Annotated in this window: 48 protein-coding genes, 7 pseudogenes and 1 riboswitch (1 of these 56 running past the window's edge); of the genes and pseudogenes, 23 read left to right on the top strand and 32 right to left on the bottom strand. The window is 67.6% G+C overall.

Annotated features, from left to right (window positions below):
- Positions 1–364, top strand: partial view of a replication-associated recombination protein A gene (locus tag ABZS61_RS32215; RefSeq protein ID WP_356429192.1) — the 3' portion only. 950 nt of this gene lie to the left of the window's left edge; only the last 364 of its 1314 coding nucleotides appear in the window; its start codon lies off the left edge, out of view; the stop codon is at positions 362–364.
- A 182-nt stretch (positions 365–546) separates the two neighbouring features.
- Here the strand turns inward: ABZS61_RS32215 and ABZS61_RS32210 are convergent, their stop codons facing one another.
- The 3 genes from ABZS61_RS32210 to ABZS61_RS32200 form a co-directional block, all read right to left on the bottom strand.
- On the bottom strand, positions 547–840 hold the full coding sequence (locus tag ABZS61_RS32210) for an antibiotic biosynthesis monooxygenase (RefSeq protein WP_356429189.1): 294 nt from the start codon (positions 838–840) through the stop codon (positions 547–549).
- Positions 841–872: 32 nt separating this feature from the next.
- Entirely contained in the window at positions 873–3434 is a 2562-nt protein-coding gene (locus tag ABZS61_RS32205; RefSeq protein WP_356429186.1) for a GH32 C-terminal domain-containing protein, read from the bottom strand.
- Between the two features lie 225 nt (positions 3435–3659).
- On the bottom strand, positions 3660–4610 hold the full coding sequence (locus ABZS61_RS32200) for a carbohydrate kinase (RefSeq protein WP_356429183.1): 951 nt from the start codon (positions 4608–4610) through the stop codon (positions 3660–3662).
- A 261-nt stretch (positions 4611–4871) separates the two neighbouring features.
- On the opposite strand from ABZS61_RS32200, the gene ABZS61_RS32195 reads away from it, so the two are divergent.
- The 4 genes from ABZS61_RS32195 (at position 4872) to ABZS61_RS32180 (ending at position 8939) form a co-directional block, all read left to right on the top strand.
- On the top strand, positions 4872–5894 hold the full coding sequence (locus ABZS61_RS32195) for a sugar ABC transporter substrate-binding protein (RefSeq protein ID WP_356429180.1): 1023 nt from the start codon (positions 4872–4874) through the stop codon (positions 5892–5894).
- 128 nt (positions 5895–6022) lie between these two features.
- The gene (locus ABZS61_RS32190; RefSeq protein ID WP_356429178.1) at positions 6023–7018 is read left to right on the top strand and encodes an ABC transporter permease; all 996 of its coding nucleotides are present in this window, start codon (positions 6023–6025) and stop codon (positions 7016–7018) included.
- Positions 7015–7848, top strand: coding sequence for an ATP-binding cassette domain-containing protein (locus ABZS61_RS32185; RefSeq protein WP_356429175.1), 834 nt, complete (start codon positions 7015–7017; stop codon positions 7846–7848). Before ABZS61_RS32190 ends, ABZS61_RS32185 begins: the two co-directional genes overlap by 4 nt.
- Before the next feature lie 74 nt (positions 7849–7922).
- Positions 7923–8939 (top strand): LacI family DNA-binding transcriptional regulator, encoded by a 1017-nt coding sequence (locus tag ABZS61_RS32180; protein WP_356429172.1) that lies wholly within the window; start codon positions 7923–7925, stop codon positions 8937–8939.
- A 152-nt stretch (positions 8940–9091) separates the two neighbouring features.
- Here the strand turns inward: ABZS61_RS32180 and ABZS61_RS32175 are convergent, their stop codons facing one another.
- The 5 genes from ABZS61_RS32175 to ABZS61_RS32155 form a co-directional block, all read right to left on the bottom strand.
- The gene (locus tag ABZS61_RS32175) at positions 9092–10561 is read right to left on the bottom strand and encodes a glycoside hydrolase family 32 protein (RefSeq protein WP_356429170.1); all 1470 of its coding nucleotides are present in this window, start codon (positions 10559–10561) and stop codon (positions 9092–9094) included.
- 85 nt (positions 10562–10646) lie between these two features.
- Positions 10647–11519, bottom strand: a complete 873-nt coding sequence (locus tag ABZS61_RS32170) for a carbohydrate ABC transporter permease (RefSeq protein ID WP_356429167.1) — start codon at positions 11517–11519, stop codon at positions 10647–10649.
- Between the two features lies 1 nt (position 11520).
- Positions 11521–12447: a sugar ABC transporter permease gene (locus ABZS61_RS32165; RefSeq protein WP_356429165.1), complete on the bottom strand. Its 927-nt coding sequence runs from the start codon at positions 12445–12447 to the stop codon at positions 11521–11523.
- A 72-nt stretch (positions 12448–12519) separates the two neighbouring features.
- The gene (locus tag ABZS61_RS32160; RefSeq protein WP_356429162.1) at positions 12520–13821 is read right to left on the bottom strand and encodes a sugar ABC transporter substrate-binding protein; all 1302 of its coding nucleotides are present in this window, start codon (positions 13819–13821) and stop codon (positions 12520–12522) included.
- Between the two features lie 141 nt (positions 13822–13962).
- The gene (locus ABZS61_RS32155; protein ID WP_356429159.1) at positions 13963–14997 is read right to left on the bottom strand and encodes a LacI family DNA-binding transcriptional regulator; all 1035 of its coding nucleotides are present in this window, start codon (positions 14995–14997) and stop codon (positions 13963–13965) included.
- 703 nt (positions 14998–15700) lie between these two features.
- Between ABZS61_RS32155 and ABZS61_RS32150 the strand changes: the two genes are divergently transcribed.
- Both ABZS61_RS32150 and ABZS61_RS32145 read left to right on the top strand, forming a co-directional pair.
- Positions 15701–18490, top strand: a complete 2790-nt coding sequence (locus ABZS61_RS32150) for a GH32 C-terminal domain-containing protein (protein WP_356429156.1) — start codon at positions 15701–15703, stop codon at positions 18488–18490.
- Positions 18491–18871: 381 nt separating this feature from the next.
- Positions 18872–19342 (top strand): annotated as a pseudogene (locus tag ABZS61_RS32145) (IS630 family transposase); the annotation flags it as partial.
- A gap of 216 nt (positions 19343–19558) precedes the next feature.
- On the opposite strand, the gene ABZS61_RS32140 reads toward ABZS61_RS32145, so the two are convergent.
- The gene (locus tag ABZS61_RS32140) at positions 19559–21268 is read right to left on the bottom strand and encodes a RecQ family ATP-dependent DNA helicase (protein ID WP_356429153.1); all 1710 of its coding nucleotides are present in this window, start codon (positions 21266–21268) and stop codon (positions 19559–19561) included.
- 346 nt (positions 21269–21614) lie between these two features.
- Between ABZS61_RS32140 and ABZS61_RS32135 the strand changes: the two genes are divergently transcribed.
- Positions 21615–22544, top strand: a complete 930-nt coding sequence (locus tag ABZS61_RS32135; RefSeq protein ID WP_356429150.1) for a hypothetical protein — start codon at positions 21615–21617, stop codon at positions 22542–22544.
- Here the strand turns inward: ABZS61_RS32135 and ABZS61_RS32130 are convergent.
- Positions 22427–23242: pseudogene (locus tag ABZS61_RS32130) on the bottom strand (DNA helicase); the annotation flags it as partial. The gene ABZS61_RS32135 and the pseudogene ABZS61_RS32130 overlap by 118 nt on opposite strands.
- A gap of 36 nt (positions 23243–23278) precedes the next feature.
- Between ABZS61_RS32130 and ABZS61_RS32125 the strand changes: the two are divergent.
- The 3 genes from ABZS61_RS32125 (at position 23279) to ABZS61_RS32115 (ending at position 26049) form a co-directional block, all read left to right on the top strand.
- On the top strand, positions 23279–23677 hold the full coding sequence (locus tag ABZS61_RS32125) for a hypothetical protein (protein ID WP_356429241.1): 399 nt from the start codon (positions 23279–23281) through the stop codon (positions 23675–23677).
- Between the two features lie 181 nt (positions 23678–23858).
- On the top strand, positions 23859–24410 hold the full coding sequence (locus ABZS61_RS32120; protein WP_356429147.1) for an SUKH-4 family immunity protein: 552 nt from the start codon (positions 23859–23861) through the stop codon (positions 24408–24410).
- Between the two features lie 379 nt (positions 24411–24789).
- Complete coding sequence (locus ABZS61_RS32115) at positions 24790–26049, top strand: serine hydrolase domain-containing protein (RefSeq protein WP_356429144.1); 1260 nt, start codon at positions 24790–24792, stop codon at positions 26047–26049.
- Positions 26050–26613: 564 nt separating this feature from the next.
- On the opposite strand, the pseudogene ABZS61_RS32110 reads toward ABZS61_RS32115, so the two are convergent.
- A pseudogene (locus tag ABZS61_RS32110) lies at positions 26614–26751 on the bottom strand (IS3 family transposase); the annotation flags it as partial.
- 71 nt (positions 26752–26822) lie between these two features.
- On the opposite strand from ABZS61_RS32110, the pseudogene ABZS61_RS32105 reads away from it, so the two are divergent.
- From ABZS61_RS32105 to ABZS61_RS32095, 3 genes and pseudogenes are all read left to right on the top strand, one after another.
- A pseudogene (locus tag ABZS61_RS32105) lies at positions 26823–27583 on the top strand (IS5 family transposase).
- Positions 27584–27733: 150 nt separating this feature from the next.
- Positions 27734–28156, top strand: coding sequence for a hypothetical protein (locus ABZS61_RS32100; RefSeq protein ID WP_356429141.1), 423 nt, complete (start codon positions 27734–27736; stop codon positions 28154–28156).
- A gap of 195 nt (positions 28157–28351) precedes the next feature.
- A pseudogene (locus ABZS61_RS32095) lies at positions 28352–28483 on the top strand (transposase); the annotation flags it as partial.
- Positions 28484–28633: 150 nt separating this feature from the next.
- Here ABZS61_RS32095 and ABZS61_RS32090 read toward each other — a convergent pair.
- The 4 genes and pseudogenes from ABZS61_RS32090 to ABZS61_RS32075 form a co-directional block, all read right to left on the bottom strand.
- Positions 28634–29065 (bottom strand): annotated as a pseudogene (locus ABZS61_RS32090) (hypothetical protein); the annotation flags it as partial.
- A 286-nt stretch (positions 29066–29351) separates the two neighbouring features.
- Complete coding sequence (locus ABZS61_RS32085) at positions 29352–29756, bottom strand: NUDIX hydrolase (protein ID WP_356429138.1); 405 nt, start codon at positions 29754–29756, stop codon at positions 29352–29354.
- A gap of 104 nt (positions 29757–29860) precedes the next feature.
- Positions 29861–30275 (bottom strand): annotated as a pseudogene (locus tag ABZS61_RS32080) (pyridine nucleotide-disulfide oxidoreductase); the annotation flags it as partial.
- 41 nt (positions 30276–30316) lie between these two features.
- Positions 30317–31282, bottom strand: a complete 966-nt coding sequence (locus tag ABZS61_RS32075; RefSeq protein ID WP_356429136.1) for a pirin family protein — start codon at positions 31280–31282, stop codon at positions 30317–30319.
- 123 nt (positions 31283–31405) lie between these two features.
- Between ABZS61_RS32075 and ABZS61_RS32070 the strand changes: the two genes are divergently transcribed.
- Both ABZS61_RS32070 and ABZS61_RS32065 read left to right on the top strand, forming a co-directional pair.
- Positions 31406–31762, top strand: a complete 357-nt coding sequence (locus ABZS61_RS32070; RefSeq protein ID WP_356429133.1) for a tetratricopeptide repeat protein — start codon at positions 31406–31408, stop codon at positions 31760–31762.
- Between the two features lie 218 nt (positions 31763–31980).
- Positions 31981–32886, top strand: coding sequence for a DUF2199 domain-containing protein (locus ABZS61_RS32065; protein ID WP_356429131.1), 906 nt, complete (start codon positions 31981–31983; stop codon positions 32884–32886).
- 65 nt (positions 32887–32951) lie between these two features.
- Here ABZS61_RS32065 and ABZS61_RS32060 read toward each other — a convergent pair whose 3' ends face one another.
- The gene (locus ABZS61_RS32060) at positions 32952–33662 is read right to left on the bottom strand and encodes a TetR/AcrR family transcriptional regulator (RefSeq protein WP_356429128.1); all 711 of its coding nucleotides are present in this window, start codon (positions 33660–33662) and stop codon (positions 32952–32954) included.
- Positions 33663–33771: 109 nt separating this feature from the next.
- Entirely contained in the window at positions 33772–34527 is a 756-nt protein-coding gene (locus ABZS61_RS32055) for an SDR family oxidoreductase (protein WP_356429125.1), read from the bottom strand.
- A gap of 145 nt (positions 34528–34672) precedes the next feature.
- Here ABZS61_RS32055 and ABZS61_RS32050 point away from each other — a divergent pair, with 145 nt between their 5' ends.
- The gene (locus ABZS61_RS32050) at positions 34673–35188 is read left to right on the top strand and encodes a GNAT family N-acetyltransferase (RefSeq protein ID WP_356429122.1); all 516 of its coding nucleotides are present in this window, start codon (positions 34673–34675) and stop codon (positions 35186–35188) included.
- Positions 35189–35309: 121 nt separating this feature from the next.
- On the opposite strand, the gene ABZS61_RS32045 is transcribed toward ABZS61_RS32050, so the two are convergent.
- Together ABZS61_RS32045 and ABZS61_RS32040 are read right to left on the bottom strand one after the other, a co-directional pair.
- Entirely contained in the window at positions 35310–36083 is a 774-nt protein-coding gene (locus tag ABZS61_RS32045) for a CbtA family protein (RefSeq protein WP_356429119.1), read from the bottom strand.
- 27 nt (positions 36084–36110) lie between these two features.
- A complete protein-coding gene (locus ABZS61_RS32040) occupies positions 36111–36326 on the bottom strand; it encodes a CbtB-domain containing protein (protein ID WP_329204930.1) in 216 nt (71 codons plus the stop codon).
- Positions 36327–36370: 44 nt separating this feature from the next.
- A riboswitch (adenosylcobalamin (AdoCbl) riboswitch) is annotated at positions 36371–36468 on the bottom strand.
- 135 nt (positions 36469–36603) lie between these two features.
- Here ABZS61_RS32040 and ABZS61_RS32035 point away from each other — a divergent pair.
- Positions 36604–37197, top strand: coding sequence for a histidine phosphatase family protein (locus ABZS61_RS32035; RefSeq protein WP_356429115.1), 594 nt, complete (start codon positions 36604–36606; stop codon positions 37195–37197).
- On the opposite strand, the gene ABZS61_RS32030 is transcribed toward ABZS61_RS32035, so the two are convergent.
- Positions 37121–37831: a 4'-phosphopantetheinyl transferase superfamily protein gene (locus tag ABZS61_RS32030; RefSeq protein WP_356429112.1), complete on the bottom strand. Its 711-nt coding sequence runs from the start codon at positions 37829–37831 to the stop codon at positions 37121–37123. The two genes, ABZS61_RS32035 and ABZS61_RS32030, sit on opposite strands and share 77 nt — an antisense overlap.
- The gene (locus ABZS61_RS32025; RefSeq protein WP_356429109.1) at positions 37828–38733 is read right to left on the bottom strand and encodes a metallophosphoesterase; all 906 of its coding nucleotides are present in this window, start codon (positions 38731–38733) and stop codon (positions 37828–37830) included. The genes ABZS61_RS32030 and ABZS61_RS32025 overlap by 4 nt, the downstream gene beginning before the upstream one ends.
- Positions 38734–39181: 448 nt before the next feature.
- Here ABZS61_RS32025 and ABZS61_RS32020 point away from each other — a divergent pair, with 448 nt between their 5' ends.
- Positions 39182–39625 carry a subtilase-type protease inhibitor gene (locus ABZS61_RS32020; RefSeq protein WP_356429107.1) on the top strand — a complete coding sequence of 148 codons (444 nt, stop codon included), beginning with the start codon at positions 39182–39184 and terminating at the stop codon, positions 39623–39625.
- Positions 39626–40450: 825 nt separating this feature from the next.
- Here ABZS61_RS32020 and ABZS61_RS32015 read toward each other — a convergent pair.
- Together ABZS61_RS32015 and ABZS61_RS32010 are read right to left on the bottom strand one after the other, a co-directional pair.
- Positions 40451–40831 carry a DUF2185 domain-containing protein gene (locus ABZS61_RS32015; RefSeq protein ID WP_356429104.1) on the bottom strand — a complete coding sequence of 127 codons (381 nt, stop codon included), beginning with the start codon at positions 40829–40831 and terminating at the stop codon, positions 40451–40453.
- Positions 40832–41004: 173 nt separating this feature from the next.
- Entirely contained in the window at positions 41005–41154 is a 150-nt protein-coding gene (locus ABZS61_RS32010) for a hypothetical protein (protein WP_356429230.1), read from the bottom strand.
- Between the two features lie 195 nt (positions 41155–41349).
- On the opposite strand from ABZS61_RS32010, the gene ABZS61_RS32005 reads away from it, so the two are divergent.
- From ABZS61_RS32005 to ABZS61_RS31995, 3 genes are all read left to right on the top strand, one after another.
- Positions 41350–42087, top strand: a complete 738-nt coding sequence (locus ABZS61_RS32005) for a hypothetical protein (protein ID WP_356429101.1) — start codon at positions 41350–41352, stop codon at positions 42085–42087.
- A 763-nt stretch (positions 42088–42850) separates the two neighbouring features.
- Positions 42851–43078, top strand: coding sequence for a DUF5133 domain-containing protein (locus tag ABZS61_RS32000; protein ID WP_356429228.1), 228 nt, complete (start codon positions 42851–42853; stop codon positions 43076–43078).
- Between the two features lie 330 nt (positions 43079–43408).
- Complete coding sequence (locus ABZS61_RS31995) at positions 43409–44506, top strand: glycosyl hydrolase (protein ID WP_356429098.1); 1098 nt, start codon at positions 43409–43411, stop codon at positions 44504–44506.
- A 100-nt stretch (positions 44507–44606) separates the two neighbouring features.
- On the opposite strand, the gene ABZS61_RS31990 is transcribed toward ABZS61_RS31995, so the two are convergent.
- From ABZS61_RS31990 to ABZS61_RS31965, 6 genes are all read right to left on the bottom strand, one after another.
- Positions 44607–45233, bottom strand: coding sequence for an alpha/beta fold hydrolase (locus ABZS61_RS31990; protein WP_356429225.1), 627 nt, complete (start codon positions 45231–45233; stop codon positions 44607–44609).
- A 330-nt stretch (positions 45234–45563) separates the two neighbouring features.
- Positions 45564–46622 carry a LacI family DNA-binding transcriptional regulator gene (locus ABZS61_RS31985; RefSeq protein WP_356429095.1) on the bottom strand — a complete coding sequence of 353 codons (1059 nt, stop codon included), beginning with the start codon at positions 46620–46622 and terminating at the stop codon, positions 45564–45566.
- Positions 46615–49089 carry a glycoside hydrolase family 2 protein gene (locus tag ABZS61_RS31980; protein ID WP_356429092.1) on the bottom strand — a complete coding sequence of 825 codons (2475 nt, stop codon included), beginning with the start codon at positions 49087–49089 and terminating at the stop codon, positions 46615–46617. Before ABZS61_RS31980 ends, ABZS61_RS31985 begins: the two co-directional genes overlap by 8 nt.
- 44 nt (positions 49090–49133) lie before the next feature.
- A complete protein-coding gene (locus tag ABZS61_RS31975; protein ID WP_356429089.1) occupies positions 49134–50012 on the bottom strand; it encodes a carbohydrate ABC transporter permease in 879 nt (292 codons plus the stop codon).
- Positions 50009–50974: a sugar ABC transporter permease gene (locus ABZS61_RS31970; protein ID WP_356429086.1), complete on the bottom strand. Its 966-nt coding sequence runs from the start codon at positions 50972–50974 to the stop codon at positions 50009–50011. Before ABZS61_RS31970 ends, ABZS61_RS31975 begins: the two co-directional genes overlap by 4 nt.
- Before the next feature lie 135 nt (positions 50975–51109).
- Positions 51110–52423 carry an ABC transporter substrate-binding protein gene (locus ABZS61_RS31965; protein ID WP_356429083.1) on the bottom strand — a complete coding sequence of 438 codons (1314 nt, stop codon included), beginning with the start codon at positions 52421–52423 and terminating at the stop codon, positions 51110–51112.
- 316 nt (positions 52424–52739) lie between these two features.
- On the opposite strand from ABZS61_RS31965, the gene ABZS61_RS31960 reads away from it, so the two are divergent.
- Positions 52740–53786, top strand: a complete 1047-nt coding sequence (locus ABZS61_RS31960) for an ROK family protein (RefSeq protein WP_356429080.1) — start codon at positions 52740–52742, stop codon at positions 53784–53786.
- 136 nt (positions 53787–53922) lie between these two features.
- Here the strand turns inward: ABZS61_RS31960 and ABZS61_RS31955 are convergent, their stop codons facing one another.
- From ABZS61_RS31955 to ABZS61_RS31945, 3 genes are all read right to left on the bottom strand, one after another.
- Positions 53923–54234: a hypothetical protein gene (locus ABZS61_RS31955; protein WP_356429077.1), complete on the bottom strand. Its 312-nt coding sequence runs from the start codon at positions 54232–54234 to the stop codon at positions 53923–53925.
- Between the two features lie 289 nt (positions 54235–54523).
- A complete protein-coding gene (locus tag ABZS61_RS31950) occupies positions 54524–54652 on the bottom strand; it encodes an LPFR motif small protein (RefSeq protein WP_356429074.1) in 129 nt (42 codons plus the stop codon).
- Between the two features lie 553 nt (positions 54653–55205).
- Entirely contained in the window at positions 55206–55985 is a 780-nt protein-coding gene (locus ABZS61_RS31945; protein WP_356429072.1) for a hypothetical protein, read from the bottom strand.
- Between the last annotated feature and the right edge of the window lie 621 nt (positions 55986–56606).

The following is a 56606-nucleotide window of genomic DNA, read 5'->3' as shown; positions in this document are numbered from 1 at the left end:
ACTCGGCTCCCCCGAGGGGGAGTTGGCGATTGCCCAGGCCGTTGTGTACCTCGCCACGGCCCCCAAGTCCATCGCCGTCCACCGGGGCTTCGACGCGGCCCGCCGATCTGCCCGCCGCACCGGCTCACTCGTGCCGCCCGCCCACATCCTCAACGCCCCGACCCGGCTGATGAAGGACCTCGGCTACGGCAAGGACTACCAGTACGACCCCGACACCACCGACGGCTTCTCCGGCGCCGACTACTTCCCCGACGGCATGGACCCCGAGACGTACTACCGGCCCACCCACAACGGCTACGAAGCCCAGATCAGCGAACGCCTAGGCCACTGGGCAGCCCTGCGCGCTCTCCGACGCAGCGGCTGACTGGACGGGTGGGCGGCGGACCCCGCGAGGAGACATCCGTAGGTACAGGACTCCGGCCGTCCCGTCGCCCAGGTGGCCCGAGACCTCAGCACCCACAGGCGAGCATTCCCGCGGATCCCGACCTATGGAGGCGTGAGGACCGGGTTCGCGTCGCAGTCCGCGGGACAACATGCCGTATGTCGTCAGGACTCGGCGTAGAGAAAGGTCAGGCGAGAGGCGGCCTCCTCGATCAGCGGGACGAGGGCTGTGTTGAAAGGGTCGGCGTACTGAGTCGTGAGGTGGCTCTGGAAGGCGGCCTCGTCCCGATAGGTCTCGAAGATGAGGTAGGCACGAGGACTTGATGCCTTGGTGTAGACCTCGAAGGACAGGTTGCCGACCTCCTTGCGCACCGTCTGTGCGTACTCCCGCAGGAGGTGTGCAACCTCGTCTTCCGCTCCTTCACAGGCGGTGAACTCGGCGAGCAGGGTCTTCTTCACGTCCGTCCCTTCGCGGTCGGGGATCACTCACGTCACTTCCGAGAGGACTTGAGGTGCCAGACGCGGGCGTGGTCCAGCTTCACCGAGCCGTTCTCGGCGAAGACCTCCACTCCCTGACTGGAGGGATCGGGGAAGATCTGGTCCGTGATCACCGCTTCGCCGCTGCCGCCGAAGACCTCGACGGATGACCAGTCGACGACGATCCGCAGCTTCACCTTGCCGTTCACGGCGTGCAGGGGTGCGCGCTGGACGCCGGAGAAGGTGTCGCTGAAGTCCACGGTGCCGGATCGGGTCCGGTCGACGTACAGCTCCTGCGTCGTGGTGTCGTATCCGATGACGGTCTCCTCTCCGTTGGCGCCGGTGCGCACCTTGATGCCGAACCGTTCGGCGTCCTTGAGGGAGAAGGTCGCCTCGATGTCGAGGGCCTTGCCCCTGGAGGCGCCGTGTCCAAGGGGCCGTGACGCGCTGGTCACGGTGGTGCCGGCCGAGGCCGCCGGGCGGCCCTCGCGCAGGGAGTTCAGGCTCTTCACCGGTTCGCTGGTCAGCTTGATCTCGCCGTCCACGGTACGCAGGGCCATCTGGCGGGGGATGCTCTGCGCGCTGCGCCAGGGGGAGGTCGGGATGGAGCCGCTGTAGTCCCAGTTGTTCATCCAGCCGATCATGTGCCGCTTGTCGCCTGGTGCGTCCTCCCAGGACACGGCCGCGTAGTAGTCCTTGCCGTAGTCGGCCCAGTCGGCACGCTGCAGGGCGGACCTGGCGGGCGCTGCTGCGGCGGTGAACTGGTCGGCCATGACCTGGCCCCAGCCGCCGGTGTTCATGTCGACGATCTGTATCTGCGCCTTCTTGCCTGCGTAGGGGCGCATGTCGATGGAGGCCCAGTCCAGCGTCTCGCTGTTGGAGCCGGTTGCGCTGCCGACGACCTTGCCGTCGACGACCAGGTTGACGGCCGTCTCGCGTGAAATGGGCTGGGCCTGGGTGTCGGAGAGCACGATGTGGTCGACGTTGATGTGGCCCCAGCCGCTGGTGTTCTCGTCGACGATCTTGATCTGCGCCTTCTTGCCGATGAGTTCGCGGACGTCCCATGAATCCCAGTTGAGGGCTTCGCCGTCGTGTCCGGTGGCGCTGCGTACCAGCTTGCCGTCGACGAGGAGTTCAACGGCGGTGGGCTCAGCCTGACTTGCGGGATGGTTGCCGCCGCCGACGAGGAAGTTGACGTAGTTCTTGTCGATGGTGAATTCCGGCGAGGTGAGGCTGCCGGTCGTGGCGTCGCCGTTCAGGAAGGAGTTGGCCAGACCACTGTCGAGAAAGCCCGTGACTTCCTGCTGGCCGGCGTGGCTGCCGGTGGCCGGTGCGGTTCCGAAGGCGTCGCCCGTGGCCGTCCAGTTGCCGTAGGTTCCGCCTTCGAAGTCGGCGAGGGTCGTCCCCTCCGGCACTGGTCCCCGTTCCTGCACGGTTCCCGCCTGGTGGGGGTGTCGTCCGCCGGCGATCTTGAAGTTCAGGTACGGGCTGTCGACTGTGAAGGCCGAGGAGGAAAGGGTTCCGGTGCCCGCGTCACCCGCGTGGAAGCTGTTGGCGAGGCCCTTGCCGTCGAAGCCGCTGACAGGTCCCTGCCCGGTCAGCGCGCCGGCCGTCGGCCCTTGGCCGAATGCGGTGCCGGTAGCCGTCCATGTGCCGAAGTCCGGGTCCTCGAAGTCCTGCATGACGGTGCCGGTGGGCGGAGTGTAGGAGCCGTTGTCGGCGGCGGTGAACTTCGTGCCGTCGAAATCACCGACGAAGTACTGGGCGCCTGAGCCGCCGGCGATACCGCCGGGGTTGATGTTGACGACCAGGACCCACTTGATGTTCTTCTTGTCGCCGTCGACCGCGAGAGGAAACAGGTCGGGGCATTCCCATACGCCGCCTGTCGCTCCGGCCGGTCCGAACTCGCTGAGCAGGTCCCAGTCCTTCAGGTTCTTCGAGGAGTAGAACTGCACCTTGTGCTCGGTGGACAGCGACACCGTCATCAGCCAGCTCTTGGTCGGCGCGTACCACTGGACCTTGGGGTCGCGGAACTCCTTGGAACCGATGTCGATGACCGGGTTGCCGTCGTACTTGGTGAACGTACGTCCGCGGTCGTTGCTGTAGGCGAGCGACTGGGCCTGGGTGCCTGTGCTCTTGTCGTAGCTCGTGTAGATCGCCACCATGGGCGGGTTCTTCTTCGTTCCGAAGCCGGTGGTGTTGTTCCAGTCGATGACCGCGCTGCCGGAGAACACCATCTCCTTGTCGTCGTGGGAAAGGGCGAGCGGCAGTTCCTTCCAGTGCATGAGGTCGGTGCTCACCGCGTGCCCCCAGGACATGTCGCCCCAGGAGTTGCCGTTGGGGTTGTACTGGTAGAAGAGGTGGTACTCGCCCTTGTAGTACACCAGCCCGTTGGGGTCGTTCATCCAGTTCTTCTGTGGCGTGTAGTGGAACTGGGGCCGGTAGGTCTCGGTGTACGGCCGGGTTCCGGAGGCAACGGCCTGCGGTGTCAACAGCGCGGCGGACAGGGCGCATACGGTTGCCGTCGCGGCGATCATCCGCGTGCGGGCGTGCCGGGATACGCGTCGTGAGGTCATGGTGTCTCCTGGGCTGCGGCCGTTTCCGTAGCCGGGTGCTTACGGGCACGCGGACGGAACGAAAAGCGAAAAGGGAGCCCCTGCCGACGCTGGGGGACCGCGTCGACCAGTGTGTCATCGTTGACTTATGTCAGCGATGACATCGGGGTTGGGCCGATGATGAACGCATTCCGGCCGACGCGTCAACGGCTGGGGCACGATTTCCCGGCTCGACCGGACCGCCCGTCATACGGTGAACTGCGGCAGCTGGCTCAGCCAAGGAGGGTTCGGGCCGGCGACCGAGCAGGTCAGGGCCGCGACATGGGCGGCGAACAGACAGGCTTCCGCCACCTCGCCCAGGCGGAGGCCGGCCAGTCGCCCCCCGAGGAGTCCACGCGTACCCAGATGGTGCAGCAGGCCCGCCGTGAAGGAGTCACCGGCCCCGACCGTGTCGACGACCCGCGTCGCCACGGCCGGCACGTGCACCCGCTCGCCGTCCAGCGAAACAAGAGCACCATCGGTGCCACGCGTGACCACGACGAGCCGTGCACCGGCAGCATGCCAGACGTCGCATGCCTGCTCCAGAGGCGTTTCCGGCAGAAGGAAGCTGAGGTCTTCCTCGCTCAGCCGCAGTATGTCCGCGAGGTCGCACCAGTGCCGCAGTTTCGCGCGATAGGTCTCGGGACGCACCAGCAGCGGCCGGACGTTGGGATCGATACTGATGGTGGCCCGGGATGAGGCCGTTGCCAGGAACTCCTCCACCGCCGCCGCCCCGGGCTCCCGGACCAGAGCGAGCGAACCCGTGTGCAGGCAGGCCGTGGCGGTCAGGTCCACACCGGCCAGTTCGGCGCTCGACCACTGCCAGTCGGCCGTTCCCTGCGCATGGAAGCCATACACGGCCTGCCCCTGGGCGTCCAGCTCCGCCACCGCCAGCGTGCTCGGCTCCGACGCCACGACAGCGTGCGACAGGTCCACCCCTGAAGCCTCCAGGTGTGCCCGGAACAGCCGGCCGAACACATCCCCGGACAGCCGCGCGACAAAGCCGGACGGAGTGCCCAGGCGCGCCAGGGCCACGGCCGTGTTCGCCGGCCCACCACCCGGCAGAACATGCAGGTCGAGCTCATGGGGAGCGGTTGCGGGCCGGACGAACGCGTCCGCGACGCATTCGCCCAGGACGGTGATCTGACGTGGACTCATGGGCTGCTCTTCTCTGACGAACGGACGGGCGAACCGAGTACGTCGCGACACGGGCGTGGCGACTGTGGGTGAGCGACGGCCGGGGGGCGTTGCCGATTTGTAACAGCGGCAAGGCATTGACGTACCCGGGAGACGGAGTCCATCATCCTCGGCAAGCAGTGTCAACGATGACATAAGTCAACGATGACACCCCTGAAGTCACCCCTGGGACGGCATGCTTCGATGCCGGCCGAGCCGCACGCGATCCCGCAGGAGCCGTTCATGCCTCGCACCATTCGTCTGACCCCCTCCCTGATCAGAGCCGCCGCGTGCCTGGGTATCGCGACTCTCACCCTGACGGCCTGCGGGTCCGGATCCGGATCGGATTCCGCGGGCGACGGCTCGGGCAGCGTCAAGGTCGGTCTGATCACCAAGACCGACACCAACCCGTTCTTCGTGAAGATGAAGGAGGGTGCGGAGAAGGCCGCCGAGGACAGCGGTGCACAACTCATCACCTCAGCCGGCAAGTTCGACGGGGACAACGCCGGGCAGGTCACCGCGATCGAGAACATGGTCGCCGCAGGTGTGAAGGGAATCCTGATCACCCCCAGCGACTCCAAGGCGATCGTGCCCGCCCTTGAGAAGGCCCGCGCCAAGGGGGTTCTGGTCATCGCCCTGGACTCCCCGACCGACCCCGAGAGCGCGGTCGACGCCCTCTTCGCCACCGACAACCTCCGGGCCGGGGAGATGATCGGCGCCTATGCCAAAGCCTCGATGAAGGGCAGGACGGCCAAGATCGCCACCCTCGACCTGGCGCCGGGCGTCGCCGTCGGGGTCCAGCGGCACAACGGTTTCCTCAAGGGCTTCGGCATCGGCGAGAAGGACCCGGCGATCGTCTGCTCCCAGGACACCGGCGGCGACCAGGCAAAGGGCCAGACCGCCATGGAGAACTGCCTGCAGAAGGCACCCGGCATCAACGTCGTCTACACCATCAACGAGCCGGCCGCGCTCGGCGCGTACACGGCACTGAAGGCCAAGGGCAGGGAGAAGGACGTCCTGATCGTCTCCGTAGACGGCGGCTGCACCGGGACGCAGGCGGTCAAGGACGGCAAGATCGCCGCGACCTCCCAGCAGTACCCGCTGAAGATGGCCGCCGAAGGTGTCGGGGCCGTCGTGAAGTACGCCAAGGACGGCAAGAAGGCGACGGGTTACACCGACACCGGCGTCAGCCTGGTCACCGACAAGGCACAGGCAGGAGTCGCGTCGAAGGACACCGTCTACGGCCTGGACAACTGCTGGGGCTGAGTCGCCATCCGGCCGAGCAGCCGCCGTCCGAAACCCGTTGGCGGGGCGGCCGGCCCTGCCCCGATCGGGGACGGCCGCCCCCATCCGTCCTCCCCCGAGGACCTCTGCTTTTCCGACAAGGACTTCGCATGACAGCCACAACCGCGCCGTACGCCGAGCTCAAAACGCCGACCACGGCCCGCAGACTCCTCACCGCGCCGACCACCGGCCCTCTGGCCGCTCTCCTCCTCGCCTGTCTGTTCTTCTCCCTGTCGACGGACCAGTTCCTCACGGGCGGGAACCTCTCGCTGATCGTGCAGCAGGTCATGGTCGTCGGCACCCTCGCCATCGGCCAGACCCTGATCATCCTCACGGCCGGCATCGACCTGTCGTGCGGTGCCGTGATGGCGTTCGGGAGCATCGTGATCGCCAAGATGGCGGCCGAAGGCACCCTGCCCCCGCTCCTCGCCATCACCATGGGCCTGGTCGTCTGCGGCGGCTTCGGACTTCTCAACGGGCTTCTGGTCCAGAAGATCCCACTGCCGCCGTTCATCGTGACGCTCGGCATGCTCAACGTGGCGTTCGCCCTGACCCACATCTACTCCGAAGAGCAGACCGTCACCAGCCTGCCCGGCCCGCTGACCGCCCTCGGAGAGACCTTCCCGCTCGGCAACACGGACATCACCTACGGCTCGCTGCTCACCATCGCCCTCTTCCTCCTCCTGGCCTACGCGCTCAGCAGCACCGGATGGGGGCGGCACGTCTATGCCCTGGGCAACAGCCAGGAGGCCGCGCGCCTCAACGGCATCCGCACCTCCCGCCTGACCATCGGCATCTACACCGTGGCCGGCGTGCTGTACGGCCTCGCCGCCCTGCTGCTCATCTCCCGCACCGGGGTGGGCGACCCGCAGGCAGGACAGACCGAGAACCTCGACAGCATCACCGCCGTGGTCCTCGGCGGTACCAGCCTCTTCGGTGGACGCGGTTCGGTCCTGGGGACCTTCATCGGTGTCCTCATCGTCGGTGTCTTCCGCAACGGCCTGCAACTGATGGGTGTGGCCTCCATCTACCAGACCCTGATCACCGGGATCCTCGTGATCCTCGCGGTGACCGTCGACCAGATGTCCCGGAGGAAGTCCCGATGACCACCACCACTCCCACCCCTGTTCTCCAGGCCCGCGGTCTGGTCAAGCGCTACGGGCAGGTCACCGCCATCGACGGCGCCGACTTCGACCTGATGCCCGGAGAGGTCCTCGCGGTCATCGGAGACAACGGAGCCGGCAAGACCAGCCTGATCAAGGCCCTCACCGGTGCGGTGGCACCCGACGCGGGCGAAATCCGCCTCAACGGCGAACTCATCCAGTTCACAGGGCCGCAGAGCGCGCGCGCCCACGGCATCGAGACCGTCTACCAGGACCTGGCGGTGGCCGCCTCGATGGACATCGCCTCGAACATGTTCCTGGGACGTGAACTGCGCCGGCCCGGCATCCTCGGCAGAGTTCTCCGCATGCTGGACAAGAAGCGCATGCGCCAAGAGGCCGCCGAGCACATGGCCGACCTCAAGATCGGACTGCGGTCGCTCACCCAGGCGGTCGAGACCCTCTCCGGCGGACAGCGGCAAGCCGTGGCCGTCGCACGTTCCGTAGCCTGGGCGCGCAGCGTCGTCGTCATGGACGAGCCCACCGCCGCCCTCGGCGTCAAGGAGTCGGGGCAGGTACTCGACCTCATCCGCCGTGTCCGCGACAAGGGCATGCCCGTGGTCCTGATCAGCCACAACATGCCACACGTCTTCGAGATCGCCGACCGGATCCATGTCCACCGACTGGGCCGTCGTGCTGCCGTGATCAAGCCCTCCGACCACAGCATGGCGGAAGTCGTCGCCATCATGACCGGCGCGCTGACCCTCGATGAGGCCGGAGGTACTGTCGTAGCGGATTCCGAAGCCGCAAAGGCAGCGGGAGTCCAGGCCACCTGACATCAGAAGAAACACTCACAGGTTCCGGCCGAGGCCGCGGCCGGAACCGACGAGCACAGGGAGACCCCCGCTCCATGGCAGCGAACCGCCGCCCCACCCTGGCCGACGTCGCCCGAGAAGTAGGCGTCAGCGCCAAGACGGTTTCCCGGGTGCTCAACGAGGACGGACCCGCCTCGGCCCGGACTAGGGAACAGGTTCTCGCCGCCGTGGCCAAACTCGGCTTCCAGCCGAACCTCATGGCCCGCAACATCCGTGTCGGAGGACCCGACACGACCATCGGGCTCGTCGTGCCCGACCTCGGGAACCCCTTCTTCGGAGCGGTGGCCGGCGGCATCGAGGACGTCGTGCGGGACCGCGGCCTGACCCTGCTCATGGGGTCCTCCGCGGACGAACCCGCACGCGAACGGGGACTGACCGACAAGTTCCTCGCCCGTCGCATCAGCATCCTGATGGTGATCCCGTCCGTCGGCTCCGACCACTCCCACCTGCGGAGCCATCGGAGCACAGGGCTGCCCGTCGTCTTCGTCGACCGGCCGGGAGCCGGGCTTACCACGGACAGCGTCGTCAGTTCCAACCTCGCGGGGGCACACGAGGGTGTCGCACACCTGATCGCTCACGGTCACCGTCGCATCGGTTTCGTCGGTGACCTGCCCACCAACCTCTACACCCGCCGTGAACGCCTGGCCGGATACCGCTCGGCCCTGGCGGAAGCCGGTCTCCCCCACGACCGCTCCCTGGTCGTCAACGCCCACGACCAGCACGGCGCCTCTGTCTGCACCTCCCGCCTGCTGGAGTTGGCGAGTCCCCCCACCGCTCTGTTCGCCGGCAACAACATCGTCGCGCTGGGAGTGGTCGCGGAACTGGCCCGCACCAAGCGGAAAGACGTCGCCGTGGTCGCCTTCGACGACGTGCCACTCGCCGAATCTCTCGAACCCGCCCTGACCGTCGTGGCCCAGGACCCCGAAGAGATCGGCCGGAAGGCAGCGGAGACCGCCCTGGCACGCCTGGACGGCGACCGTTCCCGCGCCCGCACCACCACCGTCCCCACCCGGCTGATCGTCCGAGGATCGGGAGAACTCACTGCTTCGTAGGCGCAGGAGGACGGAGACGGTGCGGGCCGGCTCACGCATGTCTGCCTGGGCCCCATACCTCGACGATCCTCGTTGTAAGTGGTCGCAGCACTGAGGAACGGCGGATACCGCGGTGGGCAGGTCCGGTCAGGCGTGCCCTGTCAGGCAGGGAATCAGTCGGTCGGCGCCCATCCTCGGCCCGTAAGGGTCGGGACTCTCAGGGCGTCTGCCGGGGCAAGGTCCCAGACTTCGACCGCGAATTCACTGCGCAGGGTGCCCGTCGTTCGGGCTTGGAGCCGCCACGGCCCTTCACCGAGTGGATAGAATCGCAGGGTGAGGACCTGTTCGTCGGCCAGGTAGATCTCGGCTATCGAGCGGTCCACGATCACGCGGAGTTCGACGGGACTGCCGGGGCGCTGCATGGCTGGGAAGGGCAGTGTGTATGAGCCTCCCCGGGCTCGTGGGTCGAGCGACGCGTGACTGCGGTCGACGGTGAGTTGCCCGACCGCGGGATCGAGACGGAGGTCGAGATATTCCGAGCCGTCGCCGGAGGTGATCAGTCGCAGCCCGCTCGTACCTGTGAGGTCGGGAACGAGTGCGGCGGTCAGATCGAAGGTAGGGCTCACCTCACCGAGTTCGGCCGGCTCGGCCTGCGTGACGTGTCCGGTGCGGTGCAGCACACGCGCGCCACGCAGGGCCAGCAGTTCGCGGGCAGGCCGTTGGGCGACCGTGCCGTCGGCCTTCAGGCTCACTTCGCGAGGAAGGGTGAGTACGCCTGCCCAGCCGGCTTCGTGCGCCCAGCCGTCGTCGCGTGCCTCCCAGGCCCAGCCCCACATCAGCCATCGGTCTTCCCCTGGGGCCTTCAGCAGGGCGGGAGCGTAGATGTCGGGGCCGTGGTCCAGCGGCGCGGGGGAAGCAGCCGGTGTGAAGCGGCCGTCCTTCTCGTGGCCGGTGTGGACGGTTGTGTGGCTGGGGCCGTTCTGCGGGGTCCAGTCGCTGACGATCAGGATGCTCCGGTCGCCGAAGGTCGCGTACTGGGGGCACTCCCAGCCGACCGGCTCGGTGCCGGGTGCGGCTTCGCTGGTATGGAAGGGGCCGAGGTACGTCCAGCGTTCCAGGTCGCCGGACTCGTACAGCAGCACCGCAGCGCGGCCGTCGTCGAGGGCTGAGCCGACGAGCATCCGCCAGCGCTCGTCCTGCTGCCAGACGTAGGGGTCCCGGTACATGGTGGTGCCGGCGGGCGGTTCAGGGATCAGCAGTTCCGGACGTTTGGTCCAGGTGGTGCCGTTGTCGGACGACTCCGCGGTGGTGATCGGCTGCCACCAGCGGTCGTTGCGGTGGGCGGAGTAGAAGGCCACCATGCGGTCATCGAGGGAGACGGCGTTGCCCGAGTAGCAGCCGTCGGCGTCGTAACCGCCGGGGGTGGGGGTGAGGGCGACGGGGAGCGGCTCCCAGTTGATCAGGTCGGGGCTGCGGAAGTGGCCCCAGTGCACGTTGGAGTGCTGAGGGCCGTGCGGGTTGTACTGGAAGAACACGTGGTAGTGGCCGTCGTGGAAGACCAGCCCGTTGGGGTCGTTGATCCAGTTGCGGGGCGGCCTCAGATGGAGGGCCGGGAGGTGGGGGTCGACAGGCGACGTGGACACACGGGGCCTTTCTCACGGTGCGCGGAGCACAGGGGCGTCACGAGGGGCGAGGTGCAACGAGCGGTGGTGCTACCGCTGTGCGGGGTCAGCCCTTGACGCCGCTGGAGGCGATGCTGTTGACGAAGGAGCGCTGGAACGACACGAAGAGCGCCAGGATCGGCACGGTGATCATGGAGGAGTACGCCATGATCTGGCCCCATCCGACGTTCAGTTGGAAGAAGTAGGAGATGCCCACCATCACCGGCCGCAGTTCCTCGCTCTGCACGACCATCAGCGGCCAGAGGTAGGAGTTCCAGGCCGGCAGGAAGGTCAGGATCGCGACGGTGGCGACGGCCGGTCCGGACAGCGGCATGACGATGCGGCGGTAGATGGTGAACCAGCCGGCGCCGTCCACGATGGCTGCCTCGTCCAGTTCCTTGGGGATGCTCTGGAAGTACTGGTGGAAGAAGAAGACCGAGAAGGCGTTGGCGACGAACGGCAGGATCTGCACCTGGTAGGTGTCCATCCAGCCGGTGCTCCACTGGAGGTGGAAGCCGTTGACGCTCAGCAGCGGTAGTTGGTTGACCCACCACACCAGCGGCAGGGCGAAGGTCTCGAACGGCACGATGAGGGTGGCGATGACCGCGGTCAGGACGAGTTTGCGGCCGGGCCACCGCATACGGGACAGAGCGAAGGCGGCCATGCTGTTGATCACGATGCCGAGCACCACCGTGCTGGCGGAGATCAGGACGGAGTTCAGCAGGAACCGTGCCGCGGGAACCCGGTCGAAGACGGCCGTGTAGTTGTCCAGCGACAGGGCGCCCACGGGCAGGAAGGCACGCAGGGAATCCAGGTCGCCGAAGATCTGGTCGTCGGGCTTGAACGACGAGACGAGCATGAAGACGAGCGGGAGCGCGAAGACCAGAGCCAGGACGATGCGGCCGGTGTGACCGCCGAGGTGCTTGAGGAAAGCAGTCATGTCAGTCCTTCTCCCGGGTCAGGAAGCGCTGGACGAGGGACACGCTCAGTACGAGCACGAAGAAGATCAGCGAGATGGCTGCCGCGTAGGCGGTCTGCTGCTGGTCGTAGCCGGTGTGCACCGCCTGGTAGACGACGGTGGTGGTGGAGTCGAGAGGGCCGCCCTGCGTCATGACCCTGATCTGGGTGAAGAGGCTGAAGGCCGCGATCGTGATGGTGACGAGCACGAACGTGCGCGTGGCGCGCAGTCCTGGCCAGGTGACGTGGCGGAAGCGGTCCCAGCGGGTCGCTCCGTCTAGATCGGCGGCCTCGTACAGCTCCGCGGGGATGGTCTGCAGGCCGGCCAACCAAATGATCATGTGGAAGCCGACGCCCTGCCACACCGACATCAGGATGATGGCGGGCATCGCGGTGGCCGGGTCCCCCAGCCAGTCCGGTCCATCGACCTGGCCGAGGGTGAGCGTGGAGATGACGTGGTTGACCAGACCGTCCTTCCGGTAGAGGAAGGTCCACAGGAGGGACACGACGACCATCGAGGTGACAACCGGCAGGAAGTACACGGTACGGAAGAAGTTGACGCCCCGTACCTTGGCGTTGACCAGCAGGGCCAGGACCAGGGCGAGCCCGCCCTGGAGCGGGACGACGACGGCGGCGAAGTAGGCCGTGTTGCGCAGGGACCTGTAGAAGGTCGGGTCCTGGAACAGCAGGGTGAAGTTCCTCAGGCCCACGAAGCGGGCCGGGGTGGGCGAGACGAGCCTCGCGTCGGTGAACGCCAGAGCGAAGGCCAGAGCGACCGGTATGACGAGGAAGACGATCAGTAGCGCGACGGCCGGTGTGGCCATGCCGAAGGCGGTGAGGCTTTCACGGCGACGGGCGTTGGTCGTTCGGGTTCGCCGGACCGGACGCAGCCGCTTGCGGGCTGCGGTCATGGTGGGCACGGTATCTCCAGAGGATCGGTCCGGCTCGGACGGCGTGATTGCGCCCGAGCCGGGCCGGGCGGGTCAGTCGGAGTAGTAGTTGTTCGTCTTCAGGTTGCTGTCGATGTCCTTCGCGGCCTGGCCGAGGGCCTGCTGCGGGTCGGCGCCGGCCAGGACGTCCTTGGCCGCCTTCTCGAACTCGGTGGAGATGTAGGGATAGGCCGGTGTGGCGGGGCGCGCCATCGCGTACTTGCGCGCAAACTCGACGAGCACCTCGAACTTGCCGCCCGGCCGGTAATCAGCAATCTGCTGCGCGGCGGCCTCGGTGGCCGGGATGGTACTGGTGGCCTTGGCGTATTCGGCGAAGTACTTCGTCTGGCGGGAGAACTTCAGCCACTCCTGCGCCCCGGCCTTGTTGGAGCAGGTGGAACTCATTGCCCACTGCCAGGAGGCGCCGCCGATCTTCGGCCCGTTCTCGAAGTCCACCGGCGGGATGATTGCCAGGTCGTCGCCGAGCTTCTCGGCGTTCTTGGCCGCGTTCCAGCTGCCGTCCCACTGGATGGCGCTCTTGCCCGCCAGGAAGTCCTTGTTGGGGTCGGCTCCGGACTTCTTCGCCATGTAGTCCTTGGCCACCAGCGACTGGAACCAGGTGGCCCAGTCCACGGCGGCCTTGCTGTCGAGGGTGCCCGAGGCGCTCCTGTAGTCGCTGCGGTCGATCAGGTCCCCGCCGAAGCTCTGTAGCTGCGGCGAGTAGGCGTAGGACCACCACTCGCCGGTGCCGCCGGTGCCCATCTCCAGCGGGTACTCGAACGTGCCGCTCTTCTTCAGCTTGGTGAGTGCCGTGTCGAACTCGTCCTTCGTCCAGGGCTTGTCCATGGTGGCGACACGGATGCCGTGCTCTTCCAGTACCGACTTGCGGGCGAAGAAGGCCAGCGAGACGTCGTAGAAGCCGAACGCGTAGAGCTTGTCGTCGTAGCGTCCGACGGTGCTGGGCAACTGGCTGAGCACGGGCACTTCGCTGCCGGTGACGTCGATCGGGTCCAGGTAGCCGCCCCATGCCCAGTTCGCCACATTGGGGCCGTCGACGTCGAGGAGGCAGGGCAGCTTGCGGGCGGAGGCGGCCGCCACGACCGAGTTGTTGTAGTCGCTCTGCGGGAACGCCTGAAGCTTGACCTTGTACGTGTCCTGGGAGCCGTTGAAATCCTTGATGATCTTCTTGACGACGTCGAGTTCCACCGAGTTGCCGGCGTTGTGCGTCCACAGGGTCAGCGTGTCGCCGCTGGCACCGGACGTGCTCGCGCTCCCGGATGTGCATCCGGCGACCAGCGCGGTCGCCGCCGTGACGGCTACACTCGCAGCAGCGAGGCGTCGTGTTCTGAACAGCATGAGGTTCCTCCATCTCACTGAGACGGGTCTTGCAGGACCCGCCCTGGCGACCGGTTGCGACGGTCGCTGTTCTTGGTGGCCGTCCCGTCACCCGCCCGAAGACCGGTGCGGGTGACGGGACGACTGTCTTGGGGGGCCGTGTCAGCCGCTGGTGGGTTCGGCGAGCGAGGCACGGCTCTGCAGGGGCATCGGCACGCGGTGCACGAGTGCTTCGAGCGGACCCGTCCGGAGGATCAACTCCATGGCGAGGTGTCCGAGCTGGTAGTGCGGCAGCCGTAGCGTGGTGAGCGCCGGACGCAGCACGGAAGCGATGTCCTGATCGTCGAATGAGATGACCGATACGTCACCGGGCACGGAGAGACCTGCCTCGCCCAGGGCCTGGTAGGCGCCGAACGACACCCGATCGGCCAGGCACACCAGGGCGCGGGGCCTGTGTCCCGCCGCCAGCAGGGCAGCCACCTCCCGGTGGCCGTCCACCGTGTCCCAGTCGCACTCGATGACACCGTCCAGGCGTGCGCCGCCTTCCCGGAGGACTTCCTCAAGGCCGCGCATACGCTCGTTGCCGGCGATGATCCCCTCCGGGGTGGCCGGCACGGCCTGATGGCCGCCGATCGCCCAGATGCCGTCGGTGTGACCGGCCGCGAGCAGGGCCCGGGCCGCGTCCCGTCCGGCCTCGAACTCGTCAGGGACCACGGAAGGGGCGTCGAAGCCGGGGGCCAGGCAGTTCAGCAGGACCACCCGGCGTCCGAACAGCTCCTTGGGCGGGGTCACGTACCGAGTGAACATGGATGCGTAGACCACCGCATCGACCTGTCGGTCCAGCAGCGCGTTGACCAGCGAAGACTCCGCGGCGCGGTCGCCACCCGCCTCGGTGATGAACAGCAGGTGATCCCGCGCCCGGGCGGCCTCCATGGCACCACGGATGACGTCACCGGCGAACGGCGTCGTGGTGATCTGGTCCGACACGAACCCGATCGTCTGGGTGGACTTCGTCCGAAGGCTGCGGGCGGTGACGTTCGGACGGTAGCCCAGCTCCCTGGCCGCCTCCAACACACGTGCGCGGGAAGCGTCCGAGATACGCATGTCGGTCCGGCCGGACAGGGCGAACGACGCGGTCGTCGACGAGACGCCCGCCCTGCGGGCCACGTCGGCCATGGTCACGCGACGCTCGGACATCAGAGAACCAACCCCCTGTGGCTAAATCGGATTAGCAAGGTGTGACGAGACTGCGCCTCCCGATATGCACTGTCAACACCTCGGACATCTCACCTACATAACGGTGACCTTATAGGCCCTTTTGTGAGCGATGGGGGGTACGAAAGCAAAATCTGCGTGCGTTAGCTCTTGCTTTAGCGCCAGCCGCGCACGAACCATGCCGACCCATGACCTAAACCGAGTTGGCGCTACGTCAGCTGACGCCCAGGCACACCGAACCCGGTCACGGACGGCATGGAACGGCCTCACTGTCGTCGCCGCCACCTTCACGATCAGCTCACAAGCCCTCTGGTCCCAACAGGGCCCGATCGGCTCCCACCGGCCGGCGCACCGAGCAGTACCCAGCCCCGCCTTCGGTCTCACCGTCCCCATCGGTGACCGGATGTGCAGGAAGACCGCCGACTGGACCACCGGAGGCGACGGCCGCACCGCCGTAGCCGAAACCGGCGCCCCTGTCCCGCCTCAGAGCTGCACGCCCAGTACTCGCTGTTCATGGACCTCGTCGCGTCCACGGACGGCGCCTGCCTACCCCCGCACCTCACCCCACACACCGGAGGTTCGTATGCGAACCCGCTCTCCAGCGAAATCCGCGACATCCAGCAGGAGCGCACTGCTGCGCCTGCTGCTCGCGCTCACGATATGCCTCGGCCTGACATCACCCCTGATGACGCACACCGCCAGCGCAGCCGAAACCACCCTGTCGAATCCTGGCTTCGAGACCGGTGACCTCAAAGGCTGGACGACGACCGGAACCGCCTTCAACGGGGCGGTCACCGACAAACCCGGCTGGGGCTGGGGCTGCTGCTTCAACCAAGCCGGCACCCACCACCTTTGGGGATTCGCGTCCGGCAGTGACACCCCCACCGGAACGGTGACCTCCGAACCCTTCACCCTCACCGGCACCGGGATGGTCAGCGTCCTGGTCTCCGGCGGCCGCAACGACAACGACCTGTACGCAGCCCTCACCACCCTCGACGGCACCGTCCTCCACAAGGCAACCGGAACCGACGACGAGGCCTACCGCCGCGTCACCTGGGACGCACGCGCCCACCTCGGCAAGCAACTGCGCATCACCCTCGTCGACAAAGCCACCGGAGGCTGGGGCCACATCAACCTCGACGACGTCCGCGTCGGCACCGACAAGGCACCCGATCCCACGCAGGAAGGTCTGGCCGCCTACTGGGACTTCGCGGAAGGCAAGGGCACCACGACCACCGAGCAGGTCAGCCAGGCCGCCGACCCCATCAGCTACGTCTTCAACGACGCAGTGGACAAGCCGGACAGCGCCCCCCTCTGGCGCACCAAGCGCGAAGAGGAAGGCGTCCTCTCCGGCGCCCTCCTCTTCGACGGCTACTCCACCTGGGTCACACGCGCCGCGTCCCAGACGCAGATCCCCACCGACGGCATGACCATCGAGGGGTGGGTGGCCCCACGCGCATTCGAATGGGGCGACGAGGGCAAGCCCTCCGCCATCGTCAACCAGCAGGACAAGGGCGCTAAGCGCGGCTTCTCCCTCGGCGTCGGACGGCACGGGGTATGGGAGTTCGGCATCGGCACCGGTGACAGCTGGTACGAGACGAAGGTACCCAAGACAGCGGCCCTGGACGCCGGGAAGTGGGCCCACCTGGCCGCCGTCTTCGCGCCAGGTGACGGCGCCATCAGGCTGTACCTGAACGGCACGCAGGTCGCCCAGACCACCATCCCCACCAGCGCACGCCTGGCCAAGGCCGACGTTCCCCTGATCATCGGGCGCCACAACCAGCCGGCGATCATCAACGGCACCTTCGCCGTCAACATGTTCAATGGTCTGATCGACGAAGTGAAGGTCCACACAGACCCGCTCACCCCCGCAGCCGTCACGGCGAGCCACAGCAAGGACCTGCAGTCGTTCAGTGGCGGAAGCATGCCCCAGGCACGCATGGCCATGGACCGCGCACGCTACGACGGCGACCGCTACCGCCCGGGCTACCACTTCACCGCCCCCAACCACTGGATGAACGAACCCCACGCCCCCATCCAGGTCAACGGCAAGTACCACCTCTTCTACCAGCACAACTCCCACGGCCCCTACTGGCACAACATCGGCTGGGGCCACGCGGTCAGCGAGGACCTGGTCCACTGGAAGGATCTACCCGACGCTCTCGTCCCCACCGCCGACAGCGTGGCACCCGACGGCGTCTGGTCCGGCGATTCGACCCTCGACGCGAACGGCGTGCCCGTCCTGCTGTTCACAGCCGGTAACGACGCCCAGCGCCCCAACCAGGCAACCGGCCTCGCCCGCCCCGTCGACCCCAGCGACCCGGACCTGGTCGAGTGGAAGATGCACCCCACCCTGGTCACCAGCCAGACCGCCGACCTCAACGTCGGCGCCGGACGCAAGGTCCGCTACGGCGACTTCCGCGACCCCTTCGTCTGGAAGGAGGGAGACACCTGGTTCCAGCTGATGGGCTCGGGCGTCCAGAGCACCTCGGGCACCGACGTCGGCGGCACCGCCCTCCTCTACACCTCCAAGAACCTCACCGACTGGACCTACTCAGGCCCTCTGATGGTCGGCGACGTCGCAGCCCACCCCAAGACCGGCCAGGTCTGGGAGCTGCCCACCTTCCTGCCCATCGGCAAGGACGCCCAGGGCCGCCAGCGCCGGGCACTGCTCATCAACCCGGCCTTCCCCGCCGGCCCCGGCGAATACAGCAGCAAGTACGTCTACTACTGGGTCGGCACCTGGGACGCCGGGGCCCGCCGATGGACACCCGACACCACCGAGCCCAAGCTGATGGACTACGGCGACCACTTCACCGGCCCCAGCGGAACCGTCGACGACAAGGGACGCTCCCTCGTCTTCAGCATCGCCCAGGACCGGCGCACCGAACGCGCCCACCATGACGCCGGCTGGGCTCACAACGCGGGCCTGCCCATCGAGCTGAACATGCGGCCGGACGGAGACCTCGGCTTCCGCCCCGTGGAGGAGGTCTCCCGCCTCCACGCCGGCGAACCGCTCCTTGACATCACGGCGCCGACGTCCGTCAACGACGCCAACACGCGCCTGTCAACCGTCAAGGGCAACATGCTCCACATCAAGCTGACCATGGAACGAGGTACCGCCGACACCTTCGGCCTCGACGTACTCCGCAGCCCCGGAGACGAGGAACGCACCCGCCTGTTCTACGACGCCCCCGCGGGACAGCTGGGCGTCGACCGGTCCCGATCCGGGAACAACTCCAGCGCCGAGTCCAACTTCGGCATCCACAAGGGGCCACTCACGCTCTCGGGCGGCAACCTGACCCTCGACGTGTTCCTCGACCGCTCGATGATCGAGGCATACGCAAACTCACACAAGTCCATCACCACCCGCGCATACCCCTTCCGCCAGGACTCCCTCGGCCTGCGACTGTTCGGTGACGGCAGCGTCATCAAGTCCATGACCGTCTGGAAGATGGGCAACATGACCGACTGATCTCGACCGCACGCACTGAGGGCATGGCTGCAGTGAGCAGCCATGCCCTCAACCACTTCGACTCACGGCCCACCCCGCCTGGGGGCGGTATACGGGCGTCCGCCTACCGCCACCGATTGACGGCCCCCAGGAAAGGCAAAACTCCATGACCGTACCCACCCCCACGCGCGTGCGTACCTCGCACCGAGGGGCCGTGGGAGCAACCACCACGTGTTCCACCGGGAACCCGCCAAAACCCCAGGTCACAGCATTCTGGTGACTAACGCGGCGCCAGAACGCCACACAACCGCCACACCGAATCGACGTGCGCGAGCCCGCGGAAACAGCGCCGCAGGGCAGAACGTTTCCGCAGGGTGTGAAACTGGTGGGGCGGGTGGGACCTACATCCGCGCCGGCACCACCACCTTGTTCGCGGCTCTGGAAGTGGCAACAGGCAGAGTGATCGGCTCACTGCACCGGCGCCATCCGGCAGCTGAGTTCAAGAAGTTCCTGGCAAAGGTCGACAAGGAAGTGCCGGCCGGTCTCGAGGTGCACCTGATCCTCGACAACTACGCGACGCACAAGACACCGGCGGTCAAGAAGTGGTTGCTGGCACACCCTCGATTCCACCTGCACTTCACACCCACCAGCTCGTCCTGGCTGAACCTGGTGGAGCGATGGTTCGCCGAGCTCACGCAGAAGAAGCTCAAGCGTGGCGTCCACCGTTCCGTCCAAGCACTCGAACGCGACATCCGGGCCTGGGTTGCGGACTGGAACGACCACCCACGGCCCTTCATTTGGACCAAGACCGCCGACGAGATCCTCGACAAGGTCGCCAGCTACTGCCAGCGAATCTCTGACTCAGGTCACTAGGGTCTCTTGTTCGGATCAGGCCGGGTCAGGGAGCGGGGTCTGGTGCTGTGCCTCGCAAGGCGGAGGAGGGAGGCGACGCGGAGCGTGGGCGACTGACGACAACGCCGCGAGCCCGGCATGACCCGAACGAGAGGCCCAGCCGGAGCGGGCCCGCGATCCCGGGCTGCGGGGCGAGTGCCCGCGGCCCGGCCCGTGGTCCGCGCCGGCCGCGGGCCTTCAGCGCAACGTCAGCAAGCCGTTCTGTTCGACCACGTCCAGGGAGAGCGTGCGGTAGCCGGCCTTCTCGAACAGCACGGTCAGCCGACGGCCGTCCTGGCTCATCACCGAACCGTCCCCCCACTGACCGTGCCGGACCCGGGCGCCGAGCCGGAAGGGGTGCGGGGTGTCGTCGGCGCGGCTCACCTCCTGCGGGGCCACCGGTCCGCCGGTGCCGGCCAGCACCCCCGCAGCCGCCTTCGGGCCGTCCGGGGAGAGTGCTGCGGCCTCGCAGCGGTCGCAGGAGCCGCAGGACCCCCCGGCTTCCGGTTCCTGCCCGAAGTAGCCGAGCAGGAACCGCCGCCGGCAGCCCGTGTTCTCCGCGTAGCCTCGCATCATGTCGACCCGCGATTGCTCCAGCTGCTGGTGTGCGTCACCGAGTTCGACGGCCTTGCGGGCGGCCTCCGCCGGATCGGCGGCGCCGGTGGTCTCCAGGTCTCCCGATTCGGTGGTGCGTACCGCTTCGACCTGTTCCAGTAGATTGACGACGGCCGTCAGCCGGCTGGCCGTCAGGCCCGTCTCGCTGCGCAGATCGCTCGGCCGGACCGGGCCAGCATGTTCCTCGAGTGTGCCGGCTACCTGGGAGACGGTGTCCGGGTCGGGGCGTCCGGCGGCGAAGAACCGCTGCATGCCGAGGTCCTGCGACCGGTAGGCGAGGATCGCTCGGGCCGGCTTCCCGTCCCGTCCGGCGCGGCCTATCTCCTGGTAGTAGGCGTCCAGGGAGCCGGGCACCGAGGCGTGCAGCACGAACCGGACGTCCGGCTTGTCGATGCCCATCCCGAAGGCGGAGGTGGCCACCACCACGTCCAGCTCCCCCGCGAGAAAACGGTCGTGCACCGCGCCGCGTTCCTTGGCGGGCAGGCCGGCGTGGTACGCCGCCACGCCCAGCCCCAGGTCGCCCAGCTCGCGGGCGTACTCCTCGGACTCCTTGCGGGTCGCCGCGTAGACCAGCCCGGGCTTGGGTTCGGCGGCGGCGCGTTCGACCACCGCCCGGCGCTTGTCTGCGGCGCTCCGGAAGGGGATGACCTCCAGGTGGATGTTGGGCCGGTCGAAGCCGGTGACCACCTCCCGCACGTCGCGCATGCCGAGCCGCTGGACGATGTCCGCCCGCACCGGGGCGGCGGCGCTCGCCGTGAGGGCGAGCACCGGCGGGCGGCCGATCCGGTCGATCACCTGGCCCAGCCGCAGGTACTCGGGCCGGAAGTCGTGCCCCCAGGTCGACACGCACTGTGCCTCGTCCACGACGAACAGCGCGGGCCGTGCCGCCGCGAGCTGCTCGACGACCTCGTCCTTGGCCAGCTGCTCCGGGGCGAGGAAGACGAAGTCGACGTCTCCTTCGCTGATCCGGTCCCACACCGCGTCGTTCTCGCCGCGGCTCTGGGTGGAGTTCACGGCCGCGGCGTCCGCACCGGCCCGTCTCAACAGGCCGCTCACCTGGTCCCGTTGCAGGGCGATCAGAGGGGAGACGACGACGGTGGGGCCGGACAGAAGTACCCCGGGCAACTGGTAGACGGCGGACTTCCCTGCGCCGGTCGGCATCACCACGAGAGTGTCGCGCTGTTCCATGACCGACTTCATCGCCCGCAACTGCTCCGGGCGCAGCCGCTCCCATCCGAACACCTTGCGCGCACTGCGCTGCAGTCGCCGGGACAACGCGCTGAAGGTGAACATGGTGCTCCTCGAGGGCTGTGGGATCGGCCCGGGCGGCAAAAGCGCCGTCCGGGTGACCTCCGACTACCCCGCGTCCGCCACCTCACGGCACCGAATGCGGCCGATCCCGTCGGCCGCCCGCGCGACAGCTCGCCCGCCCCGGACTGTGCGCGCGAGCGGCACGCCGCACCGCCGAACCACTTCCCGACGCTGGGCGTGCTGCCATTGTTGGCGTAGTCGGGTGTCGGGGGCTGCGCGAACCGGGTGCCGGGTCCCCATTCTGGCCTGGTCCTCCGTGTGGGTCCTCTACCTCGCTGTGACGATGAGCGCAGGGGGCTCCGGTTGGACGACGAGGCGCGGCACACCGATGGACACCGGCGACGACGTAGAGGCAAATCCCTCAGAGTCCGGGCGGCACGGACGGAAGTGGAAGACGGTTGAGCGGTTGCTGGGGGCGCCGGCAGCACTGATCGCCGTGATCGGTGGCGCACTGTTGGTGTTCCAACGGGCGACCGAGGACTCACCTGTGGAGAAGGAAGAGAATCTGGTCGAGCAGCTGATGCCAGGGCTGACCTTGGACCGTGCGACCGAGATCATGGACGACAAGCCGCACTACACGCAACGGCTGGCATCCGGCAACAGGGTCTATCAGTACAACCGGAAATGGGAGCGCATCCAGCTCTTGGTGGACCCGCATAACATCAGCGTGCTGTCTGTGGGGATCTTTGCGGACAGCACAGACTTCCACCCCTCGTTCCCGCTCGGACAGAAGGAACAGCTGACGCTCAACCGCACGCTGTACGACGAGATCGGCGAGCCTTTCGTCCTTTTCGGCGACTGCAGGGCACACTCCGGCAGCTACTTTGAGGCTCACTCGCTCCTGCAGACAGGCCCTGCAGCCATCGTCGCCGCCGGCATCCATCAGTCCTTCAGGGGTGACAGTGACACGAACCCCGCGTGCGGATTCCAGAATGTCCCGGACGACTGTGTCCCTCACGACTTCAAACAAGCCGAAGCCTCGACCGGCGACCACACCACGTGTCTGACATCCGCTCCCGAAGGCGCCTTCCGCGGAAGTACTTCCATCGCCGCGTTCGTTGCCACGAAGCAGGTCGAACTGTCGGACGACATCACGACGGATGGCCTTGGGGTCGACGTCGTGCTCCCGGGCGAGGGCCTTCACCGCGGCGCCGTCGTTCTCGTAGGCGGCGACGATGGCGGCAGCCTGTTCGGAGTCGAGGCGGGCTGGTCTCCCCAGCACCTTGCCTGCGCGGGTGCTCGGGTGACTGCGACGTAGGCGAGTCGGGCTTCGGCCTTGTCGATGAGGCCGGGGATGGGCCGGCCGTTGTCGTCCTTCGCGTTGCTGTCGCGGGGTGGGGTGAAGTCGTCTGCGATCCTGACGCTCCCCCATTGGCGGCCTTTGGCTTTGTGGGCGGTCGAGATGGTGACGTCAGCGGCTTCCTCGCTGTCGAGGCGGTGTACGGCGTTCAGGATGGCGTCGGTGCCGTGGGTGTCGACCAGGTCGACGAGCGGCTGGAGGCCTCCTCCGGCGGGGTCGTTTCCTGCGTAGTCCTGTAGGTCGCCCCATGGGGGGAAGAGGAGGAGCTCGGGGTGGGAGGTGCGTCGGCCCGCTCTGAGGTCGTCGGCCGCGCGAGCGAGTGCTCGCAGCGATTCCCCTCCCCCGGTCAGAGCTACCCGGAGCTCTGCTTCGAGCAGTTGCATGACTTCGTGCCCGGCGCCGACGTTGATGCGGCACAGGATGGCATCGGGTTGTTCGGTCGGCCCGAGGGTGGTGGGGATGGTTTCGGTGCCCGCCAGACGCAGGGGTGCGTCGGCGATGGCGAGCCAGCGGTTGGCCTCGGTGGCGAGTCTGGGGCCGAAGCGGAACGACTTGGACAGGGTGAGAGCCGTGCCACGGAAGGTGGTCATGATGTCGCGGGCGCCGCGCCATTGGTAGATGGCTTGGGCTGAGTCTCCGACCATGACGACCTGGGCATCGCCGCGGGCACCGCCACCGCCGACGTGGTTGGCATGATCTTCACCTTTGGTACGAGCGCCATTGTGAGTGCTGTTGCGCTCGCCGCCTGCCGCATCGCGTTGCACGAAGCCATCGACTACGGCGTGACGAAGAACAACTTCGACGAGAAGAAGTCGCTGCACAAGGCCGGCGGCCCCAAGCGGCGCGGTTCGGTCCGCAAGGACAGCCGCAGCTGGCCCGGTACGCCCGCAACGACTACGAGGGGAACAATTACGCGGCTGGCCGCTATATCGACCTCGACGGCCGCGGTGAAAGCATCCTCGTTGGATACAGCAAGAACAGCATGCACTCGGAAGTCCATCGGGTATCCCCTCCTGCACAACGAGAAACAGGCAGGTCTCAGGAGGTCTTCACAGAACGGGAACCCTGCCAGAAGCGTCCCAGATTCGTGAAGCCTGGCTGGACAATTGCTTCAAGAAGACCAAGACCGTTCACCACGCGAACGATTACGACCAGTCCGCGCCGCGGCACAAACGCGACGTCGAGCACCAGAAGTACATGAATGAGCTCAGGACCCATCATGGCCGCTAGCATTGATCACCGGTTGCCCTCCCGGAACGCAAAGGTCTCAGCATGAACTTCGCCGTCACCGCGGACGAGGTACGCGCCGCATTCGGACTGACGGGCGTCGTCCACTTACCCCGCTACGACACCCCGCACAACCGCGTCGACGCCCGCACCGCACTCCTGCTGAGCACGGTCGGCCTCCCCGACGCCGAGTGGTTCATGTCGAAGGCGAGTCTCCGCACAGACGACTCCATCGACCTCGCCGAGTGGTACGGCAGCCGGGGAACCGTACCCAAGGAGTGTCATGACTGGCTCGTACTCGGCCTCTTCGCCGAAACCACGCTCGCGCTCGCCCCGGACACTGGAACCGTCTATGCCCTCGGCGACGGCGAGGCCGAGCTGTCCTACAACCCGATCCACCGCGATGTGGAATCCCTCGTGTACGCGCTGACCAAGTTCGAGGCTCTGCGCCAAGAACTCGAGGAAGACGACGAGGACACCGAAGGCCGCGTAGATGCCTTGCACGCTGAGATCACCGAGTTCGACCCGCTCCCGTTCGCGGACGAAGACTCACAGTGGAACCTCGCCTTCGAAGAGGTCATCGACGGTACCTGGTAGGCCCGGTTCCCTTCGGAAACCCGGTCAGGCCAGGGCGCGCCCTAGCCTAGGTCTGTGCTGAGCCGAACAGCCCACTCAGTCCGCCTCGCGTGCCGGGGCAGGCCCGCCTCGCCACTCGCCACCGCGCGCTCCGCCCGGTGAAGAACGGCTTGCGGCTCCAACCGGCTGCTAGCCCATCCGAGCCGCGGTTGCCTGCCGACGAGTACACCGCTTTGAGCGCCACCCGAGCCATAGAGAGCCGCCGGGCGGAACCGGACTGTCCGGGTGCTGTACCCCTTGTGTTTGGAACCGTTACGGCTGTCCGGGACTCCCTTTCCATGGTGCCCATGGTCGATCACTGTCGTGGTGCCGTACCGATCCAGCCGAGGAAGAACCGAGGATGACTGTGCCCCTGTTGTCACACCGACGTCTGACCGTGAGTACCGCTTTGATCGCCGCTCTCGCCGGTGGTCTCGCTCCCGCCACCAGCGCGTCCGCAGCCCCGGCCGCCACCCAAGCCCAGGCGCCCGCGCCCGATATGGTCGGCGTCGTCGCCGCACTTGAGTCCGCGATGGCCAACGGGGCGCCGGGCGCGATGGCCCGCTACTCCGGCCCGGACGGGGTCAAGGCAAGGGCTGTCGGAGTCCGTGACCGGGAGTCCGGCGCGGCTATGGACACTAAGGCGCGGTTCCGGGTCGGCAGTGTCAGCAAGACGTTCTCCGGCGTCGTGCTGCTCCAGCTGGTGGAAGAGGGACGACTGAAGCTGGACGCGCCCGTCAACACCTATCTCGAAGGGCTGCTGCCCGACGACCGGATCACGGTCCGTCATCTCCTCACCCATCGCAGCGGCTTGGCCGACTACACCAACGCCATGTTCAACCAGACCGTGCCGGGCTTCGAGGCCGTACGAAACCGGGTGTTCAGCTACCAGGAGCTGGTCGACCTCTCACTCGCCGAACCCCGGACCACCGAGCCCGGCGCCGCGTACAAGTACTCGAACGCCAACTTCGTCGTCGTCGGCATGCTCATCGAGAAGCTGACCGGGCGCCCGGTGGCCGACGCCTACCAGCGACGCATCATCAAGCCACTGGGGCTGCGCAAGACCGCGTACGTCCACCCCGACACGCGCATCAAGGGCACCCACGTGCGCGGCTACCTGCACCCCGACGAGGCTGGTGCGCCCCTCGTCGACTCCACCGAGCAGACCGTTTCCTGGGCACAGTCCGCCGGCGCCGTCATCTCCAGCCCCGCCGACCTCAACACCTTCACCAGCGCCCTGATGCGCGGCCGGCTGCTGTCCCCAGCGACGCTGGAGGCGATGACCACGGTGACGCCGACGGACGCCACCAACACCCGGTTCTACGGCCTCGGTCTGCGCCGCTACGACCTGACGTGCGGCACCCAGGTGTACGGCCACACCGGCACCGTCCAAGGCTTTTACACCTACGCCTTCTCCACCCGCGACGGCCGCCGAAGCCTTTCGGCGGTGGCCAACACCTCCAACCACGGCGCCGCGAACACCGCGCTGGGCGGAACACTGGAAGCCGCCTTCTGCGGCAAGCAGCCGACACCCGCCTCGACCGCCCGCTCCACGGCACCCTCCGCCTCCCCTGACCAAGCACCGCAGCCCGCTGAGCGTGACCTGCCCGAGCGCTACTGAGGTCTGGCACGACCGGCCGACCCACCCCGCGGGTCGGCCGGTCCAGTAGGGCTCCACTGACAGGGAACAGACCACACGACCGGCGTGGCACTTTTGAGCCACAAGGCTCTGATCCCTGATCTGCCAAAAGGAGAACACTGGCGGATGACAGCAGCCTTGTGGTGCGGATTTGCGCTCATAGAAGCCTCAGCCCGATGGCTAGATCGAGAGTGGTACTCCTCTGTCGATCCCGGCCATGCTGAGCGCGCAATTCTTCCAAGATCGACAGGCTTGCGAAGAAGATCGAGAACGAGGTACCGGAGGAGCTGTGGGACCGGGCATGGCGTCTGGTTCCGGACGCGCTGTACTGGGTTCCCCTGAAGATCGACCAGTTAGTGGAGGGACACCCGACGCCCGATGACGAGGAGACCGAGGGCCCGCGAGCCATGCACTGATGCCGGGAACCGAAGGCCTGAAGTGTTGGCGTGCCGATGCGCTGCGGATGCTGGGGTGCGTGTGGATAGCCACCGTGCGGCAGTTGTTCGTGGGGCGGGATGGCTCCGATCGCGGTGTGGAGACGCTGGTTACGGTGCAGCGGGCCACCGGTATGCCTTCGCGGTGCAGCTGTCTCCAAACCTTCCGCGCCCCGTAGACGCTGACATTATGGGCGTGGACGCGGCTGATCTGCGTCTTCAGCTCCGTGTCCCGCACCGACCGTGCACTGGGCGCGCCCGCTTCCTGGCGGCGTAGTGAGACCATGTCCTACATGGTGAGGCTGGGTAGCCCTCCTCAACATGGGTCAGAGGACGTGGAGTTGGATTGTTCCGGACGGGCTGTGGGAGATCGCCAGGCCGTTGATTCCGGCGGATCGGGTGCGGCCGCAGGGTGGCGGAAAGCAGAACACGCCTGATGAGACGCTGTTTGCCGCGATCATCTACGTCGACGGTGCACCGGCACGGTTCATGATCTGGTCGAGAGCCGGTACGTGGGGTCGGCTGCGCGAGGCGGTTGTGCACCGGCTGGACGAAGCCGGCCTCGTCGATGTCTCCCGTGTCGTGCTGGACTCCGCGCACGTCCGGGCAAAAAATGGGGCCAACACACAGGTCTGAGCCCCGTGGACGGAGGCAAGCCGGGTTCCAAGATGCACGACCTGTCGGCCGCGAACGGACTGCCCCTCATTGTCGGTCTCTCCGCCGCCAACGTCCACGACAGCCTCGCGCTGAAACCCATGGTCGAGGGTCACCAAACGAGACATGACCCCTACCGCGGACGCCACTTCAAGCCACAACGCCTTCACGCCGACAAGGCCTACGATATCCCTCGCCTGCGGCGATGACTCTGGGGCAAGCACATCGGGGTCCGCATCGCCCGCAAGGGTGTCGAGTCCAGCGAACGATTAGGGCGCCGCAGGTGGGTGATCGAGCGGACGATGTCGTGGCTGACGGGCTACCGCAGCAGCCCCCGTTACGAGCGCCAACCCGCCAACTACCTGGCCTTTCTCGGCCTCGCCGCAGCCCTCTGCTGCTACAAACGGCTCATCAAACTCACCATGTAGGACGGTCTTAACCGCCGTACCGCCGTACCGCCGTCCGAAGCCGTAGACCGTTAACAAGTGATCAAAGTCACACAAATGTTCGGATCTAGTTAACGACGATCGGTTTCTGCCAAGCTGCGGATCGTCCCACCCATCCACGGGAGGTTCCACTTGAAGAAGAAGATTGCCGTTGCAATAGCCGCCACCGCACTTACCTTGTTTGCGAATGCTTCCCCCGCCAGCGCAGACGTCGTAAGAAACGAGGGGTTTGTCGCGATTCGCACTTCGGCGGGTTACGAACTCTGTGTTGGCGTGATGGAAGGTCGGGATCCGTTCGACTCAAACTCCGACCAAAAGGCACGCTTTAAAGCTTACGCTGGCACCGGCTGTCAGGGATGGCTGGAGCGAAAGCGCTACAACGCTGACGGTAGCGTCCAGTACAACTGGACAAAGGTTTCTGACTACTACTGGTTCTCCGACGGTCAGGCATGGAAAGAAACCGGCTTTCACTGGAACGGCACCAATGCAGGTTCTCGTGTCTGCGTCCTCGACACCTCTGTCGGCAAGAAGGAATGTTCAACTGGCGTCTGGTAACGACGCCCTAGCCTGAGGGCAGGAGGGCTCTTCCCTTACGGGAGGAGCCCGTCCCTTTTGGAAGCGGCCATCGGTCTGGCCCTCGCCGGCCGGGCCGGTGCCCGGCTGGCACGGGTCTTTGGCGCGTCCGTCAGCCGCAGCACGATCTTGCGTCTGCTCGACACGTTGCCCGACCCGGACGCGCCGGCCCCGCGGGTGGTCGGTGTCGATGAATACGCGACGCGCAAAGGGCAGGTCTACGGCACGGTGCTGGTCGACTGCGAGACCCGTCGGCCGGTGGACCTGTTGCCTGACCGGGAGGCGTCCAGCCTGGCCGAGTGGCTGGCGAAGCGGCCAGGGATCGAGGTGGTCTGTCGGGACCGAGATCCGTTCTTCGCGGAAGGCGCCACAGCCGGGGCCGTTCGCGTCTGTGCGAACGACGTAGCCGCCCAGCCCTCCCTTGGCGTTCTTCGCCCAGCTGTCGGTGCGGGGGCTCTTGCGGGTGAGGCGTCGGGTCATCATGGTGATGGGTGCCCAGTTCAGGTGGGCTTCGGAGTGCTGCGGGAGACGTTCGTAGTCGCGAGCGTTGCGGCGGGCGTCCATGAGCCGGTCGCGGACCAGGTGCTCGAACTCGCGACGGTGGTCCATCAACCACGACATGCAGAACAGCCCCTGGTTGATGACGCCTGCATTCGTGCCCCTCTTGTACTCGACGATGACCGGCGACCCATTCTCGTCCAGGCCCAACGAGTCGATTCTGCCCCCGTGGATGGGTCCGGTGCTGTACTCGCTCGCCAGGAAGCGGACGCCCAGCAACGTCTCCATATGCGCCTCGACGAGGCCCCGCACGTCCGCCTCGACCTCAGCAAGACGCGGCGCGACCTCGGTCACGCCGCTATGCGTCGTGTGGAACAGCTTCAGCCCCGACACCTTCCCCTCCTCGGCTCGGAGATCCTCAACGCCGAGCAGGTGCAGGATTGTTTCCTCGAGAGCCTTCGAAGCCGTGAGACCGACGTACGGCGTGACCAGGAACCGCCTGCCTCCCCCGGCAACCGGGACCCGCGATTCCCCTATACGTCCCCCACTGAAACGACGCGAGGAACCTGCACTTCCGCAGGTCAGAAACCACGTCTCAGTGGATAGAGCAGGCGCCTTCTTAAGCCCCATCTACTGTCAGCTGTCGCTACTGTGTGCCGCACATGGGGTGGTGGCCTGCTCATCGTTGGAGCGCCGTATCCAGATGCTGCTGGACCGGTCCGAAGAGGCCGTACGGTACGTACTGCGGAATCTCGTCGTGCCTCACCCATGCAAGTTCGGCCAGTTCTTCGATGCTCCCGACAAACGCCTCGCCGCCCATGGGCCGGCACGCGATGTAGTGGACCTCCCGGCCCGTCATGGGGTGAATCCGCTGCCCCAGCGCACTGATCGGCACCACCAAGAGCCCGGTCTCCTCCCGGGTCTCCCGTACTGCGGCTTCTCCGGCAGTCTCGTCGGGCTCGATCTTCCCTGCTGGGAACTGCCATGAAAGGGCTCCTTCCGCGATGCGGCGCCGTACGAGCAGGACGTGCCGGTCCTGGACGACGATGGCGGCTGCGACTGCCCTCTGGGCATCAATCGGCACCGTAATTTCCTTCCGGTCCAAAACGCCATCGGCACCACATCGCGGTGCTGAGTCGAGCCCGGTTCCGGCGTTCGGCTCAGTGTCGGACTGTTCTGACGGGTGTCTCAGTTCGTGATGGGGAGGTCTCGCGCCGCGTAGTAGGCGTGCAGCGCGGCCTCGCTACCGGAGCCCCAGGCCGTCATGATCCGCTGGAAGCGTGCGGAGCGCAGGTCTCCGGCCACGATGACACGGGAATGCTGTTCGGCCGGTGGGCAGCAGCCGTCGGCGCCTCGGACGAGGTCGCCAGGTGGGGCAGCGGGCGCGTTCCCGATGCTGAGGTGGGCGGTATCTGCGGTGACCGTGTGCCGTGCGCCGTCCTGACTCACCGCGTCCGCGGTTACCGCGCCCCCTTCGGAGGGGGGCCAGAGTCAGGTGCTCGACGGGCAGGAACCTGATGCGGGGGTCGTTTCGGATCTCCTCGATCTTGTACGCGTCGGCCTCCGGGTAAGCCACCAGCGGGCGGGTGTCGGTGGTTGGGTGCCGCGACCGGGGCGCGCCCATCCCGGCTATATCAGTGCAGCTCAGCGCACTCTTCCCCGCGGTTTCAGCGCCACAGGCGGCAGTTCAGGAGCGGGGAGTCGGCCTCCGTCGTAACCATGCACTTCCCCGAACCGCGCACCGGCCGCCCAGTCCGCCCGCGCCCGGGCGATTTCCTCGTGGGTGCGCCCGATGAAGTTCCACCACATGACGATCTCCTCCTCGAAAGGCTCACCGCCGAGGAGCATGAGCCCGGCGTCGGAGACCGCACGCAGAGGCAGTTCGGTACGGCCGCAACCGAGATAGAGCATCGAGCCGGGCAGTACCGGGACGCCGTCGACCTCGGCCTCGCCGGACATGGACAGCACCGCATACTCGAAGTCGGGATCGAGCGGCAGGCGTGCCTCGGCACCGCCCGTCAGGGCCAGGTCCGCACCCACGATCGGTGTGTACGTCGTGCCGGGCGACGTGGCGCCGTCGAGTTCGCCGAGGATGACGGTCGCCGTGAGCCCCGGCGCGGTGACCGCGGGGAGGTCGGCGTGGTGCTGGAAGTGCGGTTCGGCGTTCCTGTGGGCGTCGGGCAGGGCCACCCACAACTGGGCTCCGTGCAGAAGCCTGGCATGTGGTTTCGGGCTCTCCTCGGAGTGGCTGATCGCCCGCCCCGAGGTCATCAGGCCCAGCTCGCGAGGGCGTACCGTCCGGAGGCTGCCCAGGCTGTCGCGGTGCAGTACTTCGCCGTCGTGCAGCCAGCTGACCGTCTGCAGGCCCATGTGGGGGTGCGGCGGTACCTGCATCCCGGGCTTGTCGGCGATGTCGTCGGGGCCGTAGTGGTCCACGAAGGCCCAGGCGCCGACCATGCGGCGGCCCAGGTTGGGCAGGAGCCGGCGGACCTCGGTGGACTCGCCGAGCTGAACGTGCCGCGGCGTGAGGAGTTCACGCACCGGCTCGGCGACGACGAAGCCCCGTCCTCCGCAGACGGAGAGTGCGGCCTGGCGATCGAGATTGCTCATGGCGCTCAACCTATTCCCGTGCGGACGCGGAGTGCCGGTCCCCACGCCGAAAATTTAGTGGAATATTAAACTACACCCTTGTGTTGACGCGTCCGCAGGACCCGATTCGCTCCAGGAGGAGAAGTGAACGACACCTACTACGAGTTCGGCACCGCAGCCGACCGCTGGGACCGTGCCCAGATGTTCTTCGATGCGAAGGAGTACCTGACGGCGGCGCGGATCCTCGACGGGCTGGTGGACGAGGCGCCGGAGCTGATCGCACCGCGGCTGCTGCTGGCGCGCGCCTACTACCACTCGGCGCGGCTCGCGAAGGCCGAGACAGAGCTGCTCACCGTCCTGGAACGCGACCCGGTCGAGGAGTACGCGCGGCTCATGCTCGGTCGGACACTGGAGCGTCAGGGTCGGTCCTCGGAAGCGGCCACGCATCTGAGGATGGCCGCGGCGCTGGCCGGGGACTTCCAGCAAAGGGATGTCCTCTAGTCCCTGATGGATCAGCGCGCGGCTGTCGATGCGCACAGAGCAAGGCTGAGGGACGCCCGCACACTGAATGTGTGCGGGCGTTTCCGATAACACGGCGAAGCGCCGTAGCTGTCGTCGTGTGTCCACCGCCAAGGATTGCGGGACAGACCTTGCCAGGGCAGGGTTTAAGGACAGACCCTGGACTTCGGGGCGGTGTGGGCGTTCCCTAGCATGGCGCTGTGACCAGCCATCTTGCCTCCTGTTCCTGCTGCGGCGACTCCCTGACGGACGAGCGGCGCATCGACGTCGGATTCAACCTGCCCGACGCCGCCCTCACTGCACCCGAAGGGGCCAGGCACCAGCTCGGCCCCTCGGCGCTGCTCCGGGTGGACGGCGTCGGCTCCTTCATCCGCTGCCTGCTGCCCGTCCGGCTGACACACGAGACCGAACTGGTCCTGGGCGTATGGCTGGAGGTCGACGAGGCCACGCTCCGGGAGGCGGACGAGCGTTGGGAGGACCGCAGTTACTCGGACCTCGCCTTCAGGGGGCTGCTCTCCAACAAGATCCGCCCCTGGGGCGACGATCTGCTGGGCGCCCCGTTCACCGCCCGGGTCGCCGACCCCGAGGAGCTTCCCCACCTCGTCGCCGGCCACCACCCGGCGGCCACCCGCGTCCTGGAGGACGTCTGGGACAGGGACCACGTGCTCAGCCGCTTCCCGCACCAGCTCCCCGTGGACGTCCGCACCGGTTTCGGCGACCGCTGGTCCGTCGTCCGCACCGCAGGCCTGACCGCCCGGGTCGTCGACGGAGCGGACCAGTTCGCCGGTCCTGACCGCAGCGCCGCCGTGACGGCGTTCACGGACGACGTCCCGGGACGTTCTCCCGAGGACTTCCTCTCCGTGCTGCTCGACGGCGCCCCTGACAAGCTTCCCGCACAGCGGCTCACCGAGCCTCTGCCCGGAGGACTCCGCCACGCCTTCTGGCTGACCCCGGACGACCACGGCCGGGAGCGGCACGAGTTCTACGGCTTCACGGTTCCGGCCGTCGGCGCCGCCGCCGGGCTGTTCTGCACCCATGCGGATTCCGCCGACCTCGCCTGGGCCCAGCAGGTCTGGCGCTCCCTCTCACGGTCAGATCATTCTTGATCCGACGACGTGTTGTACCTCCGGTGGGCATCGATGGTACGGATCGGGAGGCGGAGACCGGCCTGTCAGCCCTTCCCGTCCTTCTGCACCGCATTCGACACCCGGTCCAGCCATTCGTTCATCAGGACCGATTCCGCAGTGCTGAGGCCGGACCCCTTCGACCGATTCAGCAGAGCCCTCAACCGGACTGCGGTTGAAGGGACTTCGGCTTCCAGCGGTTCGGCGGCGCACGCTTCCGGGGTGAAGACGGCGGCGTGCACAGCATCGCGTACGCGCGTCCGCACGCTGTCGTCCGAGAAGGTCGCGGGGCGGGACACCAGCATGAGGGCGACACCTGTATTGGCCGACATGATCATCTGGGCCGCCAGTTCAGGGGTGACGCGCAACTTCCCCTGTTCCGCAGCCCGCTCGAGGTCGCGAGTCAGGATCCGGTGGGACTCGAACGCCGCGGCGGGCGGTGTGCGCATCGCCGGGGAGTTCATCAGCCGGTACAGGTTCGGGTTTCGCAGGGCGAACTCGATGTGGCTGTCCCAGCCGTTGCGGAGGTCCTCGACCGGGTCCGTGGAATCGCCGCGTTCCCGCTTCGTGGCGAGGTACGCGTCAAAGCCGTGGTCAACCACCGCCGACAGCAGCCCTTCCTTGTCCCCGAAGTGCCGGTAGAGAGCCGGTGCGCCGACCTTGGCCGCCTCACACACGGCCCGGGTGGAGATGTCCCCGTCCGGCGACGCCGCGACGAGCTCGGCGGCCACTTCGAGGATGCGCGCTCGGGTACTCACGGCACGGACGCTATCAAGCGGTGTACGGCGCGGGTCCGGCGCCCGCGCGGGAAACGGTGCCCCGTCGGAGCATGTCCGGGCGGGGCGCGGAAGAAGGCCGCACGAGGTGTCACACGATCCCCCCGTTGGCGCGCAGCACCTGGCCGTTGACCCAGCGGGCGGGGCCGGCGAGGAACGAGACGACCTCCGCGATGTCCTGCGGCGTGCCCAGCCGTTCGAGCGGCGGCTGGGCCGCCATCCTTGCGATGGTTTCCTCGTCCTTGCCGTCCAGGAACAGCGCGGTGGCGGTCGGGCCGGGGGCCACCGCGTTGACCGTGATGTCCCGGCCGCGCAGTTCGCGGGCGAGGATCAGCGTCATGGCCTCCACCGCCCCCTTGGTGGCCGCGTAGGCGCTGTATCCCGGGAGGGCGAGCGACAGCACCGAACTGGAGAAGTTGATGATCGCCCCGCCGTCGCGGAGACGGCGCGCCGCCTGCTGATCGACGACGAACGTGCCGCGGATGTTGGTGCGGTGCATCCGGTCCAGGGCGTCCAGGTCGGTATCGACCAGTGGTGCGAGCGTCATGATGCCCGCGGCATGGACGACCACGTCGATCCCCCCGAAGGCCGCCTCCGCCGCGTCGAAGAGGGCGGCCACGGCAGTCTCGTCCGCGACGTCCGCCTGAAACGCGAATCCTTCGCCACCGGCGGAGACGACAGCCTCGACTGCCGCCTCGGCCTCGGTCTTGTTGCCCGCGTAGTTGACGACGACGGCGAACCCGTCGGCCGCGAGCCGCTCGACGCTCTCACGGCCGATACCTCGTGAGCCCCCGGTGACCAGAGCGACCCTGCGCACCGCGGTGGTGCGCTGCTGTTGCTCACTCATGACCTGCTCCGTCCGTAGAGGGGCCCCGGCCGTCTCCGCGGCCCGATGACAGCAAAGCTAACATTGTTACCGTAGCGACGCTACCGAGGTCGGGTGCCGAAATTCGGGTGCGACGTCCCCTGCCGAGGTGATACTCCGGGCTGTCATGGACAACCTCATGACGACACGCCTGCTTCTGCACCCGCTGAACGCGGCCGAAGCCGCATCGGTGGAGGCGGGTGAACCGCCGGCAGGCACCTTCTGGGCACCGGGATACCCCGGGGACGGCGACCGCGGGGTCGCCCGCCGTTTCCTGGAGACCTGCGCGAACGCCGGCAGCCCTCAGCCGTTCGGCGCCTACGAGATCCGGCGCCGTGCGGACGGGCACGTGATAGGCGGTGTGGGCTTCCACGGAAAGCCGGATTCCGACGGCCGGGTGACGATCGGCTACGGCTTGATCCCCTCGGTACGCGGCCTGGGGTACGCCTCCGAAGCGCTACGGGCCCTTCTTGCCTTCGCACGTTCCCAGGGGGTCGCCTCCGTGAAGGGCGATGCCGATCTCGACAACACCCGATCGCACCACGTCATGGCAGCGGCCGGGATGCGGCTGGTCGGCGTCGACGACCGGCTCAAACACTTCCGTATCGACTGGACACGAACCGGCCGGACGCCCGACGCCTGACGTCGTACACCTGACGCTGACGCCTGGACTCCGAGCTCGCCGGTCCCGGGCCCGCACATGACGGAACCCGCCGGGAATTCCCGGCGGGTTCACTTGTCGGAAGCCCCTGCGGGCTCGAGGGTCAGCTCACGGCATCGGCCGGGCGAGGTGCCGTACGGCCTCCCGCCGACGAGGTACCGGCGGCCGGTACGAGAAGCCGCTCGGTCAGGTAGCCGAAGACGAGACCGAAGGCGGTCCAGAGCGTCGCCTGGACGGCGAGCGTGGACAGCCGGAACTCCCACAGCAGGCTGGCCGGGAAGTCCGTGCCGACCTCGTTGAACGAGGGCAGGAAGGCGTAGGCGAGTCCGATCAGCAGGACATAGCCGGCGCCTGCGGCGGTCGTCGCGTTCCAGTTGCCCAGCCGGGGTGCGAGACGTTTGCCGAGGATCACGGCGGCAACGGCCAGCAGCACGCTGAGAGCGACCATCAGGAAGAACATGCCGGTGCGCTGTCCGATGGTGTCGGGGTTGCCGACAGCCGGCGGGTTCGCCGGGTACTTCAGGAACGGCACGACGTACACCGTCAGCAAGGCGGCACCCGCGACAAGTGCGGCCGTGGCCCTGGGGCCGAAGCTGCCGATGCGGCCCCAGGCGTAGCAGAAGACGAGTGCGGCGATGCCGCCGATGGCCACGCCGAATACGAGGACACCGGTGGCGAGCCCGCCGGTGGCCTGCATCGTGCGGCTGACGAGTTCCTCGCCGCCGCCGTGGTCGTGGGTGTGTGACTCTTCCAGCGCGATGGCGGCGTCCACGCGGGACTCACCGAGGAAGTAGGCCACGGCGAGAGCGAGCGCGCCGGCCACGAGGCCGGCCAGCATGCCGCGGACGAGCAGAGCTCTGACCGATACGGAGTTCATGGAACGTTCCCCTGATTCCCGGAGTTATCAGTGGCAGGGGAATCCGAGGAGGTGGCGTCCGTCGTGGACCCACTCGTGCACGGACTCGCCCGAGAAGACCGCGGTGGCGCCCTGCTCGGCGCCGACGAAGTACAGCAGGACGAGCATCAGGATCCCGAAGAAGACAGCCCAGGGGGCAATGGCCTTCAGCGAGATGGGGGTGATCGCGGGTGCGATCGCAGCTGGGGCAGCAGAATGTGCCATGGCAGAACCTCCTGTGGGAACACGCGTCCCTGTCGTGGTGCCTGAGACGAAGGTGCCGGGTCTGACTTTCCCGCAGAACGAGCGGGTACACAGTGGCGCGACCGTGCCGGATTCTCACCGGACTTCCGTTCACACCTCGTCTTGGTTGCCGCGACCATACCGCCTGTTGCTCGGGCGCCGCCACGGTGCAACCGTCCCGGTCACGGCCCGCGGCGCGGGCCGTGTTCCCATGGGGCGCCTACGCATCGGGCAGTTGTTCAAGAAGTGGAGGCCGAGCATGACGGTACGGGTGATGTTGATCTCACCAGCCATGAATGCCGCGTCTAGAGAGGCGCGCTTCGAGGGTGACGCGCCGTTGGACGAGGCGGGTCTGCGCAGAGCCGGGGACGCCGCCGGTGACGTACCGGGAGCCGACCGGTACGTGCGCGGTCCTTCGGAGCGCTGCCGGCAGACCGCTCAGGCGCTCGGGCTCGCCGCCCGTACCGAACCCGCCCTCCACGACTGGCGCATGGGGCGCTGGAGCGGCCAACGGCTGTCGGACGTGAGCACGGCGGAACCTGACGCCGTGTCCGCCTGGCTGACCGACCCCTCGGCCGCCCAGCACGGAGGGGAGTCACTCCTGGACCTGGCCGCCCGGGTGGGCAGTTGGCTGGAGACCCTGGCCGGGGACCGCGACGTGCGGGTCATGGCCGTGGTCGAACCCGCGGTCGTCCGCGCGGCGGTGGTGCAGGCGCTGGCTCTGCCGGTCCAGGCCTTCTGGCGGCTGGACGTGCCCCCGCTCGCGCTCACCGAACTCAGCGGACGGTCGGGGCGGTGGAACCTGCGGTGCGGTCGCCCTCCGGAGGAGCGTGGGGCAGGGCGATCGCGGTGACCGCGAACCCGTCCTGGAGCCGCCACCTTCCCTCGAACGACCCCGGTATCCCGGGCGCCGTGCGGAACAGCTGCGCCGTGAAGGTGCCCCGGTTCCGAGTCCCTTCGCTCCGGCGGAACTCGATCTCCGCCTCGTCGAAGTCGAGTTCGATGCCTGTAAGCGGGTACCACGTCTTGAAGACACTCTCTTTGGCACTGAAGAGCAGCCGGTCCCAGTGGGGGGCCGCGCCGCCCGTGACCTGGCCGATCCGCCGTCTCTCCGAGGGAAGCGAGATGACCTCCCACACGTCGGCCGGCAGTGCTTCGTCCGGTTCCGCGTCGATGCCGAGGGCGCGCACTTCGGACGCCCGGGCCAGCACCGCGGCGCGGTAGCCCTCGCAGTGCGTCATGCTGCCCACGATTCCCTCGGGCCACAGGGGCACCCCCCGGTGGCCGCGCAACACAGGCGTGGGGGGCAGCCCGAGGGCCGCCATGGCCCGCCTCGCGCAGGCGCGCACGGCCGCGAACTCCTGCCTGCGCCGGTCCACGCTGCGCGCGACGAGTTCCGCTTCCTCGGGGTAGAGCGTTCCCGCCGGAGCATCCGCGTCAAAGGTGTCCGCGCAGGCGACGTACGCGGGGAGCAGTTGCTCGATCACGCCCCCTCCCCCGGCTCGCCCGGAGGGTGTTCGCCCGTGTAGGGAAGGATCTGACGCAACAGGCCGCGGGGGTGGCCACGTTTGCGCCACTCCCTGGGGTAGCCGATCGAGACCTCCTCGAAGCGCACGCCGTCGTACCAGGTCGTACGGGGAATGTGGAGGTGCCCGTAGACGACGGCGGCCACGTTGAAGCGGCGGTGCCAGTCGGCCGTCAGTTCCGTGCCGCACCACTGGGCGAACTCCGGGTACCACATGACGGATGTGGGCTCGCGCACCAGTGGCCAGTGGCCTGTGATCACCAGAGGGACGTCCGGGTCGTGCGCGGCGAGCCGTTCCTCTGTCTGCGCCACCCGCGCCCGGCACCAGTCGTCCCGGGCGGGATAGGGGTCGGGGTGGAGCAGGTACTCGTCGGTGCAGACGACTCCGGCTTCGTGCGCCTTGGCCAGGGATTCTTCCTTGGTCGTCGTTCCGGGGGCCCTGAACGTGTAGTCGTACAGCACGAACACGGGGGCGACGGCCACCGGCCCGTCCGCTCCCTGCCACCGGGGGTACGGATCCTCCGGTGTCGTCACACCGAGCTCGCGGCACACCTGAACGAGGTGTTCGTACCGCGCCTGTCCGCGCAGTCGTACGGGATCCTTGTCCACGGTCCACAGCTCGTGGTTGCCGGGGGTCCACACCACGTGGGCGAAGCGGCCCGCCAGCATCTCCAGAGCCTGCGCGACCTCATCTGCCTGTTCTGCCACGTCGCCCGCGACGATGAGCCAGTCGTCGTCGTGCGACGGGTGCAGCTTGTCGGCGATCGGACGGTTGTCGGCGATCCCGATATGGAGATCGCTGACGGCGAGAAGCCGGCCCCGCCCCGGCGGCGATTGACGGACGGGGTCGCTCAGTTGACTCATTGTTCGAATTTACCGTCCTGCTCGCTCTGCCGGGCCTCTTGCCCGCGGCGCGTCTCGGGCGCGGCGCGGCTCCTGCGGCCGACGTGGAGCGGAGCAACCCTGCGAGACCGTCGATCGACCCCGGCATGACCCCCGGAAGCCGCCACCTCGGGTCACTGTCGGAGGCGGTTCAAGCACTGCTTTCCGGCCGAAGCCTGCGGTTTCACGCGAAAACCAGATCGGCTTCATCGCAGGTCAGGCGATAGTTCGCGGTTGTACCACTGCAATCTGTCCATATGGCGGACACCCCGCACAGGGCACTCACACCACTTCCGAGCTGGCCGAACGGCCATTCGGTAGGGGCGCTTCACCGCAGTCGGGCCGGAAAGAACTGATCGATGTGCACTCACTCCCTGCAGGCGCAAGACTCCCCACCGAAATCACCACCCCTTGCGAAGGAGTTTCACGCATGCGTTACAACCTCGGCAGATTCTGCGTAATCGCCACGGTCTCCACACTTGCCCTGTCGGGCACGGCGGCCATGGGCGTCGCGCAGGACCGGCCCGCGCGGTCGACCGGCCTCTACGCCCCGTCGGCCCTCGTCCTGTCGGTCGGCAGGGGCACCGCCGACTCGGTGACCGTCCAGCGGGCCGTCACCCTGAGCTGCGCGCCCCGCCCACAGGGCACTCACCCCGCGCCCGCTGCGGCCTGTTCCGAACTTCGCTCGGTCAACGGTGAGTTCGCCCGGCTGACCACGCCCCAGTCGCCTGGGAACTGCACGCGCCAGTGGGACCCCGTCGTCCTCGACGTGACCGGTGTGTGGCAGGGCCGCAGCGTCTCCTGGTCGGCCGGCTTCGGCAACGCGTGTGAGATGCAGGCAAGCCTGGGCGAAGGACCGGTCTTCGCCTTCTGACCCAGCCGTCCGCCCTACGCGGTCGATGCGCCCTCGGTCGGCGGGAACGCCGACTCCCGGGCGACGGGATCGGTCGGCCTCCGCGACTCGTTGTCGCGACACCGTCGCCGTCGTCCCGACCCGCCGTCGGGGCAGCCTCGTTGCCCCGACGGCAGCGGCCTCCGCACCACCACGGAACCAGGTTCCGGTCCGCGTGCCGATCCTCTGGTGCAACGCGCGTCGGACCGGGTGATCCCTGCTGATGCTGACCTGCCCCCGGAAAACGAACGACAGCTCACAGCGCTGGGACGGGCTGTGTGGATGGCGGAGATCACCGGTGCGGGACGGTCGAAGTGGTCCGCCTACTTCCCCGACCCCGGTATGACGACCGAGTTCTCGTGGGTCCGGATCCAGGGGCTGACCGCACGCCGCGACGCCGAGCACCGAGCCGACGCGGTGGTGCACCTCGCATTGGGCAGGAGCCGACCCGTCGGGCACATTCCCGGACGGCCGAACCGCCACCCCGCACTTCACACGCCAAGGAGGGACATGGGCCCTTGCGGTGACGAATGACCCGAGTCGCGGAGAGTGAGTGGGTGCCACTTGCCCGTGCTGGTCATGAGGACGGGTGCGAGCTGCAGCAGCGGAGCGGGCGGGGTGACGAGGGTGTTGGCCCATCGGTAGGCCGCGCTCTTGGACCGTTGGTCGTGGGGGGCTGGATGAAGCCGGGGCGCAGCGCGCGGAGCCGTTGGGGAAGGTGGCGATGACCGCTTTCTCGGTGCGGTCTCTTCCGGAAACCATGGCTCCGGCGCCGGTGCGGACCAGGGCGGCCCAAGACGTGCGCGGCTACTCTTCCTGGCCCGCCCGGTGCCTCGGAGGAACGTAGAACGCGCTTCGGGGGACCTCGCGTCCCGACGTGAGGTCGACGATCACGACCCCCCGGCCCTCGTGCGCGATCTGGAGGTCGGATCCGACCGGAAAGTCGTAGATGCCGATGAGAGCCGGCTCGATGGCGCAGAGCTCGTTGAAATCGGCGAGCGCCCAGTTCTCCGTGTTCGACAGGTAGTCGCTCGTGTCGGTATCGCCCAGGATGCGCCAGCCGTTGTCGGCGGGCTGCCGGGACGGCTTGCGATGCACAAAACGAATCCGGCTCGCGCTGGTGAGAACGCTCTTCGTCACCAAGCTCGCTCCGGCACCGGGGATGAACTCGGGGTACGAACGGGGCATGTTTCCTCCTGCGCTGACCGGAGCTGACCGGAGTGCAGGAGTGTTCCACACCCGCCCCGGCGGCCGTGCGGGCGGGCGGGCCGGTGAGCCCCGGCTCTCTGTCCCTTGCCGGAGCGTCGCCACCTGTCAGGGCGATCTCCGGGTCGAGCGCGCCGATCTACTCTTCGGCCAAGTCAGGGCTGCGCGTTCCGACAATCTCGTGGAGCGTGTCGACGATACAGATTTGTCGACAGTCTGAATGTCTCCGGACAGGGCGACTGCAGGCCGAACGCCCGCCGGTTCCGCAACACAGTTGACTGCGACAGGCCCAGTTCCTTCGCCATCGAGTGTGCCGACCGATGATTCGCGTACATCGGGGTGGACTCCAGCGCCAGGAAGGCCAGCGCGGCGACCTGCTCGTCCGTCACCGTCCGTGGGGCACCCGGACGCGCGCATGTCACCCGTACCAGCCGGATCAGTATGTTCACGACGGCCGAACAGGTGCGTGGGTCCGTCGGGGCCAGTAGATACTGAAGCCGATGAACTCCGACCGTGCGATACGCCTTCGCCGACTCGCCCATACGCTCACGGAACGGTTCGACCCCGGCCTCCGTCGGCACGGTGGGATCGAGGCCGAATGGTCCGGCTCAGCACATTCCTGGACGTTCGTGTGGACTGACGGGCCGACGGTTGCGCAGGTGCAAACCACATGTCAGCAGTCCGATCCGCAGGCCAGCCGGGGTCTTCGGTACGTACGCACATTTTCCGAGGACGCTGTCGCGCTCGGCGCCATCCGCTTGATGGTCCACCCCGCCACCAACACGAGCCGGCGCACCGTCCTCCGGCCGACCGATGTTGAGCAACTGCTGCGGGACGAGCCGTTTCCGGTGCCGCGCACGAACCGAGAACGTGCGCTCGTCTACGCCGTCGTCTACGAGATCCATGACGCACACCACCGAAACCAGGCCCGTGCCGAAGAGATCTGCGAGTTCATCAACCAGTACGGTCTGGCCGTGTTGCTGCGCCGGTGCGGAGCTGAGCTGTCCCCCGTCGAGGTGTTGACCGCCCACTATGCGGCGTCACACGCCCACCCCGCGTGGCGCTACCAGTTGTCTCCGATGGATGCGGATGTACTGTTCCGGGCTGTGCGCGAAGACCCACGTGCATCGGTAGAACAGATCACTGCCGCTCTTGCCCTCCTGCCCGGGCTGCCTGCCGAGTTCACCGAGGGTGGGGACGAACTTCGGGCCCGTCTTGAGACGTCATCTCAGCGGTGATGGATGCCGCGCGAGAAGAGCCATCAGCTCAGGTGATCAGACGAACCAAGGATCTCTGATCACAAGAACGTGACAGGGAAGAGCAGGACCCATTGCCGACGGTCAGGTGATTCCCACTGACGAAATCGTCACCAGTTCGCCGTCCACCCGCAGAGTCTCTGCTTCTCTCGCTGGTCGGGAACCGGCCCGGGCATCGGAAGGCTGCTACAAGTCCCCCGGCGGAAGGAACGGGCTGTGGCCATGACTTCTCTGAACCGTTCGGCGGCGATATGCCTCGACCGGCGAGTCGTCATCGAGTTGCGGGTTCATGCCCATCATCCAGGCCCGGGCGAGACGGCGGTGTACCGGGACCGACGCGCGAGCGCTGATCGTGAAGTCAATCGACGCGCACAGCTGACCCGCTCCCACCACGGCAACCACCATGCCTGACGTACCAGGCAGCCGCCCACACCCTCCACCGGCTCGCGAGCGGAGGCCGGTCCATGAGCACCCCCGATCCCCGCGACCAGATTCCCTTCCCACGCCCCACAACGGCCCACCGCGTGCAGGACCACCCCCGCCGCATTCACCCATGAGCCCGGCGACACCGATCCGGAACCCGTCGTCGGCGCAACCGGCTCCGACACAACTCCCCCGCACAGCGCGGTGCTCGGCCCGACGGACGTCGGCCCGGCCGCATGCCGTGATGCGGGTGGCATGGAGAGGACCACGTGGGGTAGACGGGCCGCCGAAAGACTCGTGAGCGAGCGAAGTGGAGACTCCGGTGCTGATGGCCCATCCCGCGGTACTGCGGAACCTTGTCGATCAGTACGCGACCCTGCGCATTCTGCAGGCAGAGAACGGCACCGCAGAGGTGCAACAACGGATGGACGACATCGCCTACACGCTCTGCGTGGCCACGGGCACCCGGGACATCGACGCCGCACTTATCGCCGCACGTCACCAGTTGCCCGGCGCACGCCCCCAGGACGACTCCGTCCTCACCACCTGAAGGAGCCGAGCACAGCAGCCGCCCCCGCAGGATGCGGGGGCGGCTTCGTTTGCACGCCACGCCCGACAAGCGTGAGCCCTGTGGTCGTTGAGCGGAGACCTGTTCCCGTGACCGGCGGGCGCTGTCACGGCCGGGGGCGGTTCCAGGGCCTGCCGACGGTGCTGCAGGCCCTCTCCGTGGTTGCGTCGACGGATGGATGCCCAAGGATCCGGGGCGGGACTGCACGTACGCGATTCGGGCCGCAGCATGAAGCGCACATTGGGGACAAGTAGCGAAAGCCGTGCAGCGTTTAGGAAACGTTAAGTAAATAATGTTGTCGGTAAGTAACGGATGGCGTCGGGAACCATTGACGAGCGCCGAGAAAGCGGCCACCTTCATGGCATCAAGCATTTCCGAACCTCTGTGAAAGCCGGGATGCCCATGAGAAGAACTCGACGCTTCATCACCTCTGCGGTGACTTCCGCAGCCGTCTTCACGGCAGTATTCACCTGGCCGGCGACGGAATCTGCGCAAGCGTTTCCCGCGACCCCCAAGCAGACTGTGGTGAACTATCTGCGCTCCATCTCCGGAAACAACATCGTTTCCGGGCAGCACAACAAAGAGCCTGCTTCCGCTCCCGGGCAGTACACGCAACAGGTCAAGGACGTCACCGGGCAGTACCCCGGCTTGTGGGGCGGTGACCTGATGTTCAACGCCGCGGACGTGGCCAATCGCCAGCGCGTGGTGGACCAGGCGAAGACCGAGTGGGCAAACGGGTCGCTCGTCGCTCTGACCTGGCATGTCTGCCCGCCCACAGGCGGAAGCACCTGCGCGTTCGAGGGCGGGGTGAAGTCGAACCTGTCGAACGCCCAATTCTCGCAGGTCCTCACCGACGGCAGCTCACTGAACAAGGCGTGGAAACAGCGTCTCGACGAGGTCGTTCCGTACCTGCAACAGTTGAAGAACGCGGGAGTCCCGGTCCTCTTCCGACCGTTCCACGAAATGAACGAATCGTGGAACTGGTGGGGGAACCGGCCGGGTTCCAACGGCAGCGCGCGCCTCTTCCAGATCACGCGTGACTACCTCGCAGGAAGCAAAGGGCTGGACAATCTGATCTGGGTGTGGAACGTGCAGGACAATCCGGCCGGCGGGTGGAGCAATTACTACCCCGGGGACCAGTACGCCGATGTCGTTTCACTGGACGTCTGGTACAAGAGCCACCCGAGTGCCGCCGATTACCAGCAGATGAGGAACATCGCCGGGACAAAGCCCATGGCGATCGCGGAAATAGGCAAGATGCCGACCGCCGTGATGCTGCAGAGCCAGCCTCAATGGGCGTGGTTCATGATGTGGTCGGAGCATCTGCGCGGGAACAACACCAACGCCGAAACGCAAGCGGCGTACTTCCACCCCCGCGTCCTGAACCAGGGCGAGGTCCGCATCTCCTGAATGCTCCTGCCGGCGCGGGCTCACGGCTCCCGATCCGGGACGGTGCCATCGGGGCCGGGCGGCTGACGCTACGGGCCTGATCCACATCGGTTCCGGGCGGTCACAGCCATCCGCGCAACCCGCGGAGGAACCCGACAGGATCGTCACGGTGGACGGTGTGTCCCGCACCGTCCACCGTGCGCGTGTGCCAGCCCCTGCTGCGCAGTGTCACGGCCTCGGCCGGTGGGATCCGCTCGCTGGGGTCGGCCAGGAGAATGAGCGAGGGTGCGGCAGGTGCACCGGGCAGGCCGGGCAAGTACCGGAGAGCGGCGACGGAAGCCGGGTCCCAGGTCGCGAGGGCTTGATGCTCGGCGGTGACGTCGTCGTCGCGCCAGCGCGGGTGCGCGGCACGCAGTTCCCGCCAAGTGGCGTGCTTGGCGGCCCGCAGGGCACTCAGGTCCCGGGGCCGGCTCAGCCATGCGGGGTCGCAGTGGATCGTGCGGGCGCAGCGCAGCTGCGGTGAGGCGAGCAGCAGTGCGGCTGAGCCCAGTGAGTGGCCGATGGCGAGATCGGGAGTCGACGGCAGGGTTTCGATCAGGTCGGCGGCCAGGGCGGCGGGGGTGTAGGTGTCGGCATGGCAGCTTGCGCCGTGGCCGCGCAGGTCGACGGCGACGACCCGGTAGCCATGGTCGGCGATGGCTGGTGCGACATGGATCCAGGTGCGTGAGTTCGTCATGATGCCGTGCACCAGCACTGCCGTGCGGGTGCCGTTCCCCCATACCCGGGTGGCGAGCCTCACGAGGCCGCGCCGAAGGTGACCCGACCGCGGTGGAGCACCGCTCCCGCGCCGGTCACCTCACGAGGGCTTCCGGCGGGCACGAACACGGCGGCGCCCGTCAGGAGGGCGGCCAAGGCGCTTCGGCAGTGTCGGGACACGGCGGGCCTGCCTTTTCGGCTCGGAGGAGGAGGAGGAGGAGGAGGAGTGGGAGGAGTGGGAGGAGTGGGAGGTAAGTGGCCGAAGGCCGGCCCGGTTCGTGGAGTTGCGCATCCGGGCCGGGCCACGGGTCCGGCGGCAACGTCAGTCGGTGGTCTCCTGCGGGGGTGCACTGCTGCCGCGGGGCACCAGTACGGGGGGCGCCGCCGGACCGGACGACGGGTTGCGGCGCTGAACGACGTCGAACAGCCGACGGGTCACTTCGGCGCCGAAGCCGAACACGTCGTGGCTCATGGCGGACAGGGTCGGGTGCGTGAGTTGGCACAGCTGCGAGTCGTCCCAGGCGATCAAGCTGATGTCCCTGGGCACGCTCAGGCCCATCTCGGCGGCCACCGACAGGCCCGCGACCGCCATGATGTCGTTGTCGTAGACGATCGCCGTGGGTCGTTGTGGGGAGGCGAGCAGCGAACGGGTGGCCCGGGCGCCCTGCTCCCCGGAGTAGTCGGTGGTGACGCTGCGGGCCGGCTCCAGCCCGAGTTCCGTCACGATCGCGTTCAGTGCGGCAGTTCGGATCAGGGTGTGGCCGAGCGTCGCATGGCCGCCCACCCGTGCAATCCGTCTGTGTCCGAGGGTGGCGAGATAGCGCACCGCTTCGTGGACGGCGGCCTCGTCGTCGGTCCACACCGAGGTGAACCCTCCGGTCAAGGACGGATGTCCGACCGCGACGGCCGGTAGCCCGAGCGTCGACAGCGCGGTGACCCGCGGGTCGTTCTGCTGGATGTCGACCAGGATGGAACCGGCGATGCGGCGGGCTTGCCACCATGCGCGATGGACGGCGATTTCCTGGTCTGTGTCTCGTACCAGCTGGAGCAGCAGGGAGCACCCGTGCTCCTCCAGGACGGACTCGACCCCTGAGATGAACTCCATGTAGAACGGCTCGAGTCCGAGCTGCCGCGCGGGGCGGGCGATGACCAGGCCGATGGTGTCCGCCGCGCCGGTCGCCGATCCGGACAGCTTGATCGCTGTCTGGCTCGGTACCCAGCCCAGCTCGGCGACCGCCGCCATGATGCGTGTCCGCGTGGCTTCCGAGACGCCGGGGCGGTTGTTGAAGGCCAGGGACACGGCTCCTCGGGACACGCCGGCCAGGGCCGCCACGTCGTTGATCGTGACGCGCCCCGACCGGCGTGTACGGGCATCACTCACGGCCGGCTCCGCTGTTGACGCAGAACAGTGCCGCGCGAGCGGCCTCCGCGTCGGGCTGCGACCAGCCGGTGATCTGCCAGGTGGTGCTTTCGCCGGGCAGCAGTGTCACGCGTCCGTGATCACCGCGGGCGTCCGGGGCCAGCCGGTCGGCCTGGAGCAGCAGGTCCCGAACGAGTCCGGTGGCAGTGACCGTGACCACGACGCCCCTCTCGCCCTCTTCCGCGATGCGGACATCGTAGGAGGCGGCCGGGTAGGCGAACTCGCGGTCCGCGCAGGCGAAGTGGACCGCACGCATGCCGTCCGCGTCCGCGACCAGGAATTCCTGGCGCGCGTCCCCGAACTCCGTGACCGAGTCCGGCAGTCTCTCCAGTGCCACGCTGCGCTCCGCGGCCTTGAGGGCGACCTCGGCGCTGGCCAGCACGGTACCGTCCGCGCCCACCCGGCGGACGGTGACGGAGGTGCTCCAGGGTGCGGAGCCCTGATTGCAGCCCGCGATCACCAGGTCTCCCTCGCGGGTCTGGATCGTCAGCAGCCGGTCGGCATACAGGCGGCGCATCTCGAAGTAGAGGGGCTTGAGCCGGGCGTCGCCGTCGATCGCCGCCCAGGAGGTGACCGGCCAGCAGTCGTTGAGCTGCCACAGCACCGTACCGGCGCAGCGGGGCCAGTGGGAGCGCCAGTGCTCGACCCCGGCGGCTACGGCACGCGCCTGATTCAGTTGGGTCAGGTAGTGCCAGGTGTCGAAGTCGGCGGGTGCCGCGAAGTGCGGGGCCAGTCCTCGGTTCAGCTTGCCGTTGCCGTCTTCGGCCTTCTGGTGGTGCAGCATGCCGGGTGAATCGGCGGTCAGCGGGCGTTCGGACAGGGCTCGTTCCAGGGTGGCGAGCGTCGGCGGCGCCTGCCAGCCGAACTCGGCGACGAAGCGGGGCACCGTGGTGAGGTAGTCGCTGTAGTCACGGCGGTTCCACACCTCCCACGAGTGCGCGGTGCCGTGGTCGGGGTCGTTCGGCGTACGGTCCCATGACCCCGACCACGGGCTGCCTGCCCAGTACGGGCGGGTCGGGTCCGTCTGCGCGACGACGCGGGGCAGCAGACCCAGGTAGTAGCCCTCGCCCCAGGAGTCACCGGAGAGCGCCTGCTCCCACTCCCAGTCGGCGAAGCCCCACAGGTTCTCGTTGTTGCCGTTCCACAGGATCAGCGAGGGGTGGGGCATCAGCCGGGCGACGTTCTCCCGGGCTTCGGCCTCGATCTCCGAACGCAGCGGCTGCTCTTCGGGGTATGCGGCGCAGGCGAACAGGAAGTCCTGCCAGACCATCAGGCCGAGTTCGTCGCAGACGTCGTAGAAGGCCCGGTCCTCGTAGATTCCGCCGCCCCACACGCGTATGAGGTCGACGCCCGCTTCGGCGGCCTGGGTGAGACGGGTGCGGTAGCGGTCGTCCGTGACCCGGGCGGGGAAGACGTCGTCAGGGATCCAGTTCACCCCTCGGGCGAAGACCGGAGTGCCGTTGACGACCAGGGTGAAGGCGCTTCCGTGTTCGTCCGCGGACGTGTCGAGCTCGATCGTGCGGAAGCCTATGCGTCGTTCCCAGGCGTCGAGGATCCGGCCGCCGTCCTCCTCCGTCAGCGCGACCGTGCACTCGTACAGCGACTGGTCGCCGTAGCCACGCGGCCACCACAGCGCCGCGTCCGGGACTCGCACGGTCAACGTCGCGATGTCCTCCCCGGGGGCGAGGGTGACCTCGGAGGAGATGTCGCCGACTGCGGCCACCAGGCGCAGGGGCCGGTTCCGGCCGGTTGCCGAGCGGTCCAGGTCGACGGTGATTTCGGCGATGCCGCTCCCGTCGCCATCGACGGTGACGTGCGGACGGACCTCCGCCAGTCGGGCTGTGGACCACTGCTCGACTCGTGCCTCGCGCCACACGCCGGCCGTCACCAGCGTGGGGCCCCAGTCCCATCCGAACGAGCAGGCCATCTTGCGGATGTAGTTGAACGGCTCGGGGTAGGAGTTGGGCCGCGCACCCAGCGCCGCGCGGACCGCCTCGGCCTCGGTGTAGGCGGAGGTGAAAACGACCTCGAGTGGTGCCGGACCGGCCTCCAGCAGATCGGTGACGTCGAATCGGTAGGAGCGGTGCATGTTCCGGGTACGCCCCAGCAGCCGGCCGGCAGCGTGGACGGCGGCGACCGTGTCCAGCCCGTCGAAGACCAGGTCGGCCCGCTCGAAGGTGGTGTCGCGCCGGGGCAGTTCGGTCGCGTAGGTCCAGTCGGCACGGCCCACCCATGCGGCCTCCGACTCGTTGCGGTCCAGATACGGGTCGGCCAGCAGGTCCGCCGCCATCAGGTCGGTGTGGACGCAGCCGGGCACCTGCGCCGGCACGGTGGTTCCGGCCAGCGCCGGGGGCGCGCCCTCGGGGGTGCCGCGGTCGGTGTTCAGGCGCAGCGTCCAGCCCTGGGACAGCGGCGTGCGGACCTTCATGCGTACTCCTCGAGATGTAGTGCGGGGCGCGATGGGCGGGCGGGTCACTTGGTGGACCCGGCCGCGAAACCGCTGTAGATGAAGCGCTGCAGCGCCAGGAAGACGATCAGGGTGGGCACGATCACGACGATCGTGCCGGCGGAGATGGTTTCCCAGTGGGCGCCGAAGGGGCCTTTGAACCGGAACAGTGCGGTGGAGATGGTGCCTAGTTCGGGGTCCGGCATGTAGAGAAAGGGCACGTAGAAGTCGTTGTAGATCGCGATGCCCTTGACGATGACAACTGTGGCGATGGCAGGTCGCAGCATCGGGAGGATGATCTTCCGGTAGATCGTCCAGGAGTTGGCGCCGTCGATGCGCGCGGCCTCGTCCAGGGAGACGGGAATGGACCGGATGAACTGCAGGAAGATGTAGATCGAGACGATGTCGGTGCCGGTGTAGAGCAGGATCGGTGCCCAGCGGCTGTTGAAGGCGCCGAGATCATCGATCACCTGGAACGTCGCGACCTGTGTGGTCACGCTGGGCACCAGCGTGGCGAGCAGGAAGAGGCCCATCACCAGCTTCTTGAGACGGAACCGGAAGCGGTCGATGGCATAGGCGGTCATCGAGCCGATCAGCACGGTCCCCGCGGTGGAAACCACGAGGATCAGCGTCGTGTTGCCGAACGCCCGCAGCATCGCACCCTGCTCGATGGCGGTGGCGTAGTTGGCGAAGTTGAACCAGTCACCGGGCAGCGACAGCGGTCCGCTGTTCGCCACCTCCGACTCGGTCTTGAGCGAGGTCAGCAGAACGACGACAAGAGGAACGAGGACCACGGCCGACGCCAGGAGCAGTGACAGGTACGTGAGGACGACGGGAATCCTGGCCGGTACGGTGCGGTCGGCGCGGACCGAACGCCTTGACGGGGCGGACATGTCGGTGGTCACGAGAGCTCCACCCTCTCCTCGGGGAACAGCCGGCGCTGGACCCAGGTGATCAGCAGGATCAGGATCAACAGCACGACGGCCGACGCCGAGGCCAGGCCGACCTTGTCGAACTGGAAGGCCAGCTTGACCGTCTGGATGACGAACGTCTCCGTGCCGTTGGCGCCACCGGTCATGATGTAGGGAATCTCGAAGACGGCCAGGGAACCCGACACGGCGAGAATGAAACTCAAGCTGATGATCGGCTTGATGCTGGGCGCGATGATGTGCCGGAACTGCTGCCAGCGGTTCGCCCCGTCCAGCTCCGCCGCCTCGTACAGGTGCGGCGGAATGGACTGGATCGCACCGAGGAACAGCACCATGTTCAGACCCATGAAGCGCCAGACCGACACCCCCGCGAGCGAGGGGTTGGCCAGGTCCGGGTCGCCCAGCCACAGGTGCTTGCCCTCCGCCCCGGCCAGGCGCAGCAGCGTGTCGAGGGTGCCGTCGGGCTGGAAGAAGTACAGGAACACGAATCCGACGGCCACCCCGTTGATCAGGTAGGGAAAGAACAGCAGGCCTTTGAACAGGTTGCGGTACCGGGTGTTGAAGCTGAGGACCGTGGCGAAGTACAGGGCGAGCGCGATCTGGAGGAACGACGCCGCCAGGTAGAACCCGCTGACGAGGAACACCTCGAACCGGGCGGGCTGTGTCACCAGGTCGGTGTAGTTCTCCCCGCCCACGTAGGAACGCAGAGGGCTGATGCCGTCCCAGTCGGTGAAGCTGTAGCCGACCATGTCGGCCACCGGCAGGAACGTGAACAGCAGCAGCAGCGCCAGGGGTGCGGCCAGGAAGAGCCAGGGGGTCAGGGCCGCGGTACGGCGCCGCCTGCCGGCGCGTGGCCTGCCGGGGGCGGACTCCGTCGGCGGTGGCCTTCGCCGGCCAACAGCCGGCCCCCGGGCATGGGTCTTGTGGGCAAGGGTCATCTCATGGTTCCTCGTGGTGGGTTCCCTGGCGGGCGGAGATCGGGGCCGGGGCACGGCGAGCGGTTCACGCGGCGCCCTGCCCGGGCGGGCGGAGCACGCCTGCCCCGGTCGGGGTCTCACCGTGCCGCGGCACGGTCAGCCGCCGAGGGTCTGCTGAGCCTCGGCCCACTTGCCGTTCAGCTCGCCGAAGTAGCTGTCCATGTCCCCGTCGGCCGCGCCCCGGGCGACGTCGACCAGCTTCTGCCGGTAGCCCTGGGCGGTGATGCCGATCTCGGACGCCTTGTCGATTTTGTTGACCTCGACGATGCTCTCCTGCTTCTGCGGAATCATCATGACATCGTTGTCGGAGAACGTCTGGAGTGTGTCCGGCAGCGGAGCGCCCTTGACCGAGGAGATGGACCCTTCACTGGCGGCCTGGCCGGACTTGGTGATGTACCAGTCGAGCCACGCCCGGGCCGCTTCCTTGTTGTCGGAGTGCGCGTTGACCGCGTACTGGTAGTCCGGACGCAGCACGGAGCAGAACGTTCCGTCGCGCTGCGCCGGGAACGGCATGAACGCGATGTCGTCGGGGTTCTTCCCTGCGGCCTCCGCACCGGCCCGCATCTGGGAGATCGCCCAGGACCCCAGCCACATCGATGCGACCTTGCCGGATCCGATCTGCGCCTTGGAGTCTTCCCAGTTGGTCGTGGTCGGGTCGGGCTCGGCCAGCTTCTTCTCGACGATCGAGTAGAGGAGTTCGTCGATCGCGTACAGATCCGATCCGCTGCTCCAGGGCTTCTTGGTCTTCGCCAGGGAGTCGTAGGCCCCGGAGTCACAGGAGGGCGAGCCGATGGCATTCGTCCAGTTGGTGAGCGGCCACCCGTCCTTGTAATTCGTGTAATAGGGGACGGCGTCCGTCTTCGCCTTGATCGTCGCCAGGTCCGCGACGAACTCCTCGGGCGTGACAGGCCAGTCCTTCACGCCGGCCTTCTCCCAGACCGCCTTGTTGTAGACGAACCCGTTCGCCACCCCGATGTTGGCCAGGCCGTAGACCTTGCCGTCCACCGTGGCGTGGTCGGTGTAGTCGAACTTCGCCGACAGGGTGACGGAACCGCCGAGCGGCGCGAAGAAGTTGGGGTACTGCTCGACGGAAAGGGAGTTGGGGATCAGGAGGACATCACCGTAGTTCTCTGTGTTCATCCGGATCTTGGTCTCGCCCTCGTAGTCGGTCAGGCCCTCGAACTTGACCTTCACGCCCGGGTAGAGCTTGTTGAACTCGGCCGCGTACTTCTTCAACGAGCCGTCAGCGATCTGGTCCGTCCTGTTGGTCAGCACGGTGATGCTGCCCGACACCTTCGCGGGATCGCTCGGAGGAGCCGCGATCTCGCCGTTCGGCGCGTCCCCTTGACCGCTACATGCTGTGACGGCGACCAAAGTCGCAGCCACCAGAACCACGCACATTCTGCGCATTTACTCCACCCCTCACTGAACGGCTTCCGGCATCACGCCCAGGGGGGCGCTCAATCGGCTCCCGCTGTCCCGGCCTGATGAGCGCTCAACGTAGAGGCAACACGACGGCAATGTCCATAGACCGGTCCACCCGAATCTGACGCCACTCACAAGCCCCTGAACTGCGACTTTACTAAACGTTGGCTAAATCAATCGCAACTTGAACGCGCTGGTCGAGGAGGTTCCGACGAGGACTGGACAACGTTGTCACACAGTGGTCGGATGTGGTGTCCTCAACCGGACCACACATGCCACTCCGATCCAGAGGGTCATCACCATGAGTAGTCATCGGTCGGCAGCTCCCCCGGACAGCGACTTGGTCGCCGCCCTCGATATCGGCGGAACCAAGATCGCGGGTGCCCTGGTCGACCGGGACGGCGTCCTGGTCCACCGCGTGCAACGCTCGACCCCGGCGCAGGAATCCGCTGACGCACTCCTCGACACGGTGTACGAGGTGGTGAGCGCCCTGGCAGCCAACCCCCTCTGGGGACGCGTACGCGCTGTGGGCATCGGCAGCGCCGGCCCGATCGACCTGACACGCGGATCCGTGAGCCCCGTCAACATCCCTGCCTGGCGGGACTATCCCCTGATCGAGTCCGTCGGAAGGCATCCAGCTCTCTCCCACCGGCATGTGATGCTGGCAGGCGACGCCGTGGCAATGAGCGCAGCCGAGCACCGCCACGGCGCTGCACGCGGGCACGAGAACGCACTGTGCCTCGTGGTATCCACCGGTGTAGGCGCGGGCCTGGTTCTCAACGGCAGCGTGCACCACGGGATCACGGGCAACGCCGGCCATCTCGGGCACATCAGCATCGACTTCGACGGTGACCCCTGTCCGTGCGGTGCGAGGGGTTGCCTGGAGGCAATCGCCAGCGGTACCGCCATCAGCCGGCACGCGCTCGCCCTCGGCTGGCAACCGCCACGAGCAGCGAACGCAGACGCAACGGCGGTGGCGGCGGCGGCTCGAGAGGGGGAACCGGCTGCTCTCGCCGCGTTCGACCGGGCGGCCCGCGCACTGGCGGCCGGCATAGCCGCCACGGCTGCGCTGATCGAGATCGACATCGCCGTGGTCGGCGGCGGTGTGGCTCAAGCCGGCGAGGTGCTCTTCGAACCGCTCGCTCGCCACCTGCGACGCTACGCCGCCATGCCGTTCCTGCAGGATCTGCGTGCCGTGCCCGCTGAACTGGGGCCCGACGCGGGACTTGTCGGCGCCGCGGTGCTGGCGGCAGCCGGAGCACCGACCCTGCGCACTGAGCGGATGAGTCGCTCCACTCCGGCCGCTCGGGCACGTGTGACAGCGGACAGCGACAGACCTTGTCCGTAACTGGGGAACCGCGCAGGCGGGTGGTACCCGCAAGGATCACGCCCGAGGTCAGACGTGAACCAGGCGTTCAGACCGGTCGACGCGGCTACCGGGTCAGTAGTCCTGCTGTCCCGTTCTTACGAATGCGGACCCCATGTCACCCCGTCGACTCGTCCGGCGTGGGGTGTTCCGGGTGGACGCCGGCATTGCGAGCGACGTTGCGGCCCGAGCCGGCCTCGTCAGGGTCGGGCTTGTCGGGGTCGAGCTTGTCGGCATGGGGCTTGTCGGCATCGGGCCCGTCGGGCTCGGCGTCCGGCTTCGCTTCGGGGTGTTCGGCACCCGGCGGAGGAATGACGTCGAGGGCGTCCTCCCCGTCCTGGACCTGCTGGTCCGGCATATCAGCGGGTACCGGGGGCGGGCTGCCCTTCGCCCCGGTGTAGGCGGTTCCCTGTGGCCTGCGGTCGGTCATGTCGCTGCTTCCCTTCTGATGCGGGCGGGGCCGGTGTCGCACCTCGCGTACCCCTTGCGCCCCGGTCGACGCATACCTGTCATCGACCGGTCTTCCTCGACCGCAAGCGCCGGCGGGACCTGACGGCCGCCGCATGAGCGTCCTCGGCGCAGTTCGACGTCCGGCTCCGCGAAGACGCCCGACATCTCCACACTGTGCGGGACGCATCACGCAGACCTCGGAGGCGACCGGGACGCGTACGTCGACGCCTATCGACAGGCTGGGCAGCCTGACGGACGGGTGGCATCGGTCAGTGGTGGCCGCGAGCGGTATCGGAGGCTCCGCCGAAGAGCCGTGCGACAGCACGGAAGGGCAGGGTCACGACGGTAGCAATGGCCCCGCCGACAGAACGAATTACGTCCGCAATTGCCTTGAGCATGGGATGTCCTCCTATTCGGCACCACGGCGCCACAAGGATGCCCCAGTGGCGTTCATCAGGCTCGTACCCGATCGAATTTCGAAGAAACCCCGTGCTTTCCGGCATACATCGGGTAAGCGATTCCCCGCGCCGGAATGCAGCAATGGGTATTCGCCATGGATATCCACCGGGCGGGGAGAGTACGTGCCAGGGGCCGCCGAGGCAGGCGGGACTCTCACATCGGGCTGTGAATGATCACGATTCAGGGGTCGGCGAGATCGCACGGCGAGCAGTGGACTGCGCTGGAGCCGTTGCTGCTGAAAGGTGCCGAGGCGGGGCGGCCACCCGTCCGGCCACGACGGCAGTTGATCGACGGCATACGCGCCCGTGTCCGGACCGGTGTTCCGATCGCGGGACGCCCCCGTCGGGTACGGACCGTGGAGCCGGATCTACGACGTCCACGGGCTCCTCGCCGTGGACCCTGCGACGGCTCGCTGAAGCATGCCGTGCGCGCCCGACTCGGTATGGCGCGAATGCCGACGTCCCGGTCCAGCTGCGATTTCTGCAGCCCCGCTCAGCTGCACGAGCCGGACTCGGTCGCTTCGCGTGCCGCGGCGAGGGCTCGCTGCCTGACTTCACCGAACAACTGGATCATGGTGGCGGCCAGGACGTCGTCCCGGTCGATGGTCCGCCCGTCTCCCGCTCGGGTCGACAGGGCCGGGACGGACTCCGGCACGAACGGGCGCGTGTCAGCCGGTTCGCCCGGCGTCATCAGGGTGACCGTGCCGAACCGGTTGATCCCGCCCTCCCGGACGACCATGGCCGCGTCCCGGGCGAGGTCCGTCAGGAACACGCTCGCAAGCCCGTCCAGATCGCGGACCATCGCCGGGACAGCTGCGGTACCCCGATTGCGCAGCAGCTTCCTGATCCCGACCTCGAACCTGTGGGCGCCCACCACGGCACTGGGCTTGCGTGACCTGCTGCGCTTGGGAGCGCGTACGACGACACCCTCGGCGTCGTACATGACGCCGGTCAGCCCCTTGAACGTAGGACTGTGGTGGTACCACCTGCCTCCCACCTCCAGCTCCACGTCCCGGTCGATGGCTGTCACCAGGTCTCGGGGAAGCAGCTTCTTCCGGGCCTCCTCCCCCGCCGCTCGCAGCGCGCCGTCAATGATGTCCGTCAGTACTGTCCCGGTCACCGCCGCGGCGGCCCGGGCGGCCGACCGCGAGACGTGCAGCGGGGTGACGTCCCTGAACACCGCCTTGACGAGTGAAGGGTTGAACGAGGGAACGTCCATGCCCGCGGCGGACGCGGAACCGGTGTGCTCGGGACGTATGGGCTGTGCGGGCATCGGAAAGGACGCTCCCTGCTGTCGGTATCTATCGGGGCCCGCATCGCCGCGCGGACCCGCTCTCTTGCGCCATCCTCCGCCGATGTCGCGCTCGATCAAACACGGGCGCCGTTCCGATGGCCTGCCCCTGGAGCCGCATGTCGCCCAGCCTCCCCACGGAGCACCGCGAGTCCACCGCGGGCGGCTGTACGAGGTGTCCGGTCAGCACGCAACGGGCTCACTCGGAATTTGGGGCCGTCCTGGCTCAGGCACGTCCCGCCGCGGTACGCCGGTCCGGGTACGGAGCCGTATGCGGACGATCAACTGCCGCCCATCCACGACGGCGGCACATCAAGCGTCACCATCGGCTTCTGCCCCTGGTGCGGACGACGTCTCCCCGAGTCGGAGGGGGATCGACGGTTCGACCAACCGGAACGCCGCGGGATCGATCCGTGGGAGGACGAAGTCCCCGCAGGCCTCCAGGACGACCGCCGGCTCGCCACACCTTCTCAGGGCTGACGAGCCGACAACGCTACGGGTCGATGCACCTAGTACTCCAGCCGTAGATCGTGATCTTCATGTCTGATTCGCGGCTTGTCGTCGGTAATGGCTGGCTTGGGCTCGGGCCTGGTGGCGGCGTCG

It is taken from the genome of Streptomyces sp. NPDC005566, assembly GCF_040605575.1.
Taxonomy (GTDB): Bacteria; Actinomycetota; Actinomycetes; order Streptomycetales; family Streptomycetaceae; genus Streptomyces.
This window is presented reverse-complemented; position numbering and strand designations above follow the sequence as displayed.

What these genes read in the sequence shown, in the direction of transcription:
- ABZS61_RS32005 (WP_356429101.1), top strand. Translation starts at nt 41,350, where the DNA reads ATGAACTCCGACCGTGCGATACGCCTTCGCCGACTCGCCCATACGCTC.
- ABZS61_RS32115 (WP_356429144.1), top strand. Translation starts at nt 24,790, where the DNA reads ATGACTGTGCCCCTGTTGTCACACCGACGTCTGACCGTGAGTACCGCT.
- ABZS61_RS32015 (WP_356429104.1), bottom strand. Translation starts at nt 40,831, where the DNA reads ATGCCCCGTTCGTACCCCGAGTTCATCCCCGGTGCCGGAGCGAGCTTG.
- ABZS61_RS32075 (WP_356429136.1), bottom strand. Translation starts at nt 31,282, where the DNA reads ATGAGCAATCTCGATCGCCAGGCCGCACTCTCCGTCTGCGGAGGACGG.
- ABZS61_RS32190 (WP_356429178.1), top strand. Translation starts at nt 6,023, where the DNA reads ATGACAGCCACAACCGCGCCGTACGCCGAGCTCAAAACGCCGACCACG.
- ABZS61_RS31955 (WP_356429077.1), bottom strand. Translation starts at nt 54,234, where the DNA reads ATGACCGACCGCAGGCCACAGGGAACCGCCTACACCGGGGCGAAGGGC.
- ABZS61_RS32180 (WP_356429172.1), top strand. Translation starts at nt 7,923, where the DNA reads ATGGCAGCGAACCGCCGCCCCACCCTGGCCGACGTCGCCCGAGAAGTA.
- ABZS61_RS32200 (WP_356429183.1), bottom strand. Translation starts at nt 4,610, where the DNA reads ATGAGTCCACGTCAGATCACCGTCCTGGGCGAATGCGTCGCGGACGCG.
- ABZS61_RS32040 (WP_329204930.1), bottom strand. Translation starts at nt 36,326, where the DNA reads ATGGCACATTCTGCTGCCCCAGCTGCGATCGCACCCGCGATCACCCCC.
- ABZS61_RS31960 (WP_356429080.1), top strand. Translation starts at nt 52,740, where the DNA reads ATGAGTAGTCATCGGTCGGCAGCTCCCCCGGACAGCGACTTGGTCGCC.
- ABZS61_RS31980 (WP_356429092.1), bottom strand. Translation starts at nt 49,089, where the DNA reads ATGAAGGTCCGCACGCCGCTGTCCCAGGGCTGGACGCTGCGCCTGAAC.
- ABZS61_RS32160 (WP_356429162.1), bottom strand. Translation starts at nt 13,821, where the DNA reads ATGCTGTTCAGAACACGACGCCTCGCTGCTGCGAGTGTAGCCGTCACG.
- ABZS61_RS32135 (WP_356429150.1), top strand. Translation starts at nt 21,615, where the DNA reads ATGGACACCGGCGACGACGTAGAGGCAAATCCCTCAGAGTCCGGGCGG.
- ABZS61_RS32035 (WP_356429115.1), top strand. Translation starts at nt 36,604, where the DNA reads ATGACGGTACGGGTGATGTTGATCTCACCAGCCATGAATGCCGCGTCT.
- ABZS61_RS32195 (WP_356429180.1), top strand. Translation starts at nt 4,872, where the DNA reads ATGCCTCGCACCATTCGTCTGACCCCCTCCCTGATCAGAGCCGCCGCG.
- ABZS61_RS31965 (WP_356429083.1), bottom strand. Translation starts at nt 52,423, where the DNA reads ATGCGCAGAATGTGCGTGGTTCTGGTGGCTGCGACTTTGGTCGCCGTC.
- ABZS61_RS31945 (WP_356429072.1), bottom strand. Translation starts at nt 55,985, where the DNA reads ATGCCCGCACAGCCCATACGTCCCGAGCACACCGGTTCCGCGTCCGCC.
- ABZS61_RS32055 (WP_356429125.1), bottom strand. Translation starts at nt 34,527, where the DNA reads ATGAGTGAGCAACAGCAGCGCACCACCGCGGTGCGCAGGGTCGCTCTG.
- ABZS61_RS32050 (WP_356429122.1), top strand. Translation starts at nt 34,673, where the DNA reads ATGGACAACCTCATGACGACACGCCTGCTTCTGCACCCGCTGAACGCG.
- ABZS61_RS32165 (WP_356429165.1), bottom strand. Translation starts at nt 12,447, where the DNA reads ATGACCGCAGCCCGCAAGCGGCTGCGTCCGGTCCGGCGAACCCGAACG.
- ABZS61_RS31970 (WP_356429086.1), bottom strand. Translation starts at nt 50,974, where the DNA reads ATGACCCTTGCCCACAAGACCCATGCCCGGGGGCCGGCTGTTGGCCGG.
- ABZS61_RS32025 (WP_356429109.1), bottom strand. Translation starts at nt 38,733, where the DNA reads ATGAGTCAACTGAGCGACCCCGTCCGTCAATCGCCGCCGGGGCGGGGC.
- ABZS61_RS32120 (WP_356429147.1), top strand. Translation starts at nt 23,859, where the DNA reads ATGAACTTCGCCGTCACCGCGGACGAGGTACGCGCCGCATTCGGACTG.
- ABZS61_RS31950 (WP_356429074.1), bottom strand. Translation starts at nt 54,652, where the DNA reads ATGCTCAAGGCAATTGCGGACGTAATTCGTTCTGTCGGCGGGGCCATT.
- ABZS61_RS32155 (WP_356429159.1), bottom strand. Translation starts at nt 14,997, where the DNA reads ATGTCCGAGCGTCGCGTGACCATGGCCGACGTGGCCCGCAGGGCGGGC.
- ABZS61_RS32125 (WP_356429241.1), top strand. Translation starts at nt 23,279, where the DNA reads ATGATCTTCACCTTTGGTACGAGCGCCATTGTGAGTGCTGTTGCGCTC.
- ABZS61_RS31995 (WP_356429098.1), top strand. Translation starts at nt 43,409, where the DNA reads ATGGCGTCGGGAACCATTGACGAGCGCCGAGAAAGCGGCCACCTTCAT.
- ABZS61_RS32045 (WP_356429119.1), bottom strand. Translation starts at nt 36,083, where the DNA reads ATGAACTCCGTATCGGTCAGAGCTCTGCTCGTCCGCGGCATGCTGGCC.
- ABZS61_RS32150 (WP_356429156.1), top strand. Translation starts at nt 15,701, where the DNA reads ATGACGCACACCGCCAGCGCAGCCGAAACCACCCTGTCGAATCCTGGC.
- ABZS61_RS32185 (WP_356429175.1), top strand. Translation starts at nt 7,015, where the DNA reads ATGACCACCACCACTCCCACCCCTGTTCTCCAGGCCCGCGGTCTGGTC.
- ABZS61_RS32205 (WP_356429186.1), bottom strand. Translation starts at nt 3,434, where the DNA reads ATGACCTCACGACGCGTATCCCGGCACGCCCGCACGCGGATGATCGCC.
- ABZS61_RS32170 (WP_356429167.1), bottom strand. Translation starts at nt 11,519, where the DNA reads ATGACTGCTTTCCTCAAGCACCTCGGCGGTCACACCGGCCGCATCGTC.
- ABZS61_RS32010 (WP_356429230.1), bottom strand. Translation starts at nt 41,154, where the DNA reads ATGGCGAAGGAACTGGGCCTGTCGCAGTCAACTGTGTTGCGGAACCGG.
- ABZS61_RS32140 (WP_356429153.1), bottom strand. Translation starts at nt 21,268, where the DNA reads ATGTTCACCTTCAGCGCGTTGTCCCGGCGACTGCAGCGCAGTGCGCGC.
- ABZS61_RS32020 (WP_356429107.1), top strand. Translation starts at nt 39,182, where the DNA reads ATGCGTTACAACCTCGGCAGATTCTGCGTAATCGCCACGGTCTCCACA.